The sequence below is a fragment of the Enterobacter sp. Bisph1 genome (assembly GCF_000814905.1).
GTDB lineage: Bacteria > Pseudomonadota > Gammaproteobacteria > Enterobacterales > Enterobacteriaceae > Kosakonia.
Map to the genome: position 1 here is coordinate 1 of NZ_JXAG01000048.1, position 57,143 is coordinate 57,143.

At 55.5% G+C, this 57,143-nt stretch carries 51 protein-coding genes, 1 tRNA gene, 1 other RNA gene and 1 pseudogene (1 of these 54 running past the window's edge); 27 read left to right on the plus strand and 27 right to left on the minus strand.

Going from position 1 to position 57,143, the window contains the following annotated elements; translation table 11 throughout:
• Nucleotides 1-45: 45 nt before the first annotated feature.
• From RW65_RS21430 to RW65_RS16465, 6 genes are all read right to left on the minus strand, one after another.
• Nucleotides 46-179, minus strand: a non-coding RNA gene (locus tag RW65_RS21430) — RtT sRNA.
• 38 nt (nt 180-217) lie between these two features.
• Nucleotides 218-294 (minus strand) — tRNA-Pro (locus RW65_RS16445).
• A gap of 91 nt (nt 295-385) precedes the next feature.
• Complete coding sequence (gene eptB / locus RW65_RS16450) at nt 386-2,065, minus strand: kdo(2)-lipid A phosphoethanolamine 7''-transferase (RefSeq protein ID WP_039057882.1); 1,680 nt, start codon at nt 2,063-2,065, stop codon at nt 386-388.
• Nucleotides 2,066-2,281: 216 nt separating this feature from the next.
• The gene (locus tag RW65_RS16455; protein WP_039057883.1) at nt 2,282-2,713 is read right to left on the minus strand and encodes an organic hydroperoxide resistance protein; all 432 of its coding nucleotides are present in this window, start codon (nt 2,711-2,713) and stop codon (nt 2,282-2,284) included.
• Nucleotides 2,714-2,827: 114 nt separating this feature from the next.
• Nucleotides 2,828-4,030, minus strand: coding sequence for an L-lactate MFS transporter (locus tag RW65_RS16460; protein WP_039057885.1), 1,203 nt, complete (start codon nt 4,028-4,030; stop codon nt 2,828-2,830).
• A gap of 241 nt (nt 4,031-4,271) precedes the next feature.
• On the minus strand, nt 4,272-4,961 hold the full coding sequence (locus RW65_RS16465) for an autotransporter domain-containing protein (protein WP_039057886.1): 690 nt from the start codon (nt 4,959-4,961) through the stop codon (nt 4,272-4,274).
• A gap of 148 nt (nt 4,962-5,109) precedes the next feature.
• On the opposite strand from RW65_RS16465, the gene tag reads away from it, so the two are divergent.
• Together tag and RW65_RS16475 are read left to right on the plus strand one after the other, a co-directional pair.
• Nucleotides 5,110-5,673: a DNA-3-methyladenine glycosylase I gene (tag, locus tag RW65_RS16470; RefSeq protein ID WP_039057887.1), complete on the plus strand. Its 564-nt coding sequence runs from the start codon at nt 5,110-5,112 to the stop codon at nt 5,671-5,673.
• Nucleotides 5,670-6,116: an N-acetyltransferase gene (locus RW65_RS16475; protein ID WP_039057888.1), complete on the plus strand. Its 447-nt coding sequence runs from the start codon at nt 5,670-5,672 to the stop codon at nt 6,114-6,116. Before tag ends, RW65_RS16475 begins: the two co-directional genes overlap by 4 nt.
• Here the strand turns inward: RW65_RS16475 and RW65_RS16480 are convergent.
• Entirely contained in the window at nt 6,079-8,358 is a 2,280-nt protein-coding gene (locus tag RW65_RS16480; protein WP_052250338.1) for a molybdopterin guanine dinucleotide-containing S/N-oxide reductase, read from the minus strand. The two genes, RW65_RS16475 and RW65_RS16480, sit on opposite strands and share 38 nt — an antisense overlap.
• 236 nt (nt 8,359-8,594) lie before the next feature.
• Between RW65_RS16480 and RW65_RS16485 the strand changes: the two genes are divergently transcribed.
• The 5 genes from RW65_RS16485 to ghrB all read left to right on the plus strand — a co-directional run bounded on the left by RW65_RS16485 (nt 8,595) and on the right by ghrB (nt 13,762).
• Nucleotides 8,595-9,611, plus strand: a complete 1,017-nt coding sequence (locus RW65_RS16485) for a LacI family DNA-binding transcriptional regulator (RefSeq protein WP_039057890.1) — start codon at nt 8,595-8,597, stop codon at nt 9,609-9,611.
• A 112-nt stretch (nt 9,612-9,723) separates the two neighbouring features.
• Nucleotides 9,724-10,485: a sugar phosphate isomerase/epimerase family protein gene (locus RW65_RS16490; protein ID WP_039057891.1), complete on the plus strand. Its 762-nt coding sequence runs from the start codon at nt 9,724-9,726 to the stop codon at nt 10,483-10,485.
• Nucleotides 10,478-11,419, plus strand: a complete 942-nt coding sequence (locus tag RW65_RS16495; protein WP_039057892.1) for a sugar kinase — start codon at nt 10,478-10,480, stop codon at nt 11,417-11,419. Before RW65_RS16490 ends, RW65_RS16495 begins: the two co-directional genes overlap by 8 nt.
• An 82-nt stretch (nt 11,420-11,501) precedes the next feature.
• Nucleotides 11,502-12,791, plus strand: coding sequence for an MFS transporter (locus tag RW65_RS16500; RefSeq protein WP_039057893.1), 1,290 nt, complete (start codon nt 11,502-11,504; stop codon nt 12,789-12,791).
• Nucleotides 12,788-13,762, plus strand: coding sequence for a glyoxylate/hydroxypyruvate reductase GhrB (gene ghrB, locus RW65_RS16505; protein WP_039057894.1), 975 nt, complete (start codon nt 12,788-12,790; stop codon nt 13,760-13,762). The genes RW65_RS16500 and ghrB overlap by 4 nt, the downstream gene beginning before the upstream one ends.
• Nucleotides 13,763-13,818: 56 nt before the next feature.
• Here the strand turns inward: ghrB and RW65_RS16510 are convergent, their stop codons facing one another.
• Nucleotides 13,819-14,532 (minus strand): DUF3053 domain-containing protein, encoded by a 714-nt coding sequence (locus tag RW65_RS16510; protein WP_039057895.1) that lies wholly within the window; start codon nt 14,530-14,532, stop codon nt 13,819-13,821.
• Nucleotides 14,533-14,921: 389 nt separating this feature from the next.
• On the opposite strand from RW65_RS16510, the gene RW65_RS16515 reads away from it, so the two are divergent.
• Nucleotides 14,922-15,215, plus strand: a complete 294-nt coding sequence (locus RW65_RS16515; RefSeq protein WP_039057896.1) for an HTH-type transcriptional regulator — start codon at nt 14,922-14,924, stop codon at nt 15,213-15,215.
• Nucleotides 15,216-15,255: 40 nt separating this feature from the next.
• On the opposite strand, the gene RW65_RS16520 is transcribed toward RW65_RS16515, so the two are convergent.
• Complete coding sequence (locus RW65_RS16520) at nt 15,256-16,875, minus strand: ABC-F family ATP-binding cassette domain-containing protein (protein ID WP_039057897.1); 1,620 nt, start codon at nt 16,873-16,875, stop codon at nt 15,256-15,258.
• Between the two features lie 412 nt (nt 16,876-17,287).
• Between RW65_RS16520 and RW65_RS16525 the strand changes: the two genes are divergently transcribed.
• Genes RW65_RS16525 through RW65_RS16535 form a run of 3 tightly spaced genes read left to right on the plus strand, consistent with a single transcriptional unit; the run spans nt 17,288 to nt 19,268 of the window.
• A complete protein-coding gene (locus RW65_RS16525) occupies nt 17,288-17,659 on the plus strand; it encodes a response regulator (RefSeq protein ID WP_039057898.1) in 372 nt (123 codons plus the stop codon).
• Nucleotides 17,656-18,297, plus strand: a complete 642-nt coding sequence (locus RW65_RS16530; RefSeq protein ID WP_039057899.1) for a chemotaxis protein CheC — start codon at nt 17,656-17,658, stop codon at nt 18,295-18,297. The genes RW65_RS16525 and RW65_RS16530 overlap by 4 nt, the downstream gene beginning before the upstream one ends.
• 2 nt (nt 18,298-18,299) lie before the next feature.
• A complete protein-coding gene (locus RW65_RS16535; RefSeq protein WP_039057900.1) occupies nt 18,300-19,268 on the plus strand; it encodes a GGDEF domain-containing protein in 969 nt (322 codons plus the stop codon).
• Between the two features lie 142 nt (nt 19,269-19,410).
• Here the strand turns inward: RW65_RS16535 and RW65_RS16540 are convergent, their stop codons facing one another.
• The 4 genes from RW65_RS16540 to RW65_RS16555 form a co-directional block, all read right to left on the minus strand.
• Nucleotides 19,411-20,355, minus strand: a complete 945-nt coding sequence (locus RW65_RS16540; RefSeq protein WP_039057901.1) for a ChuX/HutX family heme-like substrate-binding protein — start codon at nt 20,353-20,355, stop codon at nt 19,411-19,413.
• Between the two features lie 576 nt (nt 20,356-20,931).
• Nucleotides 20,932-23,001: a glycine--tRNA ligase subunit beta gene (glyS, locus tag RW65_RS16545; RefSeq protein WP_039057902.1), complete on the minus strand. Its 2,070-nt coding sequence runs from the start codon at nt 22,999-23,001 to the stop codon at nt 20,932-20,934.
• Nucleotides 23,002-23,010: 9 nt separating this feature from the next.
• Nucleotides 23,011-23,922 (minus strand): glycine--tRNA ligase subunit alpha, encoded by a 912-nt coding sequence (gene glyQ, locus RW65_RS16550; RefSeq protein ID WP_017458223.1) that lies wholly within the window; start codon nt 23,920-23,922, stop codon nt 23,011-23,013.
• A gap of 136 nt (nt 23,923-24,058) precedes the next feature.
• Entirely contained in the window at nt 24,059-24,358 is a 300-nt protein-coding gene (locus RW65_RS16555) for a YsaB family lipoprotein (RefSeq protein WP_039057903.1), read from the minus strand.
• 173 nt (nt 24,359-24,531) lie between these two features.
• Here RW65_RS16555 and RW65_RS16560 point away from each other — a divergent pair, with 173 nt between their 5' ends.
• Nucleotides 24,532-25,527, plus strand: coding sequence for an acyltransferase (locus RW65_RS16560; RefSeq protein ID WP_039058015.1), 996 nt, complete (start codon nt 24,532-24,534; stop codon nt 25,525-25,527).
• Here the strand turns inward: RW65_RS16560 and RW65_RS16565 are convergent.
• From RW65_RS16565 to xylA, 4 genes are all read right to left on the minus strand, one after another.
• Nucleotides 25,520-26,440 carry a GlxA family transcriptional regulator gene (locus tag RW65_RS16565; RefSeq protein ID WP_039057904.1) on the minus strand — a complete coding sequence of 307 codons (921 nt, stop codon included), beginning with the start codon at nt 26,438-26,440 and terminating at the stop codon, nt 25,520-25,522. The genes RW65_RS16560 and RW65_RS16565 overlap by 8 nt on opposite strands.
• Nucleotides 26,440-26,976, minus strand: coding sequence for an isochorismatase family protein (locus tag RW65_RS16570; protein WP_039057905.1), 537 nt, complete (start codon nt 26,974-26,976; stop codon nt 26,440-26,442). The genes RW65_RS16565 and RW65_RS16570 overlap by 1 nt, the downstream gene beginning before the upstream one ends.
• Before the next feature lie 128 nt (nt 26,977-27,104).
• On the minus strand, nt 27,105-28,559 hold the full coding sequence (gene xylB, locus RW65_RS16575) for a xylulokinase (protein ID WP_039057906.1): 1,455 nt from the start codon (nt 28,557-28,559) through the stop codon (nt 27,105-27,107).
• A gap of 49 nt (nt 28,560-28,608) precedes the next feature.
• Nucleotides 28,609-29,931 carry a xylose isomerase gene (gene xylA, locus RW65_RS16580; RefSeq protein ID WP_039057907.1) on the minus strand — a complete coding sequence of 441 codons (1,323 nt, stop codon included), beginning with the start codon at nt 29,929-29,931 and terminating at the stop codon, nt 28,609-28,611.
• A 349-nt stretch (nt 29,932-30,280) separates the two neighbouring features.
• Here xylA and xylF point away from each other — a divergent pair, with 349 nt between their 5' ends.
• From xylF to xylR, 4 genes are all read left to right on the plus strand, one after another.
• Entirely contained in the window at nt 30,281-31,273 is a 993-nt protein-coding gene (gene xylF, locus RW65_RS16585; protein WP_039057908.1) for a D-xylose ABC transporter substrate-binding protein, read from the plus strand.
• A gap of 86 nt (nt 31,274-31,359) precedes the next feature.
• On the plus strand, nt 31,360-32,901 hold the full coding sequence (locus RW65_RS16590) for a xylose ABC transporter ATP-binding protein (RefSeq protein ID WP_039057909.1): 1,542 nt from the start codon (nt 31,360-31,362) through the stop codon (nt 32,899-32,901).
• Nucleotides 32,879-34,060: a xylose ABC transporter permease XylH gene (xylH, locus tag RW65_RS16595; RefSeq protein ID WP_039057910.1), complete on the plus strand. Its 1,182-nt coding sequence runs from the start codon at nt 32,879-32,881 to the stop codon at nt 34,058-34,060. The genes RW65_RS16590 and xylH overlap by 23 nt, the downstream gene beginning before the upstream one ends.
• 102 nt (nt 34,061-34,162) lie before the next feature.
• Nucleotides 34,163-35,341 (plus strand): D-xylose utilization transcriptional activator XylR, encoded by a 1,179-nt coding sequence (gene xylR, locus RW65_RS16600; RefSeq protein WP_039057911.1) that lies wholly within the window; start codon nt 34,163-34,165, stop codon nt 35,339-35,341.
• A gap of 54 nt (nt 35,342-35,395) precedes the next feature.
• Here xylR and RW65_RS16605 read toward each other — a convergent pair whose 3' ends face one another.
• A complete protein-coding gene (locus RW65_RS16605; RefSeq protein WP_039057912.1) occupies nt 35,396-36,223 on the minus strand; it encodes a protein bax in 828 nt (275 codons plus the stop codon).
• 317 nt (nt 36,224-36,540) lie between these two features.
• Here RW65_RS16605 and RW65_RS16610 point away from each other — a divergent pair, with 317 nt between their 5' ends.
• Both RW65_RS16610 and avtA read left to right on the plus strand, forming a co-directional pair.
• Nucleotides 36,541-38,577, plus strand: a complete 2,037-nt coding sequence (locus RW65_RS16610) for an alpha-amylase (protein ID WP_039057913.1) — start codon at nt 36,541-36,543, stop codon at nt 38,575-38,577.
• A gap of 140 nt (nt 38,578-38,717) precedes the next feature.
• Nucleotides 38,718-39,968 (plus strand): valine--pyruvate transaminase, encoded by a 1,251-nt coding sequence (gene avtA / locus RW65_RS16615; RefSeq protein ID WP_353599047.1) that lies wholly within the window; start codon nt 38,718-38,720, stop codon nt 39,966-39,968.
• Nucleotides 39,969-40,002: 34 nt separating this feature from the next.
• Here the strand turns inward: avtA and RW65_RS16620 are convergent, their stop codons facing one another.
• The 4 genes from RW65_RS16620 to RW65_RS16635 form a co-directional block, all read right to left on the minus strand.
• Nucleotides 40,003-40,482: a 4Fe-4S dicluster domain-containing protein gene (locus RW65_RS16620; RefSeq protein WP_039058016.1), complete on the minus strand. Its 480-nt coding sequence runs from the start codon at nt 40,480-40,482 to the stop codon at nt 40,003-40,005.
• Between the two features lie 149 nt (nt 40,483-40,631).
• Nucleotides 40,632-42,479 carry a selenocysteine-specific translation elongation factor gene (gene selB, locus RW65_RS16625; protein WP_039057915.1) on the minus strand — a complete coding sequence of 616 codons (1,848 nt, stop codon included), beginning with the start codon at nt 42,477-42,479 and terminating at the stop codon, nt 40,632-40,634.
• On the minus strand, nt 42,476-43,852 hold the full coding sequence (gene selA, locus RW65_RS16630) for an L-seryl-tRNA(Sec) selenium transferase (protein WP_039057916.1): 1,377 nt from the start codon (nt 43,850-43,852) through the stop codon (nt 42,476-42,478). The genes selB and selA overlap by 4 nt, the downstream gene beginning before the upstream one ends.
• A 90-nt stretch (nt 43,853-43,942) precedes the next feature.
• Complete coding sequence (locus RW65_RS16635) at nt 43,943-44,551, minus strand: glutathione S-transferase (RefSeq protein WP_039057917.1); 609 nt, start codon at nt 44,549-44,551, stop codon at nt 43,943-43,945.
• A 513-nt stretch (nt 44,552-45,064) separates the two neighbouring features.
• On the opposite strand from RW65_RS16635, the gene RW65_RS16640 reads away from it, so the two are divergent.
• From RW65_RS16640 to trmL, 8 genes and pseudogenes are all read left to right on the plus strand, one after another.
• On the plus strand, nt 45,065-46,975 hold the full coding sequence (locus tag RW65_RS16640; protein WP_039057918.1) for a PTS mannitol transporter subunit IICBA: 1,911 nt from the start codon (nt 45,065-45,067) through the stop codon (nt 46,973-46,975).
• A gap of 107 nt (nt 46,976-47,082) precedes the next feature.
• Complete coding sequence (gene mtlD, locus RW65_RS16645; RefSeq protein ID WP_502685563.1) at nt 47,083-48,231, plus strand: mannitol-1-phosphate 5-dehydrogenase; 1,149 nt, start codon at nt 47,083-47,085, stop codon at nt 48,229-48,231.
• A pseudogene (gene mtlR / locus RW65_RS16650) lies at nt 48,231-48,819 on the plus strand (mannitol operon repressor MtlR). The gene mtlD and the pseudogene mtlR overlap by 1 nt, the downstream one beginning before the upstream one ends.
• A gap of 55 nt (nt 48,820-48,874) precedes the next feature.
• On the plus strand, nt 48,875-49,237 hold the full coding sequence (locus tag RW65_RS16655; protein ID WP_039057921.1) for a YibL family ribosome-associated protein: 363 nt from the start codon (nt 48,875-48,877) through the stop codon (nt 49,235-49,237).
• Between the two features lie 260 nt (nt 49,238-49,497).
• Entirely contained in the window at nt 49,498-51,153 is a 1,656-nt protein-coding gene (gene lldP, locus RW65_RS16660) for an L-lactate permease (protein WP_039057922.1), read from the plus strand.
• On the plus strand, nt 51,150-51,926 hold the full coding sequence (gene lldR, locus RW65_RS16665; RefSeq protein WP_039057923.1) for a transcriptional regulator LldR: 777 nt from the start codon (nt 51,150-51,152) through the stop codon (nt 51,924-51,926). Before lldP ends, lldR begins: the two co-directional genes overlap by 4 nt.
• On the plus strand, nt 51,923-53,110 hold the full coding sequence (gene lldD, locus RW65_RS16670) for an FMN-dependent L-lactate dehydrogenase LldD (protein ID WP_039057924.1): 1,188 nt from the start codon (nt 51,923-51,925) through the stop codon (nt 53,108-53,110). Before lldR ends, lldD begins: the two co-directional genes overlap by 4 nt.
• 36 nt (nt 53,111-53,146) lie before the next feature.
• Nucleotides 53,147-53,620, plus strand: coding sequence for a tRNA (uridine(34)/cytosine(34)/5-carboxymethylaminomethyluridine(34)-2'-O)-methyltransferase TrmL (gene trmL, locus RW65_RS16675; protein ID WP_039057925.1), 474 nt, complete (start codon nt 53,147-53,149; stop codon nt 53,618-53,620).
• A 63-nt stretch (nt 53,621-53,683) separates the two neighbouring features.
• Here trmL and cysE read toward each other — a convergent pair whose 3' ends face one another.
• The 5 genes from cysE to RW65_RS16700 form a co-directional block, all read right to left on the minus strand.
• Complete coding sequence (gene cysE, locus RW65_RS16680) at nt 53,684-54,505, minus strand: serine O-acetyltransferase (RefSeq protein WP_039057926.1); 822 nt, start codon at nt 54,503-54,505, stop codon at nt 53,684-53,686.
• 84 nt (nt 54,506-54,589) lie between these two features.
• The gene (gene gpsA / locus RW65_RS16685; protein ID WP_039057927.1) at nt 54,590-55,600 is read right to left on the minus strand and encodes an NAD(P)H-dependent glycerol-3-phosphate dehydrogenase; all 1,011 of its coding nucleotides are present in this window, start codon (nt 55,598-55,600) and stop codon (nt 54,590-54,592) included.
• The gene (gene secB / locus RW65_RS16690) at nt 55,600-56,067 is read right to left on the minus strand and encodes a protein-export chaperone SecB (RefSeq protein WP_039057928.1); all 468 of its coding nucleotides are present in this window, start codon (nt 56,065-56,067) and stop codon (nt 55,600-55,602) included. Before secB ends, gpsA begins: the two co-directional genes overlap by 1 nt.
• Nucleotides 56,068-56,102: 35 nt before the next feature.
• The gene (gene grxC, locus RW65_RS16695) at nt 56,103-56,354 is read right to left on the minus strand and encodes a glutaredoxin 3 (protein WP_007369517.1); all 252 of its coding nucleotides are present in this window, start codon (nt 56,352-56,354) and stop codon (nt 56,103-56,105) included.
• 32 nt (nt 56,355-56,386) lie between these two features.
• A complete protein-coding gene (locus RW65_RS16700; protein ID WP_039057929.1) occupies nt 56,387-56,818 on the minus strand; it encodes a rhodanese-like domain-containing protein in 432 nt (143 codons plus the stop codon).
• 246 nt (nt 56,819-57,064) lie between these two features.
• Here RW65_RS16700 and gpmM point away from each other — a divergent pair, with 246 nt between their 5' ends.
• Nucleotides 57,065-57,143, plus strand: the start of a protein-coding gene (gene gpmM / locus RW65_RS16705) for a 2,3-bisphosphoglycerate-independent phosphoglycerate mutase (protein ID WP_039057930.1). It continues 1,469 nt past the right edge of the window; the window shows 79 of its 1,548 coding nt (coding positions 1-79); its start codon is at nt 57,065-57,067; its stop codon lies beyond the right edge, outside the window.

The following is a 57,143-nucleotide window of genomic DNA, read 5'->3' on the forward strand; positions in this document are numbered from 1 at the left end:
GCAGAAAGCAAAAAACCCAACCTTACGGTTGGGTTTTTTAGAATTTGGTCGGTGATAGAGGATGATTCGCCACTGCGTGGCTCGCCCTGCGGGCCGTTGCTAAAGCAACGTTCTCTCGCTTCGCTCGAGTCGAACCTCCCTGCCCCCGGAGGTTCTCATCCTCTTTTCGGGCGCAGAAAGCAAAAAACCCAACCTTACGGTTGGGTTTTTTAGAATTTGGTCGGTGATAGAGGATTCGAACCTCCGACCCCTTCGTCCCGAACGAAGTGCGCTACCAGGCTGCGCCAATCACCGAATGCGGGGCGCATCTTACTGCCGCCGACATGCCCCGTCAATCCCTTAAGGTAAAAAAGCTAACTGACTGGTGATAAAGCCATCAAGAGGCTTACTTCGCCGCCTGTGCTGGCAAATGGCACCAGTTATTGTTCTCGTTAATCCCACCGTTCGGCGAGGTATAACCCAGACAACCCATAATGGAGTCATACAGCTCAACGTGGCGGCGCGGGGTTTTATCCGCCGCTTGCTGCTTGAGCTGCGCGAACATCTGCGCTTTCTGCGGATCCTCAAGGTACTTATCCGACATCCACACCATCATCGGTACGCGGAACTGCTCCGGCGGGGCCATTTTGCGTGGCGTGCCGTGCAGATGCTGCTTCTCGTTTATGGATTCACCGTGGTCGGCGGCATAGAAGACGATCGCTTTGCGGTCGCGCACTTTATCAATCACCGTATCGATAAAGGAATCCACATAGGAGACCGAGTTATCGAAGGAGTTAATCAGCTCTTCCTTACTGCATTTATCATCCACGCCCACGCATTCCGGCGTCCACTTCGCAAAGCTGCGCGGATAGCGCTGGGTGTAGTTAAAGTGCGAACCCTTGGTATGCAACACAATCATATGCTTACCGCTGGTGCGGCCCAGCGAACGCTGCATTTCATTGATAAGCAGCATGTCATCGACGCTTTTACCCCGGTTGCCCGGCTCAGCGCCAATCTGCTCGCGATAGGCGATGTTGTCGGCCATAGTGTTGCTGTAGAACCACATCTCACTCTGCATGGCGTACAAATCGCTGGAAAAGCCCAGCTGTTTTAACACCGCAAAGACGTTTTGCTCTTTCAGCGTACGCTGTGGGTTATCTTCCACCCCGCCTTCGCGCACGAACATACAGCGCAGGGAGAGTTTGGTCGCGGTATCGCAAGAATAACCGCGGAACGCTACCAGATTTTTCTCCTGCGCCAGTTTCGGCGTGGTATCGCGGGAGTAACCTAATAATCCCATATGATCCCAACGCGTGGTTTCGCCGATAATAAACACCATCAGCGTATCGTCGATATCTTTCGGCGCGACATAGGTAAATTTTTTCGCCGGATTAATCAGCGATTTGTAATCAGAAGATTCATCTACCTGCGCCCAGGCATACAGGCCCAGCGCCGATAGCCAGTTTGACGGTAAATAGGAGTTTGCTACCACGCCGCCGTAGCTTGGCATATCAACATTCGAGGTGCGCTCGGAGGTTTTTTGATGCATATCGAGCAGGCGAATCGGCCCCCAGACCATTAAGCCCGCCAGCAGCACCACGCCGACGCTGCGAATGCGCGCGCCCGGCGTACTTAGCTGGCGCAGCAGGGTGTCACGACAGCGGTTATTCCAGATGGAGAGCAGCGGCAGCGCGCTTAACAGCGCCACCCACGCGATAAGCTGCCAGCCCACCACCTCTTTAGAGAGATCGATATCCGTGGTCATCACCGAGGCAATAATGCCGTAGCCAATCACCACGTTAAGAAACGTCATGTAATAACTGGCAGCGGCGGAGAAAATAACCACCAGCGACGCCAGCACGCGCCAAACCCGGCGGCCAAGCAACGACAATACGCGCAGCAAAAAGAAGGTTACCAGAACCGTACCAATGAGTTCGACAGCCGCAGAGAGTCCTTTCAACACGGTGAACGCTTGCGCAAAGCCGTCGAACCGACGGTAGAACACAGCGCTATTCATAAACAGACCGATATAGATCGCCAACAGAAAGCTCAGCTTCTGCTGGGTCATCGCTTTGATATAAGTCATGCAAGCAACTCTGAAGAAAGTAAAAAGCACCGGGCGAGGCGTGAATAAAGAACGTCCGCAGGGTGAGATGTCGCGAAGGAAGTCTTTCCCGGAAACTTCTGAAGCGCGCTAAGTAGACCATAGCGAGAACGAAAAGTGTCATCCGGAAGTGCTAACCGGCCATATATTTACAAAAAAATATGGCCGGCATCAGAAAAAAGTCACCAAAGTGCGCTATCAGGAGGTGATCACATTCAATTTCACATCGATATTGCCGCGGGTGGCATTTGAATAAGGGCAAACGATGTGCGCTTTCTGCACCAGCGCTTCTGCTTCCTGGTGATCCATACCTGGCAGGTGAATATCCAGCTGCGCTTCAATACCAAAACCGGTCGGTAGCGGACCAATGCCAACCTGCCCTTCAATCCAGGCTTCCTGCGGCACTTTCTTTTTCTCGACCGACGCGACATGTTTCAGCGCACCGAGGAAACAGGCGGAGTAACCTGCGGCGAAGAGTTGCTCCGGGTTGGTCACTTCGCCACCGGCACCGCCCATCTCTTTAGGTACGCCAAGTTTGACATCAAGCACGCCATCAGAGGAGGTCGCACGACCATCGCGGCCGCCGGTTGCTTTTGCCTTCGCACGATAAACCACTTTTTCTAAAGACATTTAAGACTCCTTTTGTCGGTATAACCTGACCAATAAGGATAGTCGCTCTGAGGGCAATGTGCGGAAGATAGCCAAAAACCGCCGATTTTTCGGCGGCTTCTGAATGCGTAAGTTTCAGGCGTGGGCTTGTTGATAAACCTGACGCTGCGGCTGGCGAATCGTGGTGGAGAGCGCCAGAGAGACGATAAGCAGGGCGAAGATAACGCAGAAGGTGACATAAAAGCCGCCGAACAGCGAAGCGATAATCGAACCGCAGATACTGCCGATACCGAAGCCGAGATAAATCACACCGTAATTTTTCGCCAGATTATTCAGACCAAAGAACTCACTGACCAGCGACGGGAAGACGGTAATGGTGCCGCCAAAGTTAAAGGCAATGCAGGCAATCGCGGCGAAAAAGGTCACGGCGTTGAGCGGGGCGAAAAGCAGTGCCGCCATGCCGACCAGCGAAATAAGCTGCCCCAAAGTTATCACGCGGATACGGGACATTTTGTCCGACAGCACGCCCAGCACCAGCCGACCGCTCAGGTTAGCGATGGCAATTACGGTGACGGCGTTTGCCGCTGTCGCCACGTCAAGATGCACCATACCCTGGGCGATATCTTTCGCGACACCAATCACATACAGGCCGCTCATGCAGGCGGTCAGGAACATCACCGCCAGCATCCAGTACTGGGGTTTACGCATCGACTGCGCCAGCGTGAAGTCATTTTCCACCACGCCATTCACCGTCGAGACTTTTTGCAGCGGCGCATCGGTCATCAACATCGCGCCAAAGACAATCATCACCAGCACCATCGCGCCCCAAATCATAAAGGTCTTTTCCAGACCGACGCTTGCCAGCAGCTGGCTGTCGATAAATTTAAAACCGAGGCTGCCAAGGCCATAAGCCCCGATAGAAAACGCGGAAATCAGACCCTTGCGCTCCGGGAACCATTTCACACAGTTGGAGAGGGTCAGCAAGTAGCCTGCGCCATCCGCCAGACCGACCAGCACACCGGCGCTCAGCCACAACATCATCAAATTATTAGAGTGCGCGGTCAGGAAGAACCCCAGCCCCAGCAGCACGCCGGAAGCGATGGTGACGCGTTTAACACCAAAACGTTCCTGTAATTTCCCCGCCACGGAGGATGAAAGCGCCAAACCCAGACTGAGCAGGCCGAAGGAGAAAGCGACCTGACTTACCGGCTCGCCCAGCTTCTGCGCCAGCGCGCTATTAAACAAACTCCAGGTGTAAACGGACCCTAATGCAAATTGCGTAATAATGGTGCCGAACAGTGTCAGCCAGCGTGTGCGATAAGCAAATGATGTATTCATGGCAGTCGTCCTGCAGAGAAAAGAGGGAAATCACTGCCGACAACGATAACGAAGCGCATTTCATGCCGGGGTAAATAAGGCATGAAATGCGCGAGAGAAGGAATGAACTGCACTTATTACGGAATGAATGGCGCGGGAATATATTCCCCTTTGTAACCGCCACAGTAAGTTAGTACATACTATCAGCGAAAAACCCGTGCTTATTGTTTCTCACTTGTAAAAAGTTTGTTTTAAATAAGCCTTAGAAACGCGCGCTGACGCCCATGCTATAAAGGTAATTCTGCCCATAGGTGGTATTTTCTGACTGCGAAAACGCCGCATACGCCGCCATATGAGAATTAAGCAGCATATCCGCACCCAGCGTGACATCCATCCAGTTTCCATATTGGTTGGCGGCGGTCAGGCGATAAAGCCCGGACTGGCTTTTCCACACATTTTCGCCAAATTGTTGATTGAAGCTAATTTGCGCCCACGGACGGAGACCGCCCAGCCGGCTATCCACGCGCCAGCCCAGCGAGCTGACGCTGGCGTGCCACAGGGGATCGCTGTAATGCACATTGGTCGCGCTATCGCCATATTCGTTATACATTGAGGTCGTTGAGCCATCGTAATGCCATACCGCGACCGGGCCGGTAGTGATATTGCTGGTAAGGGGAATATTCCAGCCAATGCTCATGGTGCTAATAGCATCCAGCGGCGTTTCATCGGGCAGATTAAAGGCCACGCCGGGGGAATTTTGCGTCGAGCGAATGCGTTCTTCGAGAATATCGTTATAACGCGGTTGCCGATCGCTATCCCAGATATAGCGTTCGGTAGTCGCAGTAACAGGGTCATTTCCAATATATTCTTGTTGCCACGCCGCCGCTGTCTGACAAAAAAACAGACAAGCAGGCAGCAGCGCCAGAGTGCAGCCACTGCGGATTATGTTCATCAATTTGCGACTCCAGAGAAGAGCCGAATTCGGCGTAATTGTTATCGTTGTTTATTGGAGCTATGCCCCTCTACTAAATATTGTCTTTCTAAGGCGCGCGTCAAGATGGGCAGACATTTATTTTACTTATTATTGACGGAGTAAGGGTATGCAGCGTTGTGGTTGGGTTAGTCAGGATCCGCTTTACCTCGCTTACCATGATTCTGAATGGGGCGTGGTGCAAAAAGACGGTAAAAAGCTGTTCGAAATGATCTGCCTCGAGGGGCAACAGGCAGGGTTATCCTGGATAACCGTGTTAAAAAAGCGCGAGAACTATCGCCAGGCCTTTCACCAGTTTGATCCTGAGCGCGTAGCGGCAATGACCGCCGACGACGTGGAAAGGCTGATGCAGGACGCCGGGATTATTCGCCATCGCGGCAAAATTGAGGCCATTATCGCTAATGCCCGCGCCTTTATGGCGATGGAACAAAACGGCGAGCCGTTTACCGACTTTGTCTGGCAGTTTGTCGATAACACTCCGCAGATAACCACGGCGGCAACGCATGGGGAGATCCCAACCACAACGGCCGCATCGGAAGCGTTATCAAAGGCGCTGAAAAAACGCGGCTTCAAATTTGTCGGCGCCACCATTTGCTACTCCTTTATGCAGGCCTGCGGACTGGTTAACGATCATATTACCGGCTGCTTTTGCCATCCGGGGGAAAAGGCATGATTCGTGGGTGGCGTAACAAAAATGTGTCGCCGCTGCTGTCGCTGTGGATGGAGAGCACCCGCTTTGCCCATCCGTTTATTGATGTGCGTTACTGGCAGGAGAGCGAAGCGCTGGTGCGCGACGATTATCTGCCGATGGCAAAAACCTGGGTCTGGGAAGCGCACGGCGAGCTACAGGGTTTTATCAGCGTGATGGATGAGCAGTTTATCGGCGCGCTGTTTGTACGCCCTGCTGCGATTGGTCAAGGAATTGGCAAAGCGCTGATGGAACATGTCAAACAGCGCTATAGCCGGCTCAGCCTCGAGGTGTATCAGAAAAACCTGCGGGCGGTGAATTTCTACCACGCGCAGGGCTTTCGTATTGAGGGTAGCGCCTGGCAGGAGGAAACTCTCCACCCGACGTGGATCATGAACTGGCGGGCGGATCAAACGCCGTTAGCGTAAGGGCCGGGCCCTGATATTTCTCCACCCACGCAAGGGCCGTATTTCCGGCGCAGCCATTGCCCAGCCGCGAGCTGGGGAGATCTTTGGTCAGCACATTCACCGCGCCGTTTTTACAGATACCGCCCGCCGCGCTATCCAAATCAGGCCATGCGCCTTCATGCAGGCAGATGACGCCGGGCTTAATCCCTGCACTGACCACCGCGCCCGCCAGCACCTGTCCGCGCTGATTCCACACCCGCACCACATCACCGGCGACAATCCCGCGCGCCTGTGCATCCATAGGATGCAGCGTGATGGGTTCGCGACCGGCGACGGCGTATGCTTCGCGCAGGCGGCTGTAGTTAAGCTGACTGTGCAAGCGATGCGCCGGATGGGCCGATAAAAGCTGCAGCTGCTCCGGCTGCGCATTACCGTGCCACTCATCAGGCTCCAGCCACATTGGATGCGGCGGGCAATCGGCATAGCCAAAGCTTTTGATGCGATCAGAGAAGATTTCAATTTTACCGCTCGGCGTTTTCAACGGATGGCCTTGCGGATCGCGACGGAAGTCCGCATAGCGTATAAAGCGCGCATTCTCTTCGCTTTCCGGCATCTCAATCAGCTGATTGGCCTGCCAGAATTCGGCGAACGGCGGCAGCGTTACCTGCTGGCTGGCGCCGCGCTCGGCGGCAATATTGTAAAAGGTTTCCAGCCACTGCAGGTCGCTTTTCCCTTCGGTGAAACGCGCACGCCCGCCGGTTTCCCAGCGTTCACTCAGCTCGGCGAAAATCTCCCAGTCGTCGCGCGCTTCATATTGCGGCGCAACCACCTGCTTCATCGGCACCAGATGCTGGTTGCTGTAATCGCCGGTCATCGTCAGATCGTTACGCTCAAACGAGGTGGTTGCCGGTAATACGATATCCGCGTGTTTTGCCGCCGCCGTCCAGAAGCACTCCGAAATTACCACCAGCTCCGGTTTTTGCCAGGCGCGAATCAGCCGGTTGGTATCCTGATGATGCGTAAAGTTTGCCCCACCCGCCCACCAGACAAACCGGATATCCGGGAAGTGGCGATCCATACCGTTGTGCTGGTACGCGCCGCCGGGGTTTTCCAGCGCTTCGACGATGCGCGCAACGGGGATTTTATCGACCGCGTCAGTGCCGCCTTTCACCGTGCCCTGCATTGAGGCCAGCACCGCCGCGCGACGCGTCGGATTACCGCCGTTGGCAAAATGGTACGAAAGGCCAAAACCGCCGCCGGGCGTACCAATCTGCCCGAGCATCGCCGCCAGCGTAACCAGCATCCAGTGTTTTTGCTCGCCATACTGTTGGCGCTGCATCCCCCAGCCGGACATCAACATCGTGCTATTTTCATGAAAGATGTGCGCCAGTTGGCGAATTTTATCCGCCTTAATGCCGCAAATCTCCGCCGCCCACTCGGCGGTTTTCGCCACGCCGTCGCTTTCGCCCGTCAGATAGCGCGAAAATATTTCATAACCCACGGTACAGCGGGAGAGGAAATCCTCATCCTGCCAGCCGTTTTCCACCAGCGTATGGGCGATACCGAGCATCAGCGCCACGTCGGTTCCCATATGCGGGGCGATCCACTCGATGCTGTCGCCAAAGAAATCGACGGTTTCCGATCGCATCGGATCGATACAGATCACCCGCTTGCCGCTTTTGCGCAGCGCATCAAACCAGGCAATGCCCTGCTCATCGCTGGCGTTCCAGGCAATTTTCAGCGTATTAAGAGGGTTCGCGCTCCACAGCACCACGACATCGCTATGTTCGAGAATCATCGGCCAGCTGGTCTGCTGCTGATAAACTTCATTGCCGCCCACCACATGGGGCATGATGGCCTGCGCCGCACCGGTGGAGTAATCGCCTAAATGGCCGGTATAACCACCGGCGAGGCTCATATAACGTTGCAGCAAGGTCGCCGCTTTATGCAGCACGCCATTGGATCGCCAGCCATACGAACCGGCAAAAATGGAGGCCGGGCCATAGGTTTGACGAATGCGTTGATGCTGCTGATGAATAAGATCGAGGGCTTCGTCCCAGCTGACGCGAACAAACTCATCCTGGCCGCGTACCCCTTGCGGGCTGTGCGGCGAGGCGAGAAAACCTTTGCGCACCATCGGATAGCGCACCCGCGCCGGGCTGTGCACCTGATCCTGCACCACCGTTTGCAGGGAATTAAGATGACGGGACGGCAGCGCGCCGCGCGATGCGAGGACGTTTTTACCGTCGGTGTCGACCAGCATCGGTCCCCAGTGGGCCGCCGTAAGAATCGTTTTGATTGCCGAGTTTGCCAACGCGCGCTCCTGAATAGCTTGCAGATGATGTTTTTGTTTTGCGCTCTATCATCCACAGCGGCGGCATAATCGCAAATTTAAACGTCATTACGCTCACAGTCAGAGGGATAAGCCGCGCTTAGTGCTTGATTGCGCGCCGTTTCGCGCTAAGGTGTGGACAACCATTCACGGCGAGGGAAGCAACCATGGCGAAAACGGCGCGGCCAACCATTAGTGATGTCGCGAAGGCGGCAAAAACGGGCAAAACCAGTATCTCACGCTATCTGAATGGTGAAAAACATCTGCTTTCCGCCGCGCTGCTGGCGCGCATTGAGCAGGCGATTGCCGAACTCGATTACCGTCCAAGCCTGATGGCGCGTGGGCTAAAGCGCGGACGTACCCGCCTGATTGGCCTGATTATCGCTGATATCACCAATCCCTATTCGGTGCATGTGCTGAGCGGCATCGAAGCCGCCTGTCGCGAAAAGGGCTTTACCCCATTGGTCTGTAATACCAATAACGAAGTCGATCAGGAGCTGCATTATCTCGACCTGCTGCGCAGCTATCAGGTGGAAGGTATTGTGGTGAACGCGGTCGGTATGCGCGAAGAGGGGCTCAACCGCCTGCAACAATCCTCCCTGCCGATGGTGCTGATTGACCGCAAAATTCCCGATTTTGCCTGCGACGTGGTCGGGCTGGATAACACCCAGGCAGCGACCACCGCCACCGAACATCTGATTGAACAAGGGTTTGAAGCGATACTGTTTCTCAGTGAACCGCTGGGATCGGTAAATACCCGCCGCGAGCGGCTGGCTGCCTTTCGCGCGACCCTTGCCCGCTATCCCGGCATGGTGGCGGAAAACGCCGAAGTTGTGCTGCATGAAGCCGCGCAGCTCGATAACGCGCTGCGCCAGTTCCATTCTCGCCACCGGGGAATGCGCAAAGCGGTGATCTCCGCCAACGGCGCGCTCACCCTGCAGGTGGCGCGCTCCCTTAAACGCATCGGGCTGAACTGGGGCAGCGATATCGGCCTGCTCGGTTTTGATGAACTGGAGTGGGCGGAACTGGCGGGCCCAGGTATTACCACCCTCAAACAACCGACGTGGCAAATTGGTTTTGCCGCCGTTGAACAGGTGGTACGGCGCATTGAAGGCCAGAGCAACACCGTGCGCGAGCAGGTTTTTTCCGGTGAACTGATCGTCCGCGGCTCGACGGCACGCTAAATAAGCTTCGTGATGATGATCATAATTTCGGCACGGTAAACTTTTCTTTGGAACCGGTTCCATCTAGCGTTAATGATATTCGCAACCGATATCACCGCCGGGGAATTGATTCATGCCAGCAAAAATTATCGTTGTCACTGCCGCCTACGGCCACGCGCAAATCGAGGCGCTGGGCGGGCAACTGGCGCTGCTGCCGATCGTTGCCGAAGCCGGGGCCGACGGCGTAGAGATCCGCCGTGAGCTGTTAAATGAAGAAGCCTTAAAGCATCTGCCCTCGCTGGCCTCCGCTATCGATTTGCATAACCTGCAGGCTTGCTACTCCGCGCCTGAAGCGCTGTTTCAGGAAGACGGTACGTTAAACCCGCGCTTACCGGCCCTGCTGCTGGAAGCGCAGGCGCTGAAAGCCCTGTGGCTCAAAGTCTCCCTCGGTCATTTTACTCAACACAGTCATCTTGAAACCTTGCGCGGCTGGCTGGCGGCAAGTCCGGTGCCGCTGGTTGTGGAAAATGATCAGACGTCGTGCGGCAAACTCGCGCCGATGCTGCGTTTTAACGCCGCCTGCCACACCCTGGCGCTGCCGGTGAGCCTGACTTTCGACACCGGTAACTGGCTGTGGGTGGGCGAGCAGCCCGAAGAGGCCGCGCGCCAGTTAGCCCCGGCGGTCAGTTATATCCATGTTAAAGCCGCCGTTGCTCACGGTGACGGTTTCCGCGCCGTGCCGCCGGACGCTGCCGATAGCCGCTGGCTGGCGCTGCTGAAAGACTTACCCGCCGATGTGCCGCGCGGTATTGAATTTCCGCTGGAAGGTGAGGATCTGACCGACGTCACCCGCCATTACGTTAACTTGTTACGCGAGGAGGCTCCTTATGCATAAGGCGCTGGATGTCATCACCATTGGCGAAGCGATGGCGATGTTTGTCGCTAGCGAAACCGGCGATCTGGCCGATGTCGGGCAGTTTATTAAGCGGGCGGCGGGAGCGGAGCTAAATGTCGCTACCGGGCTGGCGCGCCTTGGTTTTCAGGTCAGTTGGGTCAGCCGCGTGGGCGACGACAGCTTTGGCCGCTTCATCCTCAATACGCTGCGTAATGAAAATATCAGTACGGCGGGTGTGACGATTGATACCCGTTACAGAACCGGTTTTCAGCTGAAATCTAAAACCGAAGATGGAACCGATCCCATCGTCGAGTATTTCCGTAAAGGTTCGGCAGCCAGCTACCTGTCAACGGAAGATTTTCACGCCGGGCTGTTCAGCGAGGCGCGCCATCTGCATTTAAGCGGCGTGGCCGCCGCGCTTTCCGCGTCCTCCTATGGGCTGCTGGAACACGCGGCGCAGAACATGAAATCCCACGGCAAAACCATTTCCTTTGATCCCAATCTGCGCCCGGTGCTGTGGAGCAGCGAAGCGGAGATGATCGACAAGCTCAACCGTCTCGCCTTTCAGGCCGACTGGGTTCTGCCGGGGTTAAAAGAGGGAATGATCCTGACGGGTGAACAAACCGCCGAAGGCATTGCCGATTTTTATCTGCAACGCGGTGTCCAGGCGGTAGTGATTAAAACCGGTGCCGATGGTGCCTGGTTTAAGAGTACTAACGGCGAACAGGGGAACGTTGCGCCGGTCGCCGTCGAGCATGTTGTCGATACGGTCGGTGCCGGGGACGGTTTCGCCGTCGGGGTGATAAGCGCCCTGCTGGAAGGAAAAACCTTGCCCGACGCGGTGCGGCGCGGCAATGCCATCGGCGCACGAGCTATTCAGGTGCCGGGCGACAGCGAAGGATTGCCAACACGCGCGGAGCTGGGCGCGCTATAACGCCGCGCTTCGCCAAATAATAGAATGCCGCGCTGTACCCTACATGCAGGCGGTTAACAACCTCAACCACAGAGGCAACCTTATGAACGCCACAAATCCGACAAAACGCTGGCTGTATATCATGCCCATCGTGTTCATTACTTACAGCCTGGCCTATCTCGATCGCGCCAACTTCAGTTTCGCCTCTGCGGCGGGCATTAATGAAGATTTAGGCATCACCAAAGGCGTCTCCTCCCTGTTAGGCGCGCTGTTCTTCCTCGGCTACTTTTTCTTCCAGATCCCCGGAGCGGTTTACGCCGAAAGACGCAGCGTACGCAAGCTTATCTTTATCTGCCTAATTCTGTGGGGCGGCTGCGCCTCATTAACTGGCGTCGTGAGTAATATCCCGATGCTGGCCGCCATCCGCTTTATTCTTGGCGTGGTGGAAGCCGCCGTCATGCCCGCGATGCTTATCTATATCAGCAACTGGTTTACCAAATCCGAACGCTCGCGCGCCAACACCTTCCTGATCCTCGGCAATCCGGTGACGGTGCTGTGGATGTCCATCGTTTCCGGTTATTTGATCCAATCCTTCGGCTGGCGCGAGATGTTTATTATCGAGGGTATTCCGGCGGTGATTTGGGCCTTCTGCTGGTGGGTGCTGGTAAAAGACAAACCGAGCCAGGCGAACTGGCTGTCGCAAGAAGAGAAAACCGCGCTGCAAACGCAGTTGGATAAAGAGCAGCAGGGAATTAAAGCCGTACGCAACTACAGCGAGGCGTTCCGTTCCCGCAATGTGGTGCTGCTGTGCCTGCAATATTTCGCCTGGAGTATTGGCGTGTATGGTTTTGTACTGTGGCTGCCGTCGATTATTCGCAGCGGCGGTGAGAATCTGGGCATGGTAGAAGTGGGCTGGCTCTCCGCCGTGCCTTACCTGGCGGCAACGATAGCAATGATCCTTGCGTCCTGGGCTTCCGATAAGCTGCAAAACCGCAAACTGTTTGTCTGGCCGCTGCTGCTGATTGGCGCTTTTGCCTTTATTGGCTCATGGGCGGTCGGGGCGAACCATTTCTGGATTTCCTATTCACTGCTGGTGATTGCCGGTGCGGCGATGTACGCGCCTTACGGGCCTTTCTTCGCCATTATTCCTGAAATGCTGCCGCGTAATGTCGCGGGCGGCGCGATGGCCCTGATTAATAGCATGGGCGCGCTCGGCTCGTTTTGCGGCTCGTGGGTGGTGGGCTATCTCAATGGCGCAACGGGCAGCCCGGCAGCTTCGTACATTTTCATGGGGGTAGCGCTTTTCGCCTCCGTATGGCTTACTTTAATCGTTAAGCCTGCTAACAATAAGCAGATTTCGGCAGGCGCACCATCACAAGGGAAAATCGCATGAAGCCATCCATCATCTTGTATAAAGCCTTGCCCGATGACCTGTTACAGCGTCTGCAAGACCATTTTAACGTCACCCGCGTCGAGAACTTAAAGCCGGAAACGGTGCAGCAGCACGCTGAGGTCTTTGCCAGTGCGCAAGGGCTGCTGGGTTCCAGCGAAACCGTTGATAGCGCGCTGCTGGAGAAGATGCCGGCGCTTCGCGCCACGTCGACCATTTCGGTAGGCTATGACAACTTTGATGTCGATGCGCTGAACGCACGCAAAATCTTACTGATGCATACGCCGACGGTACTGACGGAAACCGTCGCCGATACGATGATGGCGCTGGTGCTCAGCAGCGCACGCCGGGTAGTTGAAGTGGCGGAACGGGTGAAAGCGGGCGAATGGAAATCCGGCATTGGCGCAGACTGGTTCGGCATCGATGTGCACCATAAAACGATGGGCATTATTGGTATGGGCCGTATTGGTCTTGCGCTGGCGCAGCGCGCGCATTTCGGCTTCGGCATGCCGATTCTCTACAATGCGCGCCGTCATCACGCCGAGGCGGAAGAGCGCTTCCAGGCACGCTATTGCGATTTAGACACGCTGCTAAAAGAGTCTGATTTTGTCTGCCTGGTGCTGCCGCTGACGGAAGAGACTCACCATCTGATCGGTAAGAAGCAGTTCGAATTAATGAAAAAGTCAGCCATTTTTATTAACGCCGGGCGCGGCCCGGTGGTCGATGAAGCGGCGCTGATAGAGGCTCTGCAAAGCGGCGAGATCCACGCCGCCGGGCTGGATGTGTTTGAAAAAGAGCCGGTGGCGGTAGATTCGCCGTTGCTGTCGCTGCCGAATGTGGTGGCGCTGCCGCATATCGGTTCTGCGACCCATGAAACTCGCTACAACATGGCCGCCTGCGCTGTCGATAACCTGATTGACGCCCTAAACGGCAAGGTTGAGAAGAACTGCGTTAACCCGCAAATTTTGCGCTAAATCCGGCGCAATAAAAAAGAGGCGAACCTGTCGCCTCTTTTTTTGCCCGCACCAGATTACTGCTGGGTGGCGGAAACCGTTGCGGTCCAGGCCTGGGTAAACGCCTGATGCTGCGCCGCCAGCGGCCCAATCAGCGCATTATACTGGCTGGCCTGCTGGGAGGTCGGGAACTGAATACCGTTCGCGACAAAGCTCACCTGCGTGCCCTGCTGGGCAATAAAATCGCCCACCTGCACCAGCTGCTGCGTGAAGACCTGTGCCGCCGGAATCAGCGGTTGCAGCGCATTCGCCGGATTGGTCACCACTTTGGTATAGATCTGATCGAAGACCGGTTTTAAATCGTCAGCCTGTTTTAACGCCGCACGTGAGGTATCCGCCTGCATTTTGGCGTTTTGCAGCTGCTGGCTCAGCACCCCCAGCGAACCATTGGCCTGGCGAAGCGGTTCACGCTGCGTCATATAATCCTGCGGTACGCGGATGGCGTTAACGCTGTCCACTACCGGGCGCAGACCGGAATCCATCGCCTGGTTAACCTGCTGGGAATAGCCATAGATAATGGCGTAGTCAGAGACAAACGGGCCAAACTGTTTTTTCTGATCTGCCGTCAGCGCGGGCAGGCGTTCGCTGCTGCGCATTGCCGTATTTTGCAGGAAATCGATAAACGCCTTGCGCTGATCGCCCTCTTTATCAAAACACCCACTCAGGCTAACTACCATTAATAACGCCGCAAGAGACGCGAACCAGCGAGAGCAGGACTTTCCTGTCGCCATTTTGTTACTCCTTTCACCCAAAAATCGCATACCGGCACACGCGTGCCTGAAGGCTTACAAGGATAGTCCAGGTCAGGCTCGCAAGATACCCCTGCGATGCATTCTTAACTTCACTAATCCGACCTGGCATGAAATTTTCCGCGAAGCGGTTCAGATAATTCTTAATCGATAATTTTGCATTAGGTTTACAAAAATATACTAAATATTCTCACTCTGATAATTATCAACTAATTAAGCGCAAAGAAAGTGCCAAAAGGTATATTTCATGCACATCAATAAACCTTTACCAGGCGATTAGTCACTGCCGCAACTACACACCAGGAATTTTCACGACTATTCTTAACGAGCTGTATCACGATCCCGCTGTGTGATTTTACGAGGAGTTCTCAATGGAGTACAAAGATCCACAATTTGAACTGCTGAGCAGTCTGGAACAGATTGTTTTTAAAAATAACGTAACGCAGCCGGTAACCCTTAGCAAAAAGCCGAATTCTTTTAGTGACTTTGAACAATTGCGACGTGGAACCGGGCTGAAAATAGATGACTTCGCGCGCGCGATGGGCGTCTCCGTTTCTATGGTGTACGAATGGGAATCACAACGTATAAAACCCACCGCTACCGAAATGAAACTGATGCGACTTATTCATGCGAACCCGACGCTCAGTAAGCAGTTAATTGATTAAACCGTTTGCTACCCCCGTCATCCGGGGGTTTATGCTCTTCTTATTCCTCTTCGCAAAGCCAACCTTCTTCCCGCCATACCAAACTATGCGTAAGTTTTAATCCCTCAAGAAACGCCTCATCGTGAGAAACCACCAATATTGCGCCCGGAAACGAGGCCAACGCCGCTTCAATAGCCTGGGTTGATGCCAGATCGAGATGATTTGTCGGCTCATCCAGCAACAGCAACTGTGTTGCGTCACGCCGCCATAGCACACAAGCAAGTGCCGCTTTTAAGCGCTCGCCGCCGCTCAGAGCCGCCAGGGGGAGCGTAATTTTGTCTGCACTCAGCTGCAGCTGCGCCAGACGGCTGCGCAACATGCCCTCTTCTAAAGGCGTATCGCCGAGATTAAGGTGCGCCATAACGGATAATGAGAGATCGAGCTGCGTTAAGTGCTGATCGAGGTACGCACAGGTCACCGACAGCTGGCAGCGCCCGGCACGCGGTGCCCGCTCACCCAACACAACTTTCAGCAGCGTCGATTTACCGCAGCCGTTTGGCCCGCGCACCGCAACGCGCATAGGGCCATCCAGCCGCCAGCTAAAGGGCGGGAGCGCGCTATGGGGTAGACAGAGTTCTTCCATCACCAGCACCTGTTTGCCCTCGGGTAACCGGCTGCCGGGCAGCGTAAACAGGATTGGAGCTTCATCCTCTACCCGTTCCCGCGCCTGGTTCACGGCGCTGTTCAGAGTCTCATTCTGCTCGCGATGCTGCTGTCGCCAGCTGCCAGGCCGCTCTTTGGCAGCCCCTTTGTATTTCACCCGTTCAAACGACGCAATATTTAACGAATCGACCGTGCGCAGGGTATGCGCCGAGCGCCGCTGGCTGGCATCATGCTCTTTCTGCATCCGGCTGCGGGCGCGGCGACGTTCATTGGCGGCGTGCTCAAGCATTGCCCGTGCGGCGAGCTGCTCCGCATCGCGCTGCTGCTGATAATCCGCATAATTGCCGCCGTAGCTGCGCAAGCCGCCGGGAGCGAGTTCAAGGATGCGCGGCATTTGTGCCAGTAGTTCACGATCGTGAGTCGCTACCAGCGCGCCGCCGTTTCGCCGCGCCAGCCAGGAGTAAAACCAGATGCGTCCCTGCCTGTCGAGATGATTGGTGGGTTCATCAAGCAGTAAATAGTCCGCATCGGCGATAAACGCCCCGCAGAGCAAGGCCCGCGCGCGCTCTCCGCCGCTCAGCGTGGCGGCGGGTGTATTCGGGTCGAACGCGGGCAGTCCGGCGTCCGCAAAAGCCGCCGCCAGCCGCTCCGCAAGATCCCAGTGACCTTCAAGCTTGTCGAGATCCTCCGGCTGGTATTCACCCTGCTCCACGCGCCGGCGGACGGCAAAAATATCGCCATAGCCCAGCAGTTGCGCGAGGGTTGTCTGTGCCGCGACGTCATGCTGCTGCGCCACATAAACCATTGAGCCGGCACGTTCGATATGACCGCTGGCGGGCGCTGCCAGCCCGGCGAGCAGACGCAGTAATTGTGTTTTGCCCGCGCCGTTGCGCCCCACCAGACCGCAAAGGGACGGTTCAAGGGCAAGATTTAGCGGGCCAAAAAGGGTCTCGCCCGACGGGAGCTGACAGGTGAGTTGATGCAAAATAAAGGCGGGGATACGGGCACAATGAGCCATAAGCACTCCTGAATGAAATCAAAAATGTCCCTGCGGCTGCCTGAGCAGTGAGCAAGGATGAGGATTCATCAGTCGTGTTTGTTCATTTTTAGCGTGCACTCCGGTGCGACGAGACGTTCGTCGCTGCAAAGAATAGAGGCATTATTGCGCCTCTTCAAGGTTAAATTTTCACCGCTTCATCGCAACAGGCTAATTATTTGCCCATGTTTGCCGATGAATAGTGTGACTTAACCGAAAGTAGCAGACCGTGCAGGTAAACCGGAAGGCGATTTTTAGCAGGGAAAAGACGACGCGGCGCGTGAAACAAAACCTAACGCAGCCCGGACGTCGAGCAACATTCATCAGGGAGGTGAACAGCCCGCAAGCCGTGCATGGTGCTGGTTTCAGGCAATGCATAACCAGACGAGAATGAATGATGTCGAAATATATCCTGATTGTCGATGACAGCCGCCTGTCACGCATGATTTCACGCCAGTATATGCTTAATCTGCATAGCGACTGGCAGATCGACGAAGCAGGAACCGGCGAAGAAGCGATTGAACTGGCATCGGCGAATGCACCTTACGCCATCCTGCTGGATCTGAATATGCCCGGTATCGGTGGCATAGAAACCGCTTCGCGTATCCGCCAGACGCATCCAGGTACGCACATCATCCTGCTCACCGCTAACGTACAGAACTCAATTCAAATCGCTGCGGACAAGCTTGGTGTGGGTTTTTTGCCCAAACCGTTGAAAGAGCCGCAACTCCACGCCCTGCTGAACGGACTGGAGAGCCATCCATGAGTGAATTGCCAGATATCAGTGAGATTGAAACCGACAGCCTGATGGAGATTTTCAATATCGGGGTCGGGCATGCCGCCGCAGCGATGAGTAATATCGTCAATGAAGAAGTGCGTATGTCAGTGCCGAAAATCCGCTTCACACCGCGTTCCGAAGCCGCTAATGAACTGGGCGCCGGTATGACTTTATTCGGCATCAGCCAGCACTATCAGGGCGCTTATGCCACCGAAGCGATTTTAATGTTTCCTGAAGCCGCCAGCTTTGAAATTGTCCGCATGATGGTGGGCGATCTGATCCCCGCTCATGAGCTGGGTGAGATGGAACGCGAGGCGATGAGCGAAATTGGCAATATCGTACTCAATGCCTGCGTCGGTACGCTGGCCAATATGTTCCAGAAAGAGCTGCAAGGCTCGCTGCCGGTGGTTCGCGTGGGCAGCAGCAGGCAGATTCTGAATCCGAATAAAGAGGAAAACGATCCGCTGGTGATGATGCTGCGCATCGATTTTGCCCTTGAACGTCAGCAAATAGAGGGCTATCTGGCGTTTATCCTTGATATGTCGGCGCTGCGTGACTTACGTGAACAGATCCGGATTTATATCAGCCGCTTAGAAACCGGCAGTGTTCCAGACGGAATGCATTGAATATGAAAGATAAGTTGTTGTTTGATGCCTTTTCAGCCTTAAGCCTCGGCGTAATCATTGTTGATGCGCACTACCGTATCGTCCTGTGGAACGCGTGGTTAGAAACCCATAGCGGACGAGCGGCTTGCGAGGCGGTGGGCGAGGATTTTTTTAGCGTCTTTCCCGACATGGCATTTCACCGCGTCGGCGATGCGATTCGCCAGGCTATTGGTCACAATTTATCTTCCCTGCTTTCGCAATCTTTGCACCGTTCGCCCTTTCCGCTGTATGCCGAACCAGCGCGTCCGGCCGCGCGTCTGAGCCAGGCGATAACCATCGTGCCCCTCGGCGACTGTGAGCGCTACTGCCTGATTCAGATTGTCGATGTTACCGCCGCGGTACATCGCGAATTGTTGCTGCGTGAACAGGCCCATGAGCTGCTGTCACAATCCCTTTCCGATGGTCTGACCGGCGTGGGCAACCGCCGCTATTTCGATCTGTGCATCGATCGCGAGTGGCGCGCCAGTAAGCGCAATAACAAGCCGCTGTCGCTGCTGCTGATTGATGTGGATTATTTCAAACTCTATAACGATTGCTATGGTCACCAGCACGGTGACGAGTGCTTAAAGCAGATCGCCACTGCGCTTCGCGGCGCATTGAGCAATCCGGCCGATGTCCTGTTTCGTTACGGTGGCGAAGAGTTCTGCGCCCTGTTACCTGAAACCCGCAGTGCCGATGCCGTTGAAGTGGCGGAAAAACTGCGCACCAGCGTGCAACTGCTGGACTTGCCCCATGCCGGCTCACCCGACAGCCTCGTTAGCGTCAGTATTGGCGTTGCGAGCCTGTGTCAGCAAAGCCACGCCGAGTACGGTCAGCTTATCCAAAGTGCCGACAATGCGTTATATGAAGCCAAGCGCGCCGGTCGCAATACGGTTCGCGTCAGTACAACTTATAAGAAACCGATCCCTGTGCCCCCGGCGCAAAGAGGATAATGACGCTATCCGTGACAGTGCCGGGGAAAGTTCTCTTTTACACAGTGTGGGTGAGGGAGAATGTCTCTTTTTACCCGAGAGGAGATGGGCTGGAAAAGTGACCCATCCCTTTTGCATAACCACATCGCTTAAACGTGGTTATTTAAACAATTTTTGGCAGGCTCTTCATTAAACGCGTCCATTTCTCATCCTGCGCCATCCCTTCCAGCCGGTGGCTATTAAACTGCGCAACATGATTCTGCTGGTCATCAAAGAGCTCTAGACTGGTAATCGGACCTTGAGCAGAGAATTTATTCACTACCCAGGCTTGAGAGAGTTTGCTGGTGGTAATTTTAAAAATGGCGGTTTCCAGCTCACCGGTTTGACCATGCACAACCAGCCGGGTTTGGCCGCAGTTATTTAGGGTCAACAATTTATTGACCGGCCCCGTATAGACATGAAAAACCGCGCCATTACCGGTAAAAATCATAAAATTATCACGGCTCAGGGCTATGGCTGAAAGCACCTGCCAGACGCTGCTGGTATCGACCTGGTACGCAAGATCGGAAGGCACCTGGTTGAAAGCCTCAAGTTTAGACAGACCGAACTGGGTTAACATCGGATAAAAATGATGAATATCTCTTAGGCTTCGCCATGCATGCGCAATGCCCTTACTGAGATCAATGGGTTTAAGCCTGCCTTGAAATGAATGGATATCATATATCCCCGTCTGTAATTCCTTTTTGGCTACAAAATTAACTTGTAATACGATTTTGTCATCTCTATTAAAAAAGGCCGCCCTGTAACCCTCGGCGGCCACTTTTTCTAATGTTACTTTGATAACGGTTCCCGGCGCGATACGTAGATCAACGCCGTGAGGATTGAGCACCAGATGCCCATTATTGGTGATTTTCTTCAGACGCCCCGTCACGCGCAGCAGCGAATTGCCTGATGGCCCGTGGGTGGTCACCTCGAAGGGTGAAGCGGCGTTAAAATCGATCAGTTCAAACAGAGCCTTTAAGGAATTTGCCGTCGATTTAACATCATGCCTGACGCCCCATGCAGCACCAGATTCATTAATAGAATAATTATAGCGAGGAATGAGCATACAACCTCCAGTACAGGACAGGTCGAGTGTTTAAAAACGTAAATTAAATGAGAATTTTCCCGCATCAGAATAGATGCGTGGCAAAAACAATACTGTCGTTATTAAATTGCAAACGTTGTGATCTCTATTTACAAGCGCCGACAGAGATGTTTATTAAATAATAAAATCAAAATTCATCACTTTAAAATTAAGAAAATAAGAAGTGAAACAATAAACTTCAGGTTCTATGAATGACGATTTATTAAAAAAATGGCAGAGAGATAATATATTTAATTTTTACCGCCGTCAGGTCAGGTAAAATCGGTTGCTTATATTACAAGAAGAGTCTCCCTCGCCAACGATAGCCTTAGCTAACCCCCTATTTTGCTCATAAGAAAACGCAAAACCTTCCAACATATTTTCGGCTGAACGCAGGGAAAGAGGGTCTTACCGGTAAACAACATGAGCAACGAAGCAGCGTCGCGGTGGCAACAATAAGCGTACAGGAATAAAAACGCCCCCGGTCATCATGGCCGGGGGCGGGAGTCTCTCTGTCGCGATGATAAGCCCGGCAGCCGTTCAGCCGGGCTTGTACGCTTACTGCAGCAGCGAAATATCCGCCACCTGCAGGAACAGCGCACGCAGTTTAGACAGCAGCGTCAGACGGTTGATACGCACTTCTTTATCGTCGGCGTTGACCATCACGTTTTCGAAGAACTCATCCACCGGCTCGCGCAGGGCCGCCAGTTCAATCAGCGCTTCCTGGTAGCGGCCCTGGGCAAAGTACGGCTGCAGCTTATCTTGCAGCACCACTAAGTTACCGGCCAGCTTGATCTCCGCCGCTTCTTTTAGCACCGAAGCCTGAACGGTATCGTTCAGTGTTTCGTCGGATTTCGCCAGGATATTGGAAACACGCTTGTTAGCCGCCGCCAGCGCCGCCGCTTCGTCAAGAGTACGGAAGTGCGAAACCGCCTTCATACGCGCATCGAAATCTGCCGGTTTGGTCGGACGACGCGCCAGCACCGCTTGAATGGTATCAACGCTGAAGCCTTCATCCTGGTACCAGGCGCGGAAACGACCGAGCATAAAGTCGATCACCTCATCGACCACCTTCGCGTTGGTCAGCTTATCGCCGTACAAACGCACTGCCTCTTCGGTCAGGGTTTGTAGATCCAGCGCCAGGTTCTTCTCAACGATAATACGCAGCACGCCCAGCGCGGCACGGCGCAGGGCGAACGGGTCTTTATCGCCTTTCGGATGCTGACCAATACCAAAGATACCGGCAAGGGTGTCCATCTTATCGGCAATCGCCAGCGCGCAGGCAACCGGGTTTGACGGCAGTTGATCGCCGGCAAAACGCGGCTGGTACTGCTCATTCAGCGCTACCGCAACGTCTTCGGCTTCGCCGTCGTGACGCGCATAGTGCATGCCCATCACGCCCTGGGTGTCGGTAAATTCGAACACCATATTGGTCATCAGGTCGCACTTACTGAGCAGACCCGCGCGCGTCGCGTGATTGACATCCGCGCCAATCTGCCCTGCAATCCAGCCCGCCAGCGCCTGAATACGGTCGGTCTTATCACGCAGCGTACCCAGTTGCTGCTGGAACAGCACGGTTTGCAGACGCGGCAGATTGTCTTCGAGGCGTTTTTTGCGGTCGGTATTGAAGAAGAATTCGGCATCCGCCAGACGCGGGCGCACCACTTTTTCATTACCGGAGATAATTTGCTGCGGATCTTTCGATTCGATGTTAGCAACAAAGATAAAGTTCGGCAGCAGTTTGCCGTCATTGTCATACACCGGGAAGTATTTCTGGTCGCCTTTCATGGTGTAAACCAGCGCTTCAGCCGGCACGGCGAGGAACTTCTCTTCAAACTTCGCCGTCAGCACTACGGGCCATTCGACCAGCGAAGTAACTTCTTCCAGCAGACTGTCGCTCAGATCGGCATTGCCGCCAATCTTACGCGCGGCCTCTTCGGCATCCGCTTTGATTTTGGCCTTACGCGCAGCGTAATCAGCAACGACTTTGCCGCGTTCCAGCAGAATTTGCGGGTACTGGTCGGCATTATCGATGGTGAATTCCGGCTCGCCCATAAAGCGGTGGCCGCGAATCACGCGATCGGATTTGATACCCAGAATCGTCGCCGGAATCACGCTTTCGCCCAGCAGCAGCGTCACGGTGTGTACCGGGCGCACAAACTGCACCTCTGACGCGCCCCAGCGCATCAGTTTCGGAATCGGCAGCTTGCCGAGCGCGTTAGCTACCATGTTTGGCAGCAGCGTTTCCACGCTTTCGCCTTTAACGTGGGCGCGGTAGAGCAGCCATTCGCCTTTGTCGGTGGTCAGACGTTCCGCCTGATCGACGGTGATACCGCAGCCGCGCGCCCAGCCTTCGGCCGCTTTGCTCGGTTTACCTTCCGCGTCAAACGCCTGGGCGATAGCCGGGCCGCGTTTTTCAACTTCGCGATCCGGCTGCGAGGCGGCAAGCTGCGCCACTTTAACCGCTAGACGGCGCGGCGCGGCGAACCACTGTACGTCGCCGTGGGTCAGACCCGCCGCATCCAGCTCAGCGGTTACGTTGGCAGCGAAGGACTCGGCCAGGCTGCGCAGTGCTTTTGGTGGCAGCTCTTCGGTGCCGATTTCCACCAGGAAAGTTTTCTCAGACATGGCCGCCTCTTATTTATTTCTGTTACACATCGGGAAGCCGAGGGCTTCACGGGAAGCGTAATACGCTTCAGCCACTGCTTTGGTCAGCGTGCGGATACGCAGGATATAACGCTGGCGTTCCGTCACCGAGATGGCTTTACGCGCATCCAGCAGGTTGAAGCTATGGGCGGCTTTCAAAATACGCTCGTAGGCAGGCAGCGGCAGTGGGTTTTCCAGCGCCAGCAGCTGCTGCGCTTCTTTTTCATACTGCTCGAAGCAGCTGAACAGGAAGTCGACATCGGCATATTCGAAGTTATAGGTGGATTGCTCCACTTCGTTCTGATGGAACACGTCGCCGTAGGTGGTTTTACCCAGCGGGCCGTCGCTCCAGACCAGGTCGTAAACGCTGTCTACGCCCTGAATGTACATTGCCAGACGTTCCAGACCGTAGGTGATCTCACCGGTAACCGGTTTGCACTCCAGGCCGCCAACCTGCTGGAAGTAGGTAAACTGCGTCACTTCCATGCCGTTCAGCCACACTTCCCAGCCCAGCCCCCAGGCGCCCAGCGTCGGGTTTTCCCAGTTATCTTCCACGAAACGAATATCGTGGATGGTCGGATCCATACCCAACTCTTTCAGTGACCCGAGGTACAGCTCCTGGATGTTATCCGGCGACGGTTTAATGACCACCTGGAATTGATAGTAGTGCTGTAAACGGTTCGGGTTTTCGCCATAGCGTCCGTCGGTCGGACGGCGAGAAGGTTGCACATACGCGGTTGCCATCGGTTCAGGCCCCAGCGCGCGCAGGCTGGTCATCGGATGGGAGGTACCGGCGCCAACTTCCATGTCCAGAGGTTGAACAATGGTGCAGCCCTGACGAGCCCAATAATCCTGTAAGGTCAGGATCAGACCCTGAAAGGTCCTGGTATCAAACTTTTGCATATTCTTTTGTGCTGGATACGTGTGGATTTAAAGGAAGCGCTCAGTATACCCGCTGACTGCGAGATATACAGTACGAAACCGGATTGTTTAAGGAAAATTGAGGAAAGCGCGCGCCGTGCGGCGCGAAACCGGCGGCTTAGCGCATCGAAAGGTGTAAAAACTGGCCTTCTGCGTCAAAGGCGCAGACAAAGGCTTCGTGGCGCGGCGTAGTGCCCCGCATTTCAAAGCTACCCTGAAATTGCTCAAAGCGGGTGACAGCAATTTTTTCAGCGACGGTGTTGTAGCGATGCGCCGCGTTTTCCCTGCATAGCGTTTCCATATCCAGCGAATGTACCGCATCGGGCCGGGCTTTTTGCGCCTGTTGCGCGGGAATATCGGCGCTGGTGCTACAGCCAGCTACCAGTAACACCAGCGCGCTGGCAATCCATTTCATCATTTTTATCACTGCCTGCTCACGGGCTGTTATTTTTAATGGCGAGAGAAACCTATTTTGCAAAGCTGCGCAAAACGCACAAGCGAGAGCGATAAAACTCAGAATTATCTAATGAAACAGGGGGATAATCTCTCAGTCTCAGGAGATTCGCGTTTACGATGAAAACAGAGGAACAGATGCCGTCGAAAATTAACTGGATTGATAATCTGCGAGGGATCGCCTGTTTAATGGTGGTGATGATCCATACCACCACCTGGTATATTACCAACCCGGCCAGCATCACTTCTTTTGACTGGAATATCGCTAACTTTTTAAACTCCGCATCGCGCGTTAGCGTCCCGCTGTTTTTTATGATCTCCGGCTACCTGTTTTTCGGCGAACGCAGCGCCCAACCGCGCCACTTTTTGCGTATCGCGCTGTGCCTGCTGTTCTACAGCCTGGTAGCCCTGCTCTATATCGTATTCTTTACTTCTATTAACAGTGAGTTATCGGTGAAGTACCTGCTGCAAAAACCGGTTTTCTATCACCTGTGGTTTTTCTTTGCGATTATCGTTATCTATCTGGTGTCGCCGCTGATTCAGGTAAAAGCCCTGAGCGGGAAAATGCTGCTGGCATTAGTGGTGGTGATTGGCATTGTCGCCAACCCGAATACGGTAGCGCAGAAAATAGATGGTTTTACGTTTCTGCCGGTCAATCTCTATATCAACGGTGATACGTTTTACTACATTCTTTACGGCATGCTGGGGCGCGCTATTGGCACGATGGAGACGCAAAAACGCGCCATCAGCTGGGCCTGCGCGATGCTGTTTGTTGCCGCCGTATGGGGGATTTCGCGCGGCACGCTCAACGAGCTGAAATGGCGCGGAAACTTCGCCGATACCTGGTACCTCTACTGCGGTCCGCTGGTATTCCTCTGCGCCATGTCGCTGTTTACGCTAGTCAAAAATACCCTTAATAGCCGCACGCTGCCCGGGCTGGCGCTTATTTCGCGGCATTCGCTGGGGATATACGGCTTTCACGCCTTAATTATTCACGCACTGCGTACGCGCGGCGTCGAGATCCACGCCTCACCGCTGCTCGATATTGTGTGGATTTTCACCGCCACGCTGCTGTCAAGCCTGGCGCTTTCGATGCTGGTACAGCGCGTCGACAGACGCCGTTATGTCAGTTAAGGGCGCGCAAACGCGCACGCTGTAGCTGGCGCGGCGAGGAAAAACCGGCGGCAAGTGCGGCCTGTTCCATGCCGCGTCCCTGCAACAGATACTGCTCGGCGATCACCAGCCGCAGCTGCTCAAGGTAGTCGCGTACGCTGATGCCCAGATGCTGCTGAAAGAGCCGCGTTAAATGCCGGGGGCTAACGTGGGCCTGGCGGGCAATATCGTCGAGTTGCCAGGCCCTTTGCGGCTCGGCCGTCAGCGCATCCTGCGCGCGATGAACCGCCGGATGCAGGTGGTTGCGGTAGCGCAACCACGGCGAGATTTGCGGATCCTCACCGGAACGACGAAACCAGACCACCATTTCCCGCGCCACCGCCAGCGCCATTTCCGGCCCACAAAGGCGGCTAATCAGATGCAGCGCCAGATCGATTCCCGAGGTGATGCCCGCACTGGTCCAGATGCTGCGATCTTCAATAAATATCCGGTTCTCTTTCACCAGCGCTGCCGGGGCCACCGCGCGCAGGCGCGCAATCACATCATGGTGGGTGGTGCAGTGAATGCCGTTTAGCAGACCTGCTTTCGCCGCCAGCACCGCGCCGGAACAGACGCACATCAAAGTGATGCTTTGGCTGTGGATCAGCGGTTGCAGGCGCATTAGCCAGTGGCGCACCACGTTCGCCTGCGGCGTATCAAAGAACAGCGTCGAATCAGAGACGCCGGGTAACACCAGCAGGCTTCCTGCAGGGAGCGAATCCGGTAAGGGCGAGATATTGCCCATCGTCAGGTGAATTGATGTCGGGACGATCGCCTCCGGGCCGATGTAGTGCAGGCGAAAGGCATTGCCCGCCAGCGCGAAGGTTTCCGCCGGACCAGCCATATCCAGCGCCAGCACGCCGGGAAGCATCACAAACCAGACATCTGTGGTCATTAAAGTTCCAGAATTTCGTGGACGGTTTTAATTTCGGCGAAGCGGCCTTGCAGCACGGTTTCGGTATGATGGCGCAGCGCAGTGCAATCCAGCGTAACCCCTTTATGGGTCATCGGAAAGGTCAACGTCGCTTCGCTGACAAAGGTGACGCGATAGCCCAGATCTGACGCCACGCGCGCGGTGGTTTCACAGCATTGCTCGGTGCGGATGCCGCAGATAATCAGATGATTAATATCCCGCTGCCGCAGCCAGCGATCCAGCCCGGTATCGGTAAAGGCATTGTGGACATACTTATAAAACGTCACGGCGGCCCGGTGCTGCAAAAAGGGCATCGGTGTGACAAAGCCGCTCTCCAGCGAAAACGGCCCGCTGTCGGCGACGTGAAAGATATCCACTACCGGCACGCCGCGCGCTTCACAACCGGCAATTAACGCGGAGATGGCCTGAGTAAACGCCGGGAAATCCGTCTCTTGCCAGTAGTCACGATGGAAGAAAGATTGCTGGGTGTCGATATTAATTAGCGCGGTGCGGGTCATTTCAGGACTCCTTGCTCAATGGGGTTAAGGCTATTCTGGCAAGGCTTTATGCGTCTGCTAAGACCAAAAACGGACAACATTATGATGATTCCGGCCCACTTAACGGTGGGCCGGAGAAGCAGTGAAAATTAGACCATTAACGGCAGGAGCTGCTGGTAAATACGACGGAAGGTTTCACGGCGCGGCGCATACAGCGCATGGCGCGCAGCATCCGGCATGTGCTGCTGCTCAACGGGGAGCTGCGGCAGAAGCGTCGCCAGCGGCGTGTGCGGGTTAACGGCAATTTGCGCCAGCCGCGCCGCGCCCAACGCAGGCCCAACATCGCCGCCGGTGCGGTAATCAAGCTGTAATCCACTGATATCCGCGAGCATCTGACGCCACCACGCGCTGCGCGCCCCGCCGCCGATAAGGGTAATGCTTTGCGGCGTTACGCCACAGGCGTGCACCACATCCATCCCGTCCGCCAGTGCGTAACCGACGCCTTCCAGCACGGCGCGGGCGAGTTCTTCCCGGCCATGTTGATGAGTGAGGCCGAAAAATACCCCTTTCGCCTGCGGGTTGTTATGGGGCGTGCGTTCGCCGGAAAGATAAGGCAAAAACCACAGCTCACCGGCATTTTCATCCGCCTGTTGCGCAGCGTTAATCAGCGCCGGAACCGACTCCAGCCCCGTCAGCTTCGCCGCCCAGTCCAGGCAGGAAGCCGCACTCAGCATGACCGACATCAAATGCCAGCGGCCCGGCAGAGCATGACAAAAACTGTGTACCGCGCTTTCAGGTTTGCTAAGAAAGCCTTCGCTGACGGCAAAATAGACCCCGGAAGTACCCAGCGACAGCATCGCCTGCCCGGCATCCGCCATGCCGACGCCAACGGCACCGGCGGCGTTATCACCACCGCCCGCGACTACCGGCACCACCGGCATTGCCCAGCGCCGCGCAATCTCCGGCAGAAGCTCACCGGTGATGTCGCTGCCTTCAAATAAATTCGGCATATGCGCACGCGTAAGCGCGCAGGCGGCCAGCATCTCGTCGCTCCAGTCGCGCTTCGCCACATCCAGCCACATCGTTCCCGCCGCATCGGACATATCGCTGGCGAACACCCCGGACATTTTAAAGCGCAAGAAATCCTTCGGCAGCAGCACTTTCGCCACACGGGCGAATATGTCTGGCTCGTGGCGCTGCACCCACAGGAGCTTCGGCGCGGTAAAACCGGGCATCATCAGATTCCCGGTGATAGCGCGTGAGTTTGCCACCTTCGCTTCCAGCAGCGCGCACTCTTCGCCACAGCGACCGTCGTTCCACAGAATCGCCGGGCGCAGCACCTGATTCGCACTATCGAGAAGCGTTGCGCCATGCATTTGCCCCGCCAGGCCAATGGCTTTTACCTGCTGTAGCGAGTGGGCCGCGCCTAATGCCTGTACGGCGCGGTCCGTCGCCTGCCACCACGCTTCGGGATCCTGCTCTGACCACAGCGGGTGCGGTCGCGATACGCTGAGTTTTTCCGTATGGGAGGCCAGCACATCGCCCTGCTCGCCGAGCAGAATCGCCTTCACGCCTGAAGTGCCGAGATCGATCCCGATATACATAGTGACCACTCCTTTTTAGTGCGCCGCATAGCCTGCGGCGCAGAACGGGTTACTTATCAAACAGGTAGTAGTTGACAAGGTTTTCCAGCTGCTCCTGATTGCCGCTCTGGTGACGCGGTGCCAGGTTCTGTTGCTCAGCGTACTTCGCCAGCTCCGCCAGGCTAAGCTGACCCTGCAAAATTTGCTGGCCCAGTTCACCATTCCAGCCCGCATAACGCTTCGCTACGCGTTTATCCAGCTCGCCCTCTTCCACCATGCGCGCCGCCACTTTCAACGCCAGCGCCATGGTATCCATCGCGCCAATATGGCCGTAGAAGAGATCGTATTTATCGGTGCTCTGGCGACGCACTTTGGCGTCAAAGTTCAGGCCGCCGGTGGTGAAACCGCCCGCTTTGAGAATTTCATACATCACCAGCGCGTTCTCTTCGACGCTGTTCGGGAACTGGTCGGTATCCCAGCCTAGCTGCGGATCGCCGCGGTTCGCATCCACGGAACCAAACAGCCCAAGGGCGATAGCGGTGGCGATTTCATGATGGAACGAATGACCGGCGAGCGTAGCGTGGTTCGCTTCGATGTTCAGTTTAATCTCTTTTTCCAGACCGAACTGTTTCAGGAAGCCATACACCGTGGCGGCGTCATAATCGTACTGGTGCTTGGTGGGTTCCTGCGGTTTCGGTTCGATAAGCAGCGTGCCGCGAAAACCGATTTTGTGTTTGTGCTCAACCACCATATGCATAAAGCGGCCAATCTGCTCGCGCTCCTGGCGCAGATCGGTGTTCAGCAGGGTTTCATACCCTTCGCGACCGCCCCACAGCACGTAGTTTTCACCACCGAGCTGGTGGGTAGCGTTCATAGCGGTGACCACCTGCGTCGCCGCCCAGCTGAACACTTCCGGATCCGGGTTGGTCGCCGCACCGGCACCGTAGCGCGGGTTGGTAAAGCAGTTCGCCGTACCCCATAACAGCTTCACGCCGCTCTGCTGCTGTTTTTCAGCCAGCACATCCACCATCTGCGCAAAGTTGTTCAGGTACTCTTTCAGCGACGCCCCTTCCGGCGAGACATCCACATCGTGGAAGCAGTAGTAAGGCACATGCAGTTTATGGAAGAACTCGAAAGCGACATCGGCTTTGCGCTTCGCCATGGCGATGGCTTCACCCGGCTGCTGCCATGGGCGATCGAAGGAGCCCACGCCAAACATATCTGCGCCGTTCCAGCAGAACGTGTGCCAGTAGCAGGCAGCAAAACGCAGGTGATCTTCCATGCGCTTACCGAGCACTAGCTCATCGGGATTGTAATGACGAAACGCTAAAGGATTCGTGGTTTTTGGACCTTCAAAACGAACCCGATCCAGCTGGTCGAAATAAGCTTGCATAATGAGCTCCATTGGCGAGTGTATAAACCTGCAGTAATACTGGATTCTCTCCCTGACTCGCTCAATTACGTTATTTCACACTGCTATTAAGAGAATGCACAAACGTGCGCTGGCTCGCAAAATAATGAGAACGCTGGCTGCAATCTTCCTCCCTGATTTTTATGCAAAATCGGTTTTGCTTTTTTTAAAATAAGATCGCGGTCATAAATCAGGAAATAAACCAAAAAACGTAACGCCCGGATAAAAATCTGTAATTGCCAGCCTGGATTTCTGCGTTAAGAATTTGCTCGTCTAAAGCTGTGCATGTTTCTTTTATCTCGCCCTTCACCCTACAAAAGGTATTCCTATTATGAAGATAAAGAATCTTTGCCTTACACTCTGCGCCTCCCTGCTGCTGGCAAGCGCGTTCGGTCATGCTAAAGAGGTAAAAATCGGCATGGCGATTGATGATTTACGCCTCGAGCGCTGGCAAAAAGACCGCGATATTTTTGTGAAAAAAGCTGAATCCCTCGGCGCAAATGTCTTTGTTCAGTCTGCCAACGGCAACGAAGAAACCCAGATGTCGCAAATTGAAAATATGATAAACCGCGGCGTCGATGTGCTGGTTATTATTCCCTACAACGGTCAGGTATTAAGTAACGTAATTAAAGAAGCGAAGCAGGAAGGAATTAAAGTTCTGGCATACGATCGCATGATAAATAATGCCGATATCGACTTCTATATTTCCTTCGATAATGAAAAAGTGGGTGAATTACAAGCGCAAAGCCTGGTGAGTAAAGTGCCACAGGGCAATTACTTTTTAATGGGCGGATCGCCGGTTGATAATAACGCCAAGCTGTTCCGCGCCGGGCAGATGAAAGTGTTAAAGCCCTATGTTGATAGCGGCAAAATTAAAATTGTCGGCGATCAATGGGTCGACGGCTGGCTGCCGGAGAACGCGCTGAAGATTATGGAAAACGCCCTGACCGCCAACAATAACAAAATTGACGCGGTGGTCGCTTCCAACGATGCCACGGCGGGCGGTGCGATTCAGGCGCTGAGCGCTCAGGGCCTGGCGGGCAAAGTGGCGATTTCGGGCCAGGATGCCGATCTTGCAGGCGTTAAACGCTTGATTAACGGTAGCCAGACCATGACGGTTTATAAACCGATTACCCAACTGGCCAATACCGCCGCCGAGATCGCCGTCGAGATGGGTAATGGCAAAGATCCGAAAGCGGACACCACCCTTAACAACGGCCTGAAAGATGTGCCTTCCCGCCTGTTGACGCCAATTGAAGTCACGAAAGACAACATTGACGCCACGGTTATCAAAGACGGCTTCCATCAAAAAGACCAGCTCTAAAAGCACCGGCGCGCCTGTCTCAAGCCTGCCAGGCGCGCTGGCCGCTCTTTCTTTCAGGCGCTACCTGCCAATGATGTGGAGCAGCTATGCCTTATTTACTCGAAATGAAGAACATCACCAAAACCTTCGGCGTGGTAAAGGCGATTGATAATGTCAGCCTGCACCTGAACGCGGGCGAGGTGCTTTCGCTGTGCGGCGAGAACGGTTCTGGAAAATCTACGCTGATGAAGGTGCTGTGTGGGATCTACCCGGCGGGCAGCTACGAAGGAGAGATTATTTTTGCCGGCGAAACCCTGCAAGCCAGCCATATCCGCGATACCGAGCGCAAAGGGATCGCCATCATTCACCAGGAGCTAGCGCTGGTGAAACATTTAACGGTGCTGGAGAACATCTTTCTCGGCGCGGAGATCGTCCGTCACGGCGTGATGGATTACGACATGATGACGCTGCGCTGCGAAAAGTTGCTCAAGCAGGTGAGCCTGATGGTTTCGCCGGATACCCGCGTCGGCGATTTAGGGCTTGGGCAACAGCAGCTGGTGGAAATCGCTAAAGCGCTGAACAAACAGGTGCGGCTGCTTATTCTTGATGAACCTACCGCGTCGCTGACGGAGCAGGAAACCGCCGTACTGCTGGATATTATCCGCGACCTGCGCAATCACGATATCGCCTGCATTTATATTTCCCACAAGCTCAACGAAGTGAAAGCGATATCCGATGTGATCTGCGTTATCCGCGACGGCAAGCATATTGGTACCCGTGATGCCGCCGTGATGAGTGAAGACGACATTATCACCATGATGGTGGGGCGCGAACTGACTGCCCTGTACCCCAATGAACCCCATACGACAGGCGAAGAGATCCTGCGCGTTGAACACCTGACCGCCTGGCATCCGGTCAACCGTCATATCAAACGGGTGAACGATATCTCCTTTAGCCTGAAACGCGGCGAAATTCTCGGTATCGCCGGGCTGGTCGGCGCGGGGCGCACGGAAGCGGTGCAATGCCTGTTTGGCGTCTGGCCGGGGCGCTGGGAAGGCGAGATCTACCTTGATGGCAAGCGGGTCAAAATTAACAACTGCCAGCAGGCTATCGACTTTGGTATTGCGATGGTGCCCGAAGATCGCAAAAGGGACGGCATTGTGCCGGTAATGGCGGTGGGCAAGAACATTACGCTGGCAGCGCTGAATCAGTTTACCGGTGCGTTAAGTAGCCTGGATGATGCCGCCGAGCAGGCCTGTATTCTGCAATCGTTGCAGCGGCTGAAGGTGAAAACATCTTCGCCGGAGCTGGCGATTGGTCGTCTGAGCGGCGGCAATCAGCAAAAGGCGATCCTTGCCCGCTGCCTGCTGCTCAACCCACGCATTCTGATCCTCGATGAACCCACGCGCGGCATCGATATCGGCGCGAAATATGAAATCTACAAACTGATTAACCAACTGGTGCAGCAGGGGATCGCCGTCATTGTTATCTCATCCGAACTGCCCGAAGTGCTGGGGCTGAGCGATCGGGTGCTGGTGATGCATGAGGGCAAGCTAAAGGCCGACCTAATTAATCGTAATCTGACCCAGGAACAGGTCATGGAAGCGGCGCTGAGGAGCGAACATCATGTCGAAAAGCAACCCGTCTGAAATCAAGTTAACTACCGCATCCCCGGGGCCTTTCTCCGGGCTTAAGTCGCTTAATTTGCAAGTGTTTGTGATGATTGCCGCCATTGTGGTGATTATGCTGTTTTTCACCGGCATGACCGATGGCGCCTATCTGAGCGCGCGTAATGTTTCTAACCTGCTGCGCCAGACGGCGATTACCGGCATTCTGGCGGTGGGAATGGTCTTCGTTATTATCTCGGCAGAAATCGACCTTTCCGTCGGCTCGATGATGGGGCTGCTGGGCGGCGTGGCGGCGATTTTCGACGTCTGGCTTGGCTGGCCGCTGCCGCTGACGGTAGCCGTGACGCTGGTGCTCGGCCTGCTGCTCGGCGCGTGGAACGGCTGGTGGGTGGCCTATCGTAAAGTACCGTCGTTTATCGTCACGCTGGCGGGAATGCTGGCGTTTCGCGGCGTGCTGATTGGCATTACTAACGGCACCACCGTTTCGCCCACCAGCGCGGCGATGTCGCAAATTGGCCAAAGCTATTTGTCCGACAGCGTCGGTTTCGGCGTCGGCGTGCTCGGCCTGTTAGCCTTTGTGACCTGGCAGTGGCGCGGACGTCAGCGCCGCCAGGCGCTGGGGCTTTCGACCTCTGCCTCGACGTCAGCGGTGGGTCGCCAGGCGATAATCGCCGTGATTGTCCTTGGTGCCATTTGGTTGCTAAATGATTATCGTGGCGTCCCAACGCCGGTGCTGCTGCTGGCGCTGCTGCTGCTGGCGGGCATGTTTATGGCGACGCGTACCGCCTTTGGCCGCCGTATTTATGCTATCGGCGGCAACCTCGAAGCAGCGCGTCTTTCCGGGATTAACGTCGAGCGTACCAAGCTTGCGGTATTTGCCATTAACGGTTTAATGGTGGCAATAGCCGGCTTGATCCTCAGTTCGCGTCTCGGCGCGGGTTCCCCTTCCGCCGGTAATATCGCCGAACTGGATGCGATTGCTGCCTGCGTAATTGGCGGTACCAGCCTTGCGGGCGGGATTGGTAGCGTGGCGGGCGCGGTGATGGGGGCGTTTATCATGGCCTCGCTGGATAACGGCATGAGCATGATGGATGTGCCGACGTTCTGGCAATATATCGTTAAAGGTGCCATTTTGCTGTTGGCCGTGTGGATGGATTCCGCGACCAAACGCCGGGCTTAAGCTGCGTGAATTCAGGCCCGATCACACTGCCGGATCTTTTTTATTTATCAGCATGATGAATATGATAAGCAGTACGGAAAGAGAGTCAGGAAGCGAACCAACATGTTTGAGAAGCGCCACCGTATCACGCTGTTATTTAACGCCAACAAAGCCTATGACCGCCAGGTTGTCGAAGGGGTCGGCGAATATTTACAGGCGTCGCAATCCGAGTGGGATATCTTCATCGAGGAGGACTTTCGCGCACGGATTGAAAATATCAAAGAGTGGCTCGGCGATGGCGTGATCGCCGATTATGACGACCGGGAGATTGAGCGGCTGCTGGCGGATGTTGACGTGCCGATTGTCGGCGTCGGCGGCTCGTATCATCTCCCGGAGCACTATCCGCCGGTGCATTACATCGCGACGGACAATTATGCGCTGGTTGAGAGCGCATTTTTGCATTTGAAAGAGAAAGGGGTGCACCGTTTTGCTTTCTACGGCTTACCTTCATCCAGCGGTAAGCGTTGGGCGATGGAGCGCGAACACGCCTTTTGCCAGCTGGTGGCGCAGGAGAAGTATCGCGGCGTGGTTTATCAGGGGCTGACCACGGCGCCCGAGAACTGGCAGCATGCGCAAAACCGGCTCGCGGACTGGCTGCAAACCCTGCCGCCGCAGACTGGCATTATCGCCGTTACCGATGCCCGCGCCCGTCACGTGCTGCAAGTGTGCGATCATCTGCATATTCCGGTGCCGGAGAAACTGTGCGTGATCGGCATTGATAACGAAGAACTGACCCGCTATTTGTCGCGCGTTGCGCTCTCTTCCGTGGCGCAGGGAACGCGGCAAATGGGCTACCAGGCGGCGAAGCTGTTGCACCGTCTGCTGGCGAATGAAAATATGCCGCTGCAGCGGCTGCTGGTTCCGCCGATGCGCGTGGTGGCTCGGCGTTCCACGGATTACCGCTCCCTTAACGATCCGGCGGTGATTCAGGCGATGCATTACATCCGGAATCATGCCTGTAAGGGAATTAAAGTCGACCAGGTGCTGGATGCGGTGGGTATTTCGCGCTCAAACCTGGAAAAACGCTTTAAAGAAGAGGTCGGCGAGACGATTCATGCGGTGATTCATGCGGAAAAACTGGAGAAGGCGCGCAGCCTGCTGGTCTCGACAACGCTTTCTATCAACGAAATCTCCCAGATGTGCGGCTACCCGTCGCTGCAATATTTCTATTCCGTTTTTCGTAAAGAGTACGAGAGCACGCCGAAAGATTACCGCGACCGTTACAGCGAAATTCTTATCTAGCGCAGGCTTTAGCGCAAAGAAAAACGCCTTCCTGCTGGAAGGCGTTATTTGCGATTACATATGGGCGGCGATTAACTGCTGATTGTCCTGATACATGGCAAACAGGTAGTTGTTGTAGCTGGTGCCGCGGGTCGAGTAACCCTTAAGCTTATGAATCATATTGGTCGCCGTCACTTCCTGATCCGCTTTACGCAGCTGCGCGCGGGATTTACGGAAAGAGGCATAGGCCGCGTGGGTATTCAGATTGGTGACGTAAGCGTCAACGGATTCCTGCACCGACTCAAAGCGAGAGTAGCCTTTCACTTTACCCGCCCCGTTTTTACAGGCCCCTTTGGCACATTTCATACCAAACAGGTTGTTGTTTGAACGCGCCAGTTTTGACGTACCCCAGCCGCTTTCCGCAGCCGCCATTGTAGCGACCATGCTGTCCGGGATAATGTCGACGCGCTCCAGCAGGGAATTCCACGGAATACGGCGCGTATTTCCGTTCCAGCTGATTTTATAGCGCTTAGTAATGTCTTTTAGACGCGTGCGTTCAGCAGATGACCATTGGCTGTCATACTGTTTTGACATCAGCCAGTTACGCTCGGCGGTAATCGCAGAGTTTTTACTGGTGATATAAGGCATTACTGTCCGGAGAAACGCTTTTTTCCTTGGTGTTCCGGAAGGGTATTTTCGCAAATCAGGAAGTGAACTGCTATTTACACTATTGCGAGAATACTCTTGTTTACTGCTTGCCTGTTTTTTTACGCTTGCCTTAGTGACGTGGGCTTTGTAACTCGTTGTTTCTGCGTGCGTCTTTGCCAGCACCCCCCCTGAAAATATCAGAGTGGAAAACATGAGTATCGTCGCCCCAAGTCGTCGCATGGGTATCGATATCATTAGGTCTCCTGGTCGGATTTCAACATTCCAACACCTTCTTATTGGCCCGATTTTGAGAGCTGAATCTCAAATCATACCAAAATTAACCCTTCAGAGCACTAACAGAAATAATCCAATTCTGAAATGATGTCATGGGTAAACTGCTTGAAAAGCGAACAATCGGCCAAAATTGTGGCGGTTATCGCAAATCTGCCTTCACAACAGCGGCGCAATCGCTCACCCTGCGCCCTCCTCCCTGGCGATAACGCGCACGGGATGAGTTCGCCCGGCAACCGGCGTGGCAAACTGGGGAAATATCGCCATCACAGGGACTTCCGATGAAACACTCCGCGCTGTTACTGCTGTTGCTTCCCGGCCTCGCCCTCGCCGACTGGTCCGCGACCGGTTTTCCCCCTTTAACCGATGACGGCACCGGCCTCTGGCGCAGCCAGGCGACGCTTACTAAAGGCGAGCATCAGATTGCCTTACAGCAGGGCCAGCAATGCTGGCAGCCTGTTGGTAACATCAAGCTGAACCAAATGCTCTCTTTGAAGCCCTGCAGCGACGGCGCACCGCAGTGGCGGATTTTCCGTGATGGCGATTACCAACTCCAGCTTGATACCCGCTCCGGCACGCCAACGCTGCTGCTGAGCGTTAAAAATGAGGCCACCAAAGTCACCGCCAGCGTGGCGCGCCAGTGCCCGGTGCGTGACGATAAGCCGTTGACAGTAGCCGTCGGCGACACCTTCGCCGAAGGCAGTGTGGTGCGGGACTTCTACAGCCAACAAACCGCCACCGTGCGCGACGGGAAAATCACGCTGCAGCCTGCGCCAGAGAGCGACGGGCTGCTGCTGCTCGAATCAGCGCAAACCCAGCGCGCAGCGCCCTTTCAGTGGCATAACGCCACGGTCTATTTTGTTCTTACCGACCGTTTTATGAATGGCGATCCCGCTAATGACAATAGCTACGGGCGGCATAAAGATGGCCTGCAGGAAATTGGCACGTTTCACGGCGGCGATCTGAAGGGGCTTACCAGCAAACTCGATTATTTGCAGCAGTTGGGCGTCAACGCATTATGGATAAGTTCGCCGCTGGAGCAGATCCACGGCTGGGTTGGCGGCGGCACCAAAGGGGATTTCCCCCATTACGCCTATCATGGTTATTACACCCTCGACTGGACCCGTCTTGATGCCAATATGGGCAACGAGGATGATCTGCGCACGCTGGTGGATGAAGCCCACCGGCGCGGCATTCGCGTGCTGTTTGATGTGGTGATGAACCACACCGGCTATGCGACGCTGGCCGATATGCAAACCTACCAGTTCGGCGCGCTCTATTTGAAAGATGACGAGCGCAAAAAAATCCTCGGCGAGCGCTGGACCGACTGGCGGCCCGCCGCCGGGCAGAGCTGGCACAGCTTTAATGATTACATCAACTTTGGCGATAAAAGCGCCTGGCAAAACTGGTGGGGCAAAAACTGGATCCGCACCGATATTGGCGATTACGACAATCCCGGTTTTGACGATCTCACCATGTCGCTGGCGTTTTTACCGGATCTGAAAACCGAATCCACTACAGCTTCCGGTCTGCCGCTGTTCTATCGACACAAACCGGATACGGCCGCGCGGGAAATCGCCGGCTATACGCCACGGGATTATCTCACCCACTGGCTTAGCGCGTGGGTGCGCGAATACGGCATTGACGGTTTTCGCGTTGATACCGCCAAACATGTTGAATTGCCTGCCTGGCAGCAGTTAAAAACCCAGGCCACACAGGCGTTGGCGGCGTGGAAACAGGCCAATCCGCAGAAAAAAATCGATGATGCTCCCTTCTGGATGACCGGTGAATCCTGGGGACATGGCGTGATGCACAGCGACTATTACAACCATGGCTTCGACGCGATGATCAATTTCGATTATCAGCAGCAGGCCGCCGATGCGGCAACGTGCCTGGCGAATATGGATAGCGTCTGGCAGCAGATGGCCGATAAGCTGCAGCAATTTAATGTTCTCAGCTATCTCTCTTCCCACGATACCCGGCTGTTCCGCGAGGGCGGTCAGCAAGCGGCGGAGCTTCTGCTGCTTGCGCCGGGAGCCGTGCAGATCTTTTATGGCGACGAAAGCGCCCGCCCGTTTGGCGCAACGGGGTCGGATCCGTTGCAGGGTACGCGATCGGATATGAACTGGCAGGATCTCGACGGCAAAAGCGCGGCCACGCTGCGCCACTGGCAAACTCTTGGCCAGTTCCGCGCCCGCCATCCGGCGCTGGGGATGGGCAAACAGACAACCCTTTCCCTGCCGCAGGGTTACGGGTTTGTCCGCGCGCAGGGCGACGACAAAGTGATGGTAGTGTGGGCCGGCGCGCCTCGCCGCTAAGCATTATTAGCGTTTTATGCTAACTATCTCGATAAGGTTGGGATAAAAGTTGGCAAACCTCATGTAACGGCGATTTGCACCCCGCCGTTCTGAGCGTTATGGTTAGCCACTTTGATCCGCAGCCCGACAGAGCAGTAGCAATGACATTTTCACTTTTCGGCGACAAATTTACCCGCCATGCAGGCATTACGCGCTTGATGGAGGATCTCAACGACGGTTTACGCACCCCTGGCGCGATTATGCTCGGCGGCGGTAACCCGGCACAGATCCCGGCGATGACCGATTACTTCCAGCAGCTTCTGACAGAGATGGTGGAAAACGGTAAAGCGACTGAAGCACTGTGCAATTATGATGGTCCGCAGGGTAAAACGGAGCTTCTGACCGCGCTGGCGGGGATGCTGCGTGAAGAGTTAGGTTGGGATATTGAGCCGCAGAATATTGCACTGACCAACGGCAGCCAGAGCGCGTTTTTCTACTTGTTTAACCTGTTTGCCGGCCGTCGCGCCGATGGCAGCAGCCGAAAAGTGCTCTTCCCGCTGGCGCCAGAATACATCGGCTATGCCGATTCCGGGCTCGAAGAGGAGCTGTTTGTCTCCGCGCGTCCGAATATTGAACTGCTGCCGGACGGCCAGTTTAAGTACCACGTCGATTTCGAACATCTGCATATTGGCGAAGAGACCGGCATGATCTGCGTCTCGCGCCCGACCAACCCAACGGGTAATGTCATCACCGATGAAGAACTGTTGAAGCTGGATGCGCTGGCCAATCAGCACAATATCCCACTGGTGATTGATAATGCCTACGGCGTCCCTTTCCCCGGCATTATCTTTAGTGAAGCGCGCCCGCTGTGGAATCCGAACATTATTCTGTGTATGAGCCTATCGAAGCTGGGCCTGCCGGGCAGCCGCTGCGGCATCATCATCGCTAGCGAAAAAGTGATCGCTGCCATTCGCAATATGAACGCCATTATCAGCCTTGCGCCCGGCGGTATGGGTCCGGCGATGATGTGCGAAATGATCAAACGTAAAGACCTGCTGCGTCTCTCCGAGCAGGTGATTAAGCCGTTTTACTTCCAGCGTGTTCAGGAAACTATTGCCACGCTGCGGCGCTATTTACCGGCGGAGCGCTGCCTGATCCATAAACCGGAAGGGGCGATATTCCTCTGGCTGTGGTTTAAAGATCTGCCGATCTCCACCGAGCTGCTCTATCAGCGTCTGAAAAAACGCGGCGTGCTGATGGTGCCGGGAGATTACTTCTTTCCAGGGCTGGATAAACCCTGGCCGCATACCCATCAGTGCATGCGCATGAACTACGTACCGGAACCGGCGCTTATCGAAGCGGGAGTGAAAATTCTTGCCGAAGAGATCGAACGTGCCTGGCAAGAGAACTAACGCATCAGTATTTAGCCCTCAATTGAGGGCTTTTTTACGGCACCAGATGCAGGCCTTGCAGGCGACTCGCCCGCAGCGCTGCCGGGTTAATACAGCTAAGCGCTTTGGTCGGGCAGGCTTCAACACAGGCCGGGCCGTTATCGCGGTGCTGGCATAAATCACACTTTAGCGCCTGCGCCCGGTTTTCAATGCGCATAACCTGCATCGCGCCAAACGGGCAGGCCATCATGCAGCTCTTGCAGCCGATACAGCGCGACTGTTCAACCTGTACCGCGCCGTTAACCCGACCGATCGCGCCGACCGGGCAGACATTCGCGCAAGGCGCATCTTCGCAATGATGGCAGGTAACCGCGGTTGAAAACGCGCCCGTTTTTACCACGCGGATACGCGCGGCAAAGGTCGCAGGTTTGACGACGGAGCAGTCCTGATTATCTTCATGGGACACCACGCACGCGACTTCGCAGGTGCGACAGCCAATGCATTTTGCCGCATCGGCGATAATAAAACGGTTCATTCCCTGGCTCCCCTCAACGCAAAATGCCAAGGGTGCCAGAAAAAGGCGCCGCATTGCTTTGATCGCACGCGGGGAAGCGGCCAGATTGGTCATTTGCATAGACGTTTCTGGCAGCCAGGCTCAGGCGAGCCGCACAGCCCTAAAGGCGATCACTCTTCTTTGAGAAACAACGCCTTGTCACGCAGGATATGGTCGTTGCCACGGCGGCGGGTAAAGCCGATGCGGTCGAAATACTCCAGAATTTGAATCGCCAGTTTGCGACCGACGTTCAAGGTATCGCGGAAATCTGCCGCGCTGGTAGAGCCACGGCCCTGATCGAGGGAGCGGATCATACTGGCGAAGGTGACAATTCGATCGTTACGGTAATAACGATCTTTCACGATCGCCGTAATTAGCCCCTGCTGCGCTGCCTGCCGCAGCACGCCACGCATCACCTGCTCATCAACGCCGACTTCCCGGGCAACATCCCGCACCCACCAGGGCTCGTCGCCAAACAACGGCGCAGCTTTTTGCCAAAGCGCGGCCTGCTCGTCGCTGAAACCCGCTTTATGATCCGGTAAGTGCAGCCAGCCGTGATGGCTATGGATATCGCCGTGTTCGCGCATGCGCTCAATCAGCGTTAACACTAACGCTTCATCTTCCATCGGCAGCGCCATCCGCCGCAGGCGTTCACGCCCCGGTCCCGGCTCTTCGCGGTGCTGTTGATGGTAAGTCGCCAGGGTTTCCAGCAGCTTACGCTGCCAGCGCGCCGCCACCGGCGCGTTAAGCAGATTATCCCCGGCGCGGATAAAGCCCGGATTGTCCAGCAGCTGTGCCAGACCGCTGCCGCTGAGCTGGCGCGCCCAGCCGAAGGTACGCAAATTCACTGACCCGCGCGATAAGTGTACCGCCAGCGCTTCACCATCATCTTTGGCCTGCGCCAGTTCGCCGATCCATGCCAGGTAATCCGCCTTGCGTTTGCCGCGTCGCGGTGAGTTCAGCGTCACCACGCGCGCCCCGGCAAGGGTAGTTCGCGCGCTGATGTCACGCAGCACCAGCAAATCGTTATCCGCCAGCCACAGCGGGGTATCGAGCACCAGTTCGGCAAGACCATTTTCCAACAGCGAGACGCGCCCGGTCACGTGGCTGGCGGCATGGTGAATATGCAGCGGTTGCCACTGACTGAGCGGAACGTGGGTTTGCAGGGCGACAATCAGCCGCTCGGTCGGTTCATCCGGCTGCTGCGACAACAGCCAGTCGCCCCGGCTAAGAGCCTCTTTTTCCGCATCCCCGGCAATATTCAGCGCAATGCGCTGCCCGGCATGGGCGTGCTCGACGGGTTGGTTTTGCGCATGTAACGCGCGCACGCGCATCGGTTTGTTTGCGCCGGTAAGCCATAACGTATCGCCCACGCGCACATCACCGGAGAGCGCCGTTCCCGTCACCACCAGCCCTGCGCCTTTGACGGTGAATGCGCGATCCAGCGCCAGGCGAAAACGCTGCTGCTCCGGGTGCGCGCGTTCGGGCAGCTGCAGCAGGTGTTCACGCAGCTCAGCAATGCCGCGCTGTTGCGTGGCGGCGGTAACAAACAGCGTCGCCTGCGGATAACCAAATTCCTGCAGTGTGTTTTCAACCTGCGCACGGACTTCCGCAATGCGCGCGTCGTCGACGCGGTCGGCCTTGGTCAGCGCCACGGTTAATGCCGGATTGCCGGTTAAGTGTAAAATCGCCAGATGCTCGCGGGTTTGCGCCATCACGCCATCGTCACAGGCCACTACCAGCAGCGCATGATCAATGCCGCCGACGCCCGCCAGCATATTAGAGAGAAATTTTTCATGCCCCGGAACATCGATAAAGCCCGGCACGCGCCCGTCCGGCTGTGGCCAATAGGCGTAACCGAGATCGATGGTCATGCCGCGCTTTTTCTCTTCCGGCAGGCGATCCGCATTGACGCCGGTAAGGGCTTCAATCAGGGTGGTTTTGCCGTGGTCGACATGCCCGGCAGTGGCAATAATCATTTCAGCAACATCTCCAACAAGCGCGATTCATCATCAAGGCAACGGCAGTCGAGCCACAGCCGACCCGCGTAAATACGACCAATAACCGGCTGCGGCAGCGCCCGCCACGCCTCGGCCAGGGTTTCCAGCCGACGTCCGCTGCCGTCGCGCGGGGTAAAGGTCAACGCCGCGCCCGGCAAGCGGTCTACCGGTAGTGAGCCGCTGCCGATTTGCGACAGGCAGGCTTCAACCCGTAGCTCAAACTCGTCATATCGTGCCGTAAGCGCCGCGCATAAGCGCTGCGCCTGCTGACGAATGTCGGCTTCCGGGCGCGTTAAATAACGCAGCGTCGGTATATTTTGCTGCAGCTTTTCCGGGTGCAAATAGAGGCGCAACGTCGCTTCCAGCGCCGCGAGGGTCATTTTATCCGCCCGCAATGCGCGTTTTAACGGATGCTGCTGCAGCTGGGCAATTAGCGCTTTTTTGCCGACGATAATCCCGGCCTGCGGGCCGCCCAGCAGTTTATCGCCGGAGAAGCTCACCAGGCTAACGCCGGCGGCAATCAGCGTTTGCGGCATCGGTTCTTGCGGTAAACCGTAGCGGCTTAAATCGATCAGCGATCCGCTGCCCAGATCAACAATCACCGGCAGGCCATATTCTTCGCCAAGGGACACCAGCTCGGCTTCATCCACCGCTTTGGTAAAGCCTTCAATCTGGTAATTACTGGTGTGCACCTTCATCAGCAGCGCGGTCGCGTCATTGATCCCGTGGCGATAATCTTTTGCATGGGTGCGGTTGGTGGTGCCCACTTCATGCAGCACGCAGCCAGCCTGGCGCATCACATCGGGAATGCGAAACGCGCCACCAATCTCCACCAGCTCCCCGCGCGAGACAATCACTTCCTGCCCGGCCGCCGTGGCCGCCAACATCAATAATACCGCTGCGGCATTGTTATTAACGATGCAGGCATCTTCCGCGCCAGTAAGCTCGCAAAGGATCTCCGCCAGCGCGCGATCGCGATGGCCGCGTCCCGCGCCGTCGAGGTCATATTCGAGGGTCACCGGCGAGCCCATCGCCTGCGTGACGGCATCAATGGCGGCCTGCGGCTGTACCGCACGGCCTAAATTGGTGTGCAGCACCGTGCCGCTCAGGTTAAATACCGGGCGCAGGGCGGAGCGGTCGCTCTGTTCCAGCCGTTGTTGCGCCGCCGCGGCCCAATCATGGCTCCAGGCGGGTAATGTCTGCGCTTCGCGGATCTGCGCGCGCGCCTCGTCCTGCAGCTGGTGCAACGTGTTGGTCACGCGGCTGTGGCCGAAGGTGATTAAGAGCGTGGCGAACGCCTCGTCACGCAACAGACGATCGGTTGAGGGGATCTGGCTGTAAAGAGTTGTCATGAAAAGGCCTGGCTATGAATTGCCCCCGCCCGTCAGGGGTTTGACGTGGGGGCATTGTAGCGTGAGTTGCTCAGGCGGACATAATAGTTATCAAGCCTTGGGTGGCTCGGTGCGGGCAAAACTCTCGCGCTGAAACAGATTTTCCACCAGCTTCACCAGCAGCGGCCTGTCGACGCACCAGCCGGGTGAAACATGACGGAAATTGATATAGCCGATAGCGCAGGCAATGGCGATGGTGGCCAGATTTAGCGTATCGACGCTAAGCGTACCGCCTTGTAAGTAGCTTTCGAGCGCATCCAGCCCGCGCATCACTTTTTCCCGCTGACGCAGCAGTTCGGTTTGGGATTGCTGTTCTACCGGGCGTGTCAGTTCGCGAACCGATACCAGCGCCGCATCCATAATGCCGTCGGCCAGCGCTTCCAGTTGGCGAATTTTCAGCGCCGCTTTCGCGTCGGCAGGCAGCATGGCCGGGGCGATGTTTAGCGAATCAATATATTCGGCAATGATCGGTGAGTCGTACCACACTTCTCCGTCATCGGTAATCAACGCCGGTACTTTACCCAACGGATTGTACTGACCCACACTATTGACAGCGTTATAAGGTTGTTCATTGACAAATTCGAAGGTGATGCCCTTTTCCAGCAGGATCACCGAGATTTTCCGTACAAAAGGGCTGGTATAGCTGCCGATCAGTTTCATTGCCTTCTCCATTTTTTGCCAACAAGACTCTAAGTATGAACGAGCGAACGAAGATTGGTTCATCAGGATGTAAAGTTCTGCCGCCACAGTAATTAAGTGCGTCCCGGTGAAAGGAAGTTACACGCGCTGCAAGGGGCAAAAATCCATTTTGCTACAGATCACACTCAGAAAAGTCCTGGGGAAAATATCTTGTGATCTAAATCACAAATACATAACAAACAACCAACGATAAAACGTGAATAACCTCACATTTATCGCCTTATCGAGTGCATATTTTGTTCATTGTTCTTTTTTTACACGTAATTTTTGTGATCAAAATCACACTAAACGGTGGCATACCCCCTGTATTAGTGTGATCAATATCACATAAAAAGTTCCCATCTGGACAGTTTACTGATTCGGTGCGAGATTTCGCGTCATGGATAACCAGGTCCGGCTACCTCTGCCGCCACGTTAACAACAAAACCTCGGGCTTCCGGCCTGTGCGATAGCAAACATAAGAAGGGGTGTTTTATGTCATCCGATATCAAGATCAGAGTGCAAAGCTTTGGTCGTTTTCTCAGCAATATGGTGATGCCGAATATCGGCGCGTTTATCGCGTGGGGGATTATCACCGCATTGTTTATTCCTACAGGGTGGTTACCTAACGAGATGCTGGCGAAACTCGTTGGTCCAATGATTACTTATCTGCTGCCGCTGCTTATCGGTTATACCGGTGGTCGTTTGGTGGGTGGCGATCGCGGCGGCGTGGTCGGTGCCATCACCACGATGGGCGTTATCGTCGGTGCGGATATGCCGATGTTCCTCGGCGCGATGTTTGCAGGTCCGCTGGGCGGATGGGCTATCAAACATTTCGACAACTGGGTTGATGGCAAAATCAAATCCGGCTTCGAAATGCTGGTGAATAACTTCTCCGCGGGCATCATCGGGATGATCCTCGCCATTCTGGCGTTCCTCGGCATCGGTCCGGCGGTTGAAGTGCTGTCCAAGGTTCTGGCGGCGGGTGTTAACTTTATGGTTGCCCACGAAATGCTGCCGCTGGCGTCCATCTTTGTTGAACCGGCGAAAATCCTGTTCCTCAATAACGCCATCAACCACGGTATCTTCTCACCGCTGGGTATTCAGCAGTCCCATGAGCTTGGCAAATCCATCTTCTTCCTGATTGAAGCCAACCCGGGTCCGGGTATGGGCGTCCTGCTGGCCTATATGTTCTTCGGTCGCGGCAGTGCTAAACAGTCTGCTGGCGGCGCGGCTATCATCCACTTCCTGGGCGGTATCCACGAAATCTACTTCCCGTACGTACTGATGAATCCGCGTCTGCTGCTGGCGGTGATCCTCGGCGGTATGACCGGCGTGTTTACCCTGACCATACTGAACGGCGGTCTGGTTTCTCCGGCTTCCCCGGGTTCTATCCTCGCGGTGCTGGCGATGACGCCGAAAGGTGCCTACTTCGCTAACGTGGCGGCTATCTTCGCTGCGCTGGCCGTCTCGTTTGTTGTCTCCGCTATCCTGCTGAAAACCAGCAAGGTGAAAGACGAAGAAGACGATATCGAAGCGGCTACCCGTCGTATGCAGGATATGAAAGCACAGTCTAAAGGCGCGACTCCGCTGGCGGCTGGCGATGTGGCTAACGACCTGAGCCACGTGCGTAAAATCATCGTGGCCTGTGATGCAGGTATGGGCTCCAGCGCCATGGGCGCAGGCGTGCTGCGCAAAAAAGTGCAGGATGCGGGTCTGAGCAGCATCTCTGTCACCAACAGCGCCATTAACAACCTGCCGTCTGACGTTGACCTGGTGATTACGCACCGCGATCTGACAGAACGCGCAATGCGCCAGGCACCGCAGGCGCAGCATATCTCCCTGACCAACTTCCTGGATAGCGGCCTGTATACCAACCTGACGGAACGTCTGGTTGCCGCACAGCGCCATACGGACAACGAAGCCAAAGTGACCAGCCGCCTGCAGGACAGCTTTGATACGCCGAACAGCAACCTGTTCAAGCTGGGCGCGGAGAACATCTTCCTGGGCCGCACCGCGAGTACCAAAGAAGAAGCGATCCGTTTTGCCGGTGAGCAGCTGGTGAAAGGTGGCTACGTTCAGCCGGAATATGTGGATGCGATGCTGGAACGTGAAAAACTGACCCCGACCTATCTGGGTGAGTCTATCGCGGTACCGCACGGCACAGTGGAAGCAAAAGATCGCGTGCTGAAAACCGGCGTGGTGTTCTGCCAGTACCCGGCAGGCGTTCGCTTCGGTGAAGAAGCGGAAGACATTGCTCGCCTGGTGATTGGTATCGCGGCGCGTAACAATGAGCACATTCAGGTGATTACCAGCCTGACCAACGCACTGGACGACGAGACAGTGATTGAACGTCTGGCGCATACTACCAGCGTTGAAGAAGTGCTGGCGCTGCTCGGCAAGTAATCGGTTTTCCTCCCTCTCCCCCCGGGGAGAGGGCTAGGGTGAGGAGAAGTCGCTGCGGTTCCTCACCCCAGCCCTCTCGGGTAAAAACATTGATGAAGGTTAAGACTATGAAAGCATTACATTTTGGCGCAGGTAATATCGGACGTGGCTTTATCGGCAAACTGCTCGCCGACGCGGGGATTGAACTGACGTTCGCCGATGTGAATCAGGTGGTACTCGACGCCCTGAATGCCCGTCATAGCTATCAGGTGCATGTGGTTGGCGAAAAAGAACAGGTCGATACTGTTTCCGGCGTTAAGGCGGTAAGCAGCATTGGCGACGAGGTTATCGAACTGATTGCCCACGTCGATCTGGTCACCACCGCGGTTGGCCCGGTGGTACTGGAGCGCATCGCGCCCGCCATCGCTAAAGGGCTGGCAAAACGTAAAGCGCAGGGTATTAACACACCGCTGAATATTATCGCCTGTGAAAACATGGTGCGCGGCACCACGCAGCTGAAAGGTCATGTCATGGCGGCGCTGGCGGATGCTGACAAAGCCTGGGTCGAAGAGCACGTGGGTTTCGTCGATTCCGCCGTTGACCGTATTGTTCCGCCGTCAGCCTCCGCGACTAACGATCCGCTGGAAGTCACCGTTGAGACCTTTAGCGAGTGGATCGTCGATAAAACCCAGTTTAAAGGCGCGCTGCCGACTATTCCGGGTATGGAACTCACCGATAACCTGATGGCCTTTGTTGAACGCAAACTCTTCACGCTGAATACCGGGCATGCTATAACCGCCTACCTTGGAAAACAGACCGGCCATCAAACCATTCGCGACGCTATCCTCGATGCCGATATCCGGGCAGTGGTGAAAGGCGCAATGGAAGAGAGCGGCGCGGTGCTGATTAAACGTTATGGCTTCGATGCCGACAAGCATGCCGCCTACATTCAGAAGATCCTGGGCCGTTTTGAAAACCCCTATCTGAAAGATGATGTTGAGCGCGTAGGCCGTCAACCGCTGCGCAAATTGAGCGCGGGCGATCGCCTGATTAAACCGCTGCTCGGCACGCTGGAGTACAACCTGCCGCACGCCAATTTGCTGAAAGGGATTGCCGCTGCCATGCATTATCGCAGCGAGCAGGATCCGCAGGCGCAGGAGCTGGCTCAGCTTATTGAAGAGAAAGGCCCACAGGTGGCGCTGGCGCAGGTTTCCGGCCTGGAGGCCAACAGCCCGGTGGTAAACGAAGCCGTGTCCCTCTATAACACCAAGGCATGATGCCGACTATGGCGCGGGAAACCCCGCGCCAGCTAATGAAAATTGTCAGATATGCAGGCAATAATGGAAAAAACGCAGGCTTTCGAAAACCGGGTTCTCGAGCGTCTGAATGCGGGCAAGACCGTGCGAAGCTTTTTGATTGCCGCCGTAGAGTTACTCAACGAGGCGATCAATATTCTGGTTTTGCAGGTGTTTCGCAAAGATGACTACGCGGTGAAATACGCGGTAGAGCCGTTGCTTGACGGAGATGGACCGCTGGGCAATTTGTCCGTACGTTTAAAGCTGATATATGGTCTGGGGGTAATTTCCCGCGCGGAATATGAAGATGCGGAGCTTTTAATGGCGCTGCGTGAAGAGCTGAATCACGACGGGACAGAATACGCCTTTACGGATGATGAGATTCTCGGGCCGTTCGGTGAGCTGCACTGTGTGGCCGCCCTGCCGCCGACGCCGGTTTTCGACACCAGCGATACCAGGCTTTTGTCCATGCAAAAACAGCGCTATCAACAGGTCGTACGTTCAACGATGGTGCTCTCGCTAACTGAACTTATCTCGCGTATTAGCTTAAAAAAAGCTTTCCAGAAATAACCTTCGCCATAAATACTGTATCCTTATCGTTTTACTCCCCAACGAACTGAGCCTCATGAAAGAAGTTGAAAAGAACGAAATCAAGCGTCTGAGCGACCGTCTCGACGCCATTCACCACCAGCAGGCGGATCTCTCCTTAGTCGATGCCGCAGAGAAATACGCTGAGCTGGAAAAAGAGAAAGCGACGCTGGAAACCGAAATCGCTCGTCTGCGTGAACAGTACAGCCAGAAGCTGAGCAAAGAGGCGCAAAAGCTGATGAAAATGCCTTTCCAGCGTGCCATCACCAAGAAAGAGCAGGCGGACCTCGGCAAGCTGAAGAAAAGCGTGCGCGGGATTGTCGTCGTCCATCCGATGACCGCGCTGGGCCGCGAAATGGGCCTCGACGCCATGACCGGCTTTGCCAACACCGAGTTCTGATGCCGAAATAGCCCTGGTCGCTCCACCGCGCCAGGGCTGTTAAATTGGCCCTACCAATTATTGCCAATTCTTTTTCCTGCTTCACAGATTCATCAAATCTTGTCACAGACTCATTGCCAGTTGATAACAATTGGATAACCATTCATTATCGCAAACCCTACACAACCCCACTGGCAGGACCACTTTTACACACCGTGTGACGCAGAGCGAAGCGAAGACTTGCCGCCCGCCGGTGCTGTTGTGGTTCTCAGGAGACCTGCATGAATCTCTGGCAACAGAACTATGACCCGGCTGGCAATCTCTGGCTTTCCAGCCTGATCGCATCGCTACCGATCCTGTTTTTCTTCTTCGCGCTGATAAAACTCAAACTAAAAGGCTATGTCGCCGCCAGCTGGACCGTTGGCATCGCCCTTGCCGTCGCGCTGCTGTTCTACGATATGCCGCTGGATCGTGCGCTGGCCTCGGTGGTGTATGGCTTCTTCTATGGATTGTGGCCGATTGCATGGATCATTATCGCCGCCGTATTCGTTTATAAAATTTCCGTCAAAACCGGTCAGTTCGACATTATTCGCTCGTCGATTCTCTCAATAACGCCGGACCAGCGTCTGCAAATGCTGATTGTCGGTTTCTCTTTCGGTGCGTTTCTAGAAGGGGCTGCTGGCTTCGGCGCGCCGGTGGCAATTACCGCAGCCCTGCTGGTGGGCTTAGGTTTTAACCCGCTCTATGCCGCAGGTCTTTGCCTGATTGTGAATACCGCGCCCGTCGCCTTCGGTGCGATGGGGATCCCGATTCTGGTGGCCGGGCAAGTCACCGGGCTGGACAGCTTCGAAATCGGCCAGATGGTAGGCCGCCAGCTACCGTTCCTGACGATTATCGTGCTGTTCTGGATCATGGCGATTATGGATGGCTGGCGCGGCATTAAAGAGACCTGGCCGGCGGTAATAGTGGCGGGCGGCTCGTTCGCCATCGCGCAATATCTGAGTTCCAACTTTATCGGCCCGGAACTGCCGGACATCATCTCTTCATTGGTTTCGCTGGTCTGCCTGACGCTGTTTCTTAAACGCTGGCGTCCGGTACGCATCTTCCGCTTCGGCGATATCGGTGCGGCGCAGGTCGATCTCGATTTAAAACGCACCCACTACAGCGCCGGGCAGGTGCTGCGTGCCTGGTCGCCGTTCCTGTTTTTAACCGCCACCGTAACGCTGTGGAGCGTACCGCCGTTTAAAGCGTTGTTCGCCCCTGCCGGCGCGCTACATGATTGGGTATTCACCATTGCCGTGCCGCATCTCGATAAGCTGGTGGCGCGCATGCCGCCGGTGGTAAGCGCCGCAACCCCGTATGCGGCGGTATTTAAGTTTGACTGGTTCTCCGCCACCGGCACCGCCATTCTCTTTGCCGCGATTTTGTCGATTATCTGGCTGCGCATGAAACCAAAAGATGCTGTGACCACCTTTACCGGCACGTTACGCGATCTGGCGCTGCCCATCTATTCCATCGGTATGGTGCTGGCATTCGCCTTTATCTCGAACTATTCCGGGCTCTCATCAACGCTGGCGCTCGCACTGGCGCATACCGGCAGCGCTTTTCCCTTTTTCTCACCGTTCCTCGGCTGGCTGGGGGTATTCCTGACGGGTTCGGATACGTCATCTAATGCCCTGTTCGCCGCGTTACAGGCAACTGCCGCTCAGCAGATTGGCGTGTCGGATGTGTTAATGGTCGCGGCGAATACCACCGGCGGCGTCACCGGTAAAATGATTTCGCCGCAGTCGATTGCCATTGCCTGTGCGGCGGTAGGACTGGTGGGTAAAGAGTCGGATCTGTTCCGCTTTACCGTGAAACACAGCCTGATTTTCACCTGCATGGTCGGGGTGATCACCACGCTTCAGGCCTATGTTTTAACCTGGATGATCCCATGAAAATCCTGCCCAGACGCCTGACAGACGAGGTTGCCGATCGTGTGCGGGCGCTGATTGCTGAACAACAGCTGGAAGCGGGCATGAAACTGCCCGCCGAACGCCAGCTTGCCGTACAGCTTGGCGTATCGCGTAACTCTTTGCGGGAAGCTCTCGCCAAACTGGTCAGCGAAGGGCTGCTGCTAAGCCGTCGCGGTGGCGGCACCTTTGTCCGCTGGCAGCATGATGAGTGGTCGGAGCAAAACATTGTCCAGCCGCTGAAAACCCTGCTGCATGACGACCCGGATTACAGTTTCGATATTCTTGAAGCGCGCCACGCCATTGAAGCCAGTACCGCCTGGCACGCGGCAATGCGTGCCACCGAGGCCGATAAAGAGAAAATCGTGCTGTGCTTTGAGGCGACCCAGGCCGACGACCCGGATTTGGCGTCGCAGGCCGATGTCCGTTTTCACCTCGCCATCGCCGAAGCGTCACATAATGTGGTGTTGTTGCAAACCATGCGCGGTTTCTTCGATCTGCTGCAATCGTCGGTGAAACAGAGCCGCCAGCGCATGTATCTCGTTCCGCCGGTCTTTTCACAATTGACCGAGCAACATCAGGCGGTGATGAATGCCATTCTCGCCGCAGACGCCGAAGGCGCGCGCCAGGCGATGATGGCCCATCTCGGCTTCGTGCACACCACGATTCGCCAGTTCGATGAAGATCAGGCCCGCCAGGCACGCATTACCCGCCTGCCCGACGAGCAGCACATTCACTCCAGGGAGAAAAAAGCATGATTATTTCCGCAGCCAGCGACTATCGCGCGGCGGCTAAACGTATTTTGCCGCCGTTCCTGTTTCACTATATCGACGGCGGCGCGTATGCCGAATACACCCTGCGCCGTAACGTTGAAGATTTATCCCAGGTGGCGCTGCGCCAGCGGGTGCTAAAAGATATGTCGGAGCTAAGCCTCGAAACGACGTTATTTAACGAGAAGCTGTCGATGCCGGTGGCTCTGGCTCCGGTCGGGCTGTGCGGCATGTACGCCCGACGCGGCGAAGTGCAGGCAGCGGGTGCAGCCGATGCGAAAGGCATCCCTTTTACCCTGTCGACGGTTTCGGTCTGCCCGATTGAGGAAGTCGCCCCAACGCTTAAACGCCCGATGTGGTTCCAGCTGTATGTGCTGCGCGATCGCGGCTTTATGCGTAACGCGCTGGAGCGGGCAAAAGCCGCCGGTTGCTCAACGCTGGTGTTCACCGTGGATATGCCCACTCCCGGGGCGCGCTACCGCGATGCCCACTCCGGCATGAGCGGCCCGAACGCGGCGCTGCGCCGTTATTTGCAATCGGTGCTGCATCCGCAGTGGGCATGGGACGTTGGCGTTAACGGACGCCCGCACGATCTTGGCAATATCTCCACTTATCTCGGCAAACCGACCGGGCTTGAAGATTATATTGGCTGGCTGGCGAACAACTTCGATCCGTCGATCTCCTGGAAAGACCTTGAGTGGATCCGTGAGTTTTGGGATGGCCCGATGGTGATCAAAGGGATCCTCGACCCGGAAGATGCCCGTGACGCGGTGCGCTTTGGCGCAGACGGTATTGTGGTTTCGAACCATGGCGGCCGCCAGCTTGATGGTGTGCTCTCATCCGCCCGTGCGCTGCCGGCGATTGCCGATGCGGTAAAAGGCGATATCACTATTCTGGCCGACAGCGGAATTCGTAACGGGCTGGATGTAGTGCGGATGCTTGCTCTGGGCGCTGACTCGGTGCTGCTGGGCCGCGCTTATCTGTATGCACTGGCGACGCACGGCCGCAAAGGCGTGGCGAATCTGCTGGATCTGATTGAAAAAGAGATGCGCGTAGCGATGACGCTGACCAGCGCCAAATCCATTCGCGACATCAGTAAAGATTCGCTGGTTCAGGGGCTAAACCAGCTCCCCGCCGCGCTGGCGCCGCTGTCACATGGCGACGCGGCGTAGAGAGTGCTATTCTGCCCCCGCTATTAAGGGGGCAGTATGTTAAACATCGTTTTATTCGAACCAGAAATTCCGCCTAACACCGGGAATATCATTCGCTTATGCGCCAACACCGGCTTTCGTCTGCATATTATTGAGCCGATGGGGTTTACCTGGGATGATAAGCGCCTGCGCCGCGCGGGACTCGATTACCATGAGTTCACCGCCGTCCAACGCCATCACGATTACGCCGCGTTTATCGCCGCCGAACAGCCGCAGCGACTCTTTGCCCTCACCACCAAAGGCACACCGGCGCATAGCGCGGTGAGTTATCAGGACGGGGATTACTTAATGTTTGGCCCGGAGACGCGCGGCCTGCCCGCCACTATTCTCGACACGCTGCCGCCTGAGCAGAAAATCCGCATTCCGATGATGCCGGACAGCCGCAGTATGAACCTGTCGAACGCGGTGTCGGTGGTGGTGTATGAAGCCTGGCGTCAGTTAGGTTATCCGGGGGCTGTGTTGCGCACATAAAGAGCTGCCGGATGGCATGACGCGCATCCGGCAGTTGAAAAGCCTTGGTTCGCAGGCTGAGAATTAAATCCCGTCGCCGTACTCGAAACCCTGCTTAATACCGTTGAAGTGCTGATCCATATCCATTGCCGGTTTTTCACTTTCGGGTCTACCGACAATGCGCGCCGGCACGCCGGCCGCCGTGGTATGCGGCGGTACCGGTTGTAAAACGACCGAGCCGGCGCCGATTTTCGCACCGCGACCGACTTCGATATTGCCGAGAATTTTGGCACCCGCGCCAATCATCACGCCCTCGCGGATTTTCGGATGGCGATCGCCGCTGGTTTTCCCGGTGCCGCCTAAGGTGACGGATTGCAGAATCGACACGTCATTTTCAATTACCGCCGTTTCGCCCACCACAATGCCGGTGGCATGGTCGAGCATAATACCGCGGCCAATGCGCGCCGCCGGGTGAATATCCACCTGGAAACTGACGGAGACCTGGTTTTGCAGGAAGATGGCCAGCGCTTCACGCCCCTGGCCCCAAAGCCAGTGACCAATGCGGTAAGCCTGCAGAGCGTGGAAACCTTTCAGATAGAGCAGCGGCGTGGAGTATTTATCCACCGCCGGGTCGCGGGTACGCACGGCCTGAATATCACAGGCGGCGGAGGCGATCATTTCCGGGTCGGCGGCATAAGCTTCTTCCACCACTTCGCGGATGGCGATAGCGGGCATAATCGGCGAGGCGAGCTTGTTCGCCAGCATATAGCTCAGGGCGCTGCCGAGGTTTTCGTGCTTGAGTAACGTTGCGTGGTAAAAACTGGCCAGCATAGGCTCACAATCCGCCAGTGCCCGGGCTTCGGCTTTGATATTTTTCCAGACCAGATCCAGTTCTTCACACGGCATTGCTTACTCCAGACGCGATAAGACGACAGGCTGGGTTGCGCCAGCCTTATCGTGAGTTCAAAAAGAGTCCCTGCGACGAAAGAGTTAGTGCTCTTCTTTTCGGGCACGACCTAATAAGGTCAATGCTGCCTCGCGCGCATTTTTTCCGCAATACAATACCTGATAAATTTCCTCGGTTATTGGCATTTCGACGCCAAACCGGTGCGCCAGCGCACGCACTTCTTTGGTATTGCGGTAGCCTTCGACCACCTGGCCAATCTTCTGCTGGGCGCTCTGAACGTCCAGGCCCTGGCCAAGCATCATGCCGAAACGGCGGTTACGCGATTGGTTATCGGTACAGGTCAGGACCAAATCGCCCAAGCCCGCCATGCCCATAAAGGTGGCCGGATCTGCGCCCAATGCAGCGCCAAGGCGCGACATTTCGCTCAACCCGCGGGTGATCAGCGCCGTACGCGCATTGGCACCAAAGCCAATGCCGTCGGACATGCCTGCGCCAATGGCAATCACGTTTTTCACCGCGCCGCCTAATTGCACGCCGATAATGTCCGGATTGCTGTAAACGCGGAAGCTTTTGCCGCAGTGAAGAAGCTGCTGCAAATCGTCGGCGAACTGCGCATCGGTAGAAGCCAAAGAGATAGCCGTCGGCAGACCCGCCGCCAGCTCTTTGGCAAAGGTGGGACCGGAAATCACCGCCAGCGGGATAGCCGCGCCGAGGACTTCGCGCGCCACTTCTTCCAGCAGACGCCCGGTTTCCGCCTCCAGACCCTTGGTGGCCCAGACGATACGCGCATCGTCACGCATTAATGGCTTGATACGCGTCAGCACATCGCCAAACACGTGGCTTGGCACGACCACCAGAATATTCCGGCTGGCGGCCAGCGCGCGGGCTAGATCGCTCTCTAATTGCAGCGTGTCGGGGAAAGGCACATCGGGAAGGAACGCGACATTGCAACGGTCATGTTGCAGAGCCGCGATATGGTTTGCATCATGGCCCCACAGCACAACCTGGTGGCCATTTCTTGCCAGCGTGATGGCAAGAGCGGTGCCGTACGAGCCGGCACCGATCACAGTCATTGCAGCATTAACGGCGTTCATCAGGCATCCTGATGCGGTTCGGCACCTTCGCCAGTCTGCTGCTGCAGGTAGTTCATAAACAGCGCATCAAAGTTGACTGGCGCAAGGTTGAGCTGCGGGAAAGTACCGCGGGAAACCAGGCTGGTGATGCACTCGCGGGCATACGGGAATAGAATGTTCGGACAGTATGCACCCAGGCAGTGCGCCATCTGCGTGCCTTCGATACCGTCGATAGAGAAGATACCGCCCTGCTGTACTTCACACAGGAAGCCCGTTTCTTCGCCCAGAGAAGCGGTTACGGTCACGCGCAGAACCACTTCATATACCCCTTCGCCCAGCTGCGAGGAGGCGGTGTCGAGATCCAGTTTCACTTCCGGCTGCCACTCTTTCTGAAAGACGTGTGGCGCATTCGGCGCTTCGAAAGAGATATCTTTCGTGTAGATACGCTGAATCTGGAAAGTCATTTCGGTGTTATTTTGTTCAGACATGAGTGAAAACCCTTTAATGTTGTAGTGCTAAAGCGTTAACGCAACAGCGGATCCAGCCCGCCACGCGCGTCCAGCGCATATAAATCGTCGCAGCCGCCAATGTGCTGCGCATCAATAAAAATCTGCGGAACTGTGGTACGGCCGCTACGTTGAATCATCTCTTCACGCTTGACCATGTCGCCATCGATCGGCAGCTCGGCAAAAGCGACGCCTTTGCTGCTCAGCAGCGCCTTTGCCCGGTGGCAAAACGGGCACGTGGCTTTCGTGTAGATCTCAATATTGGCCATATCTCTTTCTCCGATGTTTACCCGTAGGTAACTTATTTACCGCGAACTAACGGCAGGTTTTCGCCCATCCAGCCAGAGATACCGTCTTTCAGTACAAAGACCTTCTCGAACCCGGCTTTCACCAGTTCGTTCGCCGGCGTCTGCGCCTGCATGCCGGTACCGTCAACAACAATGATCGGCGCGCTTTTGTGTTTTTCAAGCTCACCTACATTATTGGCTTTGATCTCGTTTGGCAGCAAATTCACCGCGCCTGCAATGTGACCTTTGCGGAAATCATCACGCTGACGCAGATCGACCACTACCGCATCTTCTTTATTAATAAGATGCGTGGCTTCGCCGCGAGAAATCACTTTCACTTTAGACATCAGTCCCTTGAAAGTGGTGAACAGTACCGCACCGAACAACCCAACCCAGGCGAGGCAGAGGATTGGATTACGGCCAATGAATTGCATAATTTCTTGCATCTGGGGTAACAACTCCCGACATAGTGATTAAAAACCAGCAAGGAGTATACCTGCGCAATGTGGCAAATACAGCCAGCGAGCGCGATGGAATGCATTTTATGCGGCGCGTCACGAAAAAAATCATCATGAAGCGGCTAACCAGAGGGCTATTCAGCGGTTTTCTTTGATCTTCTGCGGCTATTTGATCGATTCAGCTGTAGTAAAATTACGCAAATTTTTTTGTCTTCTGAGCATGAGGTTGTCGCAATGTCGGTTTCTAAAAAACCTATGGTACTGGTGATTCTTGATGGCTACGGCTACCGTGAAGACCAGCAGGATAATGCTA

Excerpts from the sequence above, each read along its gene's own strand:
- RW65_RS16635 (WP_039057917.1), bottom strand. The coding sequence starts at position 44,551 with ATGAAACTGATCGGCAGCTATACCAGCCCTTTTGTACGGAAAATCTCG.
- RW65_RS16560 (WP_039058015.1), top strand. The coding sequence starts at position 24,532 with ATGCCGTCGAAAATTAACTGGATTGATAATCTGCGAGGGATCGCCTGT.
- RW65_RS16565 (WP_039057904.1), bottom strand. The coding sequence starts at position 26,440 with ATGACCACAGATGTCTGGTTTGTGATGCTTCCCGGCGTGCTGGCGCTG.
- RW65_RS16480 (WP_052250338.1), bottom strand. The coding sequence starts at position 8,358 with ATGCTGGTCGACACCGACGGTAAAAACGTCCTCGCATCGCGCGGCGCG.
- RW65_RS16455 (WP_039057883.1), bottom strand. The coding sequence starts at position 2,713 with ATGTCTTTAGAAAAAGTGGTTTATCGTGCGAAGGCAAAAGCAACCGGC.
- selB (WP_039057915.1), bottom strand. The coding sequence starts at position 42,479 with ATGATTATTGCCACTGCCGGGCATGTCGACCACGGCAAAACCACCCTG.
- cysE (WP_039057926.1), bottom strand. The coding sequence starts at position 54,505 with ATGCCGTGTGAAGAACTGGATCTGGTCTGGAAAAATATCAAAGCCGAA.
- lldD (WP_039057924.1), top strand. The coding sequence starts at position 51,923 with ATGATTATTTCCGCAGCCAGCGACTATCGCGCGGCGGCTAAACGTATT.
- avtA (WP_353599047.1), top strand. The coding sequence starts at position 38,718 with ATGACATTTTCACTTTTCGGCGACAAATTTACCCGCCATGCAGGCATT.
- eptB (WP_039057882.1), bottom strand. The coding sequence starts at position 2,065 with ATGACTTATATCAAAGCGATGACCCAGCAGAAGCTGAGCTTTCTGTTG.
- RW65_RS16510 (WP_039057895.1), bottom strand. The coding sequence starts at position 14,532 with ATGGCGACAGGAAAGTCCTGCTCTCGCTGGTTCGCGTCTCTTGCGGCG.
- RW65_RS16640 (WP_039057918.1), top strand. The coding sequence starts at position 45,065 with ATGTCATCCGATATCAAGATCAGAGTGCAAAGCTTTGGTCGTTTTCTC.
- selA (WP_039057916.1), bottom strand. The coding sequence starts at position 43,852 with ATGACAACTCTTTACAGCCAGATCCCCTCAACCGATCGTCTGTTGCGT.
- glyQ (WP_017458223.1), bottom strand. The coding sequence starts at position 23,922 with ATGCAAAAGTTTGATACCAGGACCTTTCAGGGTCTGATCCTGACCTTA.
- RW65_RS16485 (WP_039057890.1), top strand. The coding sequence starts at position 8,595 with ATGGCGAAAACGGCGCGGCCAACCATTAGTGATGTCGCGAAGGCGGCA.
- glyS (WP_039057902.1), bottom strand. The coding sequence starts at position 23,001 with ATGTCTGAGAAAACTTTCCTGGTGGAAATCGGCACCGAAGAGCTGCCA.
- RW65_RS16475 (WP_039057888.1), top strand. The coding sequence starts at position 5,670 with ATGATTCGTGGGTGGCGTAACAAAAATGTGTCGCCGCTGCTGTCGCTG.
- RW65_RS16535 (WP_039057900.1), top strand. The coding sequence starts at position 18,300 with ATGAAAGATAAGTTGTTGTTTGATGCCTTTTCAGCCTTAAGCCTCGGC.
- RW65_RS16620 (WP_039058016.1), bottom strand. The coding sequence starts at position 40,482 with ATGAACCGTTTTATTATCGCCGATGCGGCAAAATGCATTGGCTGTCGC.
- RW65_RS16500 (WP_039057893.1), top strand. The coding sequence starts at position 11,502 with ATGAACGCCACAAATCCGACAAAACGCTGGCTGTATATCATGCCCATC.
- mtlD (WP_502685563.1), top strand. The coding sequence starts at position 47,083 with ATGAAAGCATTACATTTTGGCGCAGGTAATATCGGACGTGGCTTTATC.
- RW65_RS16605 (WP_039057912.1), bottom strand. The coding sequence starts at position 36,223 with ATGATATCGATACCCATGCGACGACTTGGGGCGACGATACTCATGTTT.
- RW65_RS16495 (WP_039057892.1), top strand. The coding sequence starts at position 10,478 with ATGCATAAGGCGCTGGATGTCATCACCATTGGCGAAGCGATGGCGATG.
- RW65_RS16700 (WP_039057929.1), bottom strand. The coding sequence starts at position 56,818 with ATGCAAGAAATTATGCAATTCATTGGCCGTAATCCAATCCTCTGCCTC.
- RW65_RS16610 (WP_039057913.1), top strand. The coding sequence starts at position 36,541 with ATGAAACACTCCGCGCTGTTACTGCTGTTGCTTCCCGGCCTCGCCCTC.
- RW65_RS16460 (WP_039057885.1), bottom strand. The coding sequence starts at position 4,030 with ATGAATACATCATTTGCTTATCGCACACGCTGGCTGACACTGTTCGGC.
- tag (WP_039057887.1), top strand. The coding sequence starts at position 5,110 with ATGCAGCGTTGTGGTTGGGTTAGTCAGGATCCGCTTTACCTCGCTTAC.
- xylR (WP_039057911.1), top strand. The coding sequence starts at position 34,163 with ATGTTTGAGAAGCGCCACCGTATCACGCTGTTATTTAACGCCAACAAA.
- trmL (WP_039057925.1), top strand. The coding sequence starts at position 53,147 with ATGTTAAACATCGTTTTATTCGAACCAGAAATTCCGCCTAACACCGGG.
- RW65_RS16590 (WP_039057909.1), top strand. The coding sequence starts at position 31,360 with ATGCCTTATTTACTCGAAATGAAGAACATCACCAAAACCTTCGGCGTG.
- secB (WP_039057928.1), bottom strand. The coding sequence starts at position 56,067 with ATGTCTGAACAAAATAACACCGAAATGACTTTCCAGATTCAGCGTATC.
- RW65_RS16530 (WP_039057899.1), top strand. The coding sequence starts at position 17,656 with ATGAGTGAATTGCCAGATATCAGTGAGATTGAAACCGACAGCCTGATG.
- RW65_RS16655 (WP_039057921.1), top strand. The coding sequence starts at position 48,875 with ATGAAAGAAGTTGAAAAGAACGAAATCAAGCGTCTGAGCGACCGTCTC.
- lldR (WP_039057923.1), top strand. The coding sequence starts at position 51,150 with ATGAAAATCCTGCCCAGACGCCTGACAGACGAGGTTGCCGATCGTGTG.
- ghrB (WP_039057894.1), top strand. The coding sequence starts at position 12,788 with ATGAAGCCATCCATCATCTTGTATAAAGCCTTGCCCGATGACCTGTTA.
- RW65_RS16570 (WP_039057905.1), bottom strand. The coding sequence starts at position 26,976 with ATGACCCGCACCGCGCTAATTAATATCGACACCCAGCAATCTTTCTTC.
- RW65_RS16540 (WP_039057901.1), bottom strand. The coding sequence starts at position 20,355 with ATGCTCATTCCTCGCTATAATTATTCTATTAATGAATCTGGTGCTGCA.
- xylB (WP_039057906.1), bottom strand. The coding sequence starts at position 28,559 with ATGTATATCGGGATCGATCTCGGCACTTCAGGCGTGAAGGCGATTCTG.
- RW65_RS16525 (WP_039057898.1), top strand. The coding sequence starts at position 17,288 with ATGATGTCGAAATATATCCTGATTGTCGATGACAGCCGCCTGTCACGC.
- RW65_RS16465 (WP_039057886.1), bottom strand. The coding sequence starts at position 4,961 with ATGAACATAATCCGCAGTGGCTGCACTCTGGCGCTGCTGCCTGCTTGT.
- grxC (WP_007369517.1), bottom strand. The coding sequence starts at position 56,354 with ATGGCCAATATTGAGATCTACACGAAAGCCACGTGCCCGTTTTGCCAC.
- RW65_RS16515 (WP_039057896.1), top strand. The coding sequence starts at position 14,922 with ATGGAGTACAAAGATCCACAATTTGAACTGCTGAGCAGTCTGGAACAG.
- RW65_RS16490 (WP_039057891.1), top strand. The coding sequence starts at position 9,724 with ATGCCAGCAAAAATTATCGTTGTCACTGCCGCCTACGGCCACGCGCAA.
- RW65_RS16555 (WP_039057903.1), bottom strand. The coding sequence starts at position 24,358 with ATGATGAAATGGATTGCCAGCGCGCTGGTGTTACTGGTAGCTGGCTGT.
- xylF (WP_039057908.1), top strand. The coding sequence starts at position 30,281 with ATGAAGATAAAGAATCTTTGCCTTACACTCTGCGCCTCCCTGCTGCTG.
- xylH (WP_039057910.1), top strand. The coding sequence starts at position 32,879 with ATGTCGAAAAGCAACCCGTCTGAAATCAAGTTAACTACCGCATCCCCG.
- lldP (WP_039057922.1), top strand. The coding sequence starts at position 49,498 with ATGAATCTCTGGCAACAGAACTATGACCCGGCTGGCAATCTCTGGCTT.
- gpsA (WP_039057927.1), bottom strand. The coding sequence starts at position 55,600 with ATGAACGCCGTTAATGCTGCAATGACTGTGATCGGTGCCGGCTCGTAC.
- RW65_RS16520 (WP_039057897.1), bottom strand. The coding sequence starts at position 16,875 with ATGGCTCATTGTGCCCGTATCCCCGCCTTTATTTTGCATCAACTCACC.
- xylA (WP_039057907.1), bottom strand. The coding sequence starts at position 29,931 with ATGCAAGCTTATTTCGACCAGCTGGATCGGGTTCGTTTTGAAGGTCCA.